This window comes from Nitrospirota bacterium, assembly GCA_023229435.1.
Taxonomy (GTDB): Bacteria; Nitrospirota; UBA9217; order UBA9217; family UBA9217; genus JALNZF01.
The window spans coordinates 113,366-171,036 of the sequence record JALNZF010000006.1 but is presented as its reverse complement, the minus strand read 5'-3'; the positions used below and the strand labels follow the sequence as shown (position 1 = coordinate 171,036).

The following is a 57,671-nucleotide window of genomic DNA, read 5'->3' as shown; positions in this document are numbered from 1 at the left end:
TGATCGTCTCATTGGAATGGCATTTGCTGCAGGTGCCGGGCAGGGTTTCACGGAAGTCCGACGATGAGGCGTCCTTGATGCTGTGGGAGGTGTGGCAGTCAATGCAGGTCGGGACGTCTTTATTGTTCTCTTTTAACAGAGCGCCGCCGTGGACGCTCTGCGCGTACACCTCGTAGACCTTGCTATGGCATGTCTTGCATTTTTGCACGATCCCGAGCCGGTTGCTGCCGAGCGATGAAACGGCATGCCCGCCGTGGCAATCAATGCAGGTGGGCGCCTCCAGCTTCCCCACGCTGAGCATTGCGTAGTGGATGCCTTCAGACGCCTTGGAATACATGTCATAATGGCATCGTCTGCAGATCTCGGACAACGAGAGCCGGTATTGGCGCTCGGACCTGAACCGCATGCGCGGGTGATCATCAGCGGAGAATCCGAAGTGGCAGTCCGAACAGCCGACATTTTTGTGCGGCGATTCCCGCAACTCGGCTACCTTGACACGGACCGAAAGGGTCTCCCCGCTTTTGAAGGTCATGTGTTTCTCGGAGGCGTGACAACGGAGGCAGTACTGCTCCTCGGACTTCGATACGTTGCCCCCGGCAATGTGAGTAACGGCATGGGCACTGTGGCAATTGGTGCACACCACCGCCTCTCCCGCCCCTTCTTTCTTAAAGAGGGCCTCATGGATGGCCCGGGACTTGAGTGTCTCTACGGCATGGCAGTCCCGGCATCCATGGGACTCTTTTATCCTGAATTGAAGCTTGTTTCTGAAGGCACGATCGGGATGGCGTTGGTCGGTGAACTCCTTGTGGCACGCGGTGCATTGGAGCGACCGGTGGACCGACAGGGCAAGGGTGTTTGCGTCCACATAGGTCGAGATGAAGTCCCCGTCCGGGAATTTTTTTACCGATCCATGCTCTCCGTGGCATTTGAGGCATCGCTTGTTTTCCTGGTCATCTGCAATGCCCTGACCGTAGGACGATGAGGCGGGAAGTGCCAGACTGACAATCAGCACGACCCCTATCATACACGCCGTAAGTCTCATGCCATCCTTTCCAAAAGGAATACGATCTCCTCTTGATTAGTGCGTACCCCTGTACTCGGGAAGCTCGCGCATCACCGGGAACCTGTTCACGATCCACCTGAAGACAAGCACATGGAGCGTGACCATCGCCATGACCATGGTGATCTCGGTCCACGGCGGAATGATGTGATGCAGATGGTCAGGCAGGTTCCAGTTGTATGCGATCAGGTTGATATTGACCCTGTTCATCAGCACCCCTGCGATCGCATAGAGTGAAGAGAACCGGATCACGCCAAGGCTTCCAGACTTGATGCCGATGGTGAACAGGATCATCGGCCCTGCCACAAAACCAAGCAGTTCCACCAGATACCAGTAGCCATACGGCGTGGACAGCAGACCCCAGTTGCTGTCCTGGGCCAGCGCGAGGACCTTGAGGGCAAAATACACGTACATCGACAGCGCAGCCCCTTTCCCGAGGCTGAGCGTCCATCCAGGAACGCTCGTGATAAACTGCTCGTCGCACCTGGTTCTGAAATATTTCACGGATGCATACGCAAGCAGGATCGCGAACGATATGGCCGCAAAGACCGCGGAGCTGAAGAACAGCAGCGGGAGGTGCGAAGAGTACCATAATGGATGGAGCTTGCCCGGCGTGATGAGGTACATCGCCCCCAGGGCCGACTGGTGCACGGTCGAGAGGATCACGCCGCCGATGATAAGCACCACCGTGACGGAAATGGCCCACTTGTGGAGCCGCTTCGAACCCAGCCACTCGAGAATGGTTGGAGAGAACTCCAGGAGCTGGACCGTGGAATATAATGACACATGCCAGGCTACAATGAACAGGACCGAGGACGGCCCGAAGTTTATGAGCATGGGATAGTAAATGCGCCACGGCCTGCCGAGATCGATCAAAAGGTACGAGGCCGCAAACGCATACCCCAGCATACCGCCCAGCACGGCAAGACGTACCAGCGGTTTATAGGACTTCATTCCGAACAGATAGTACGCTGCCGCCACCACAAAACCCGCGGCGAACATCGGCTCCCCGGCAAAGATTCCCCAGCTGAGCAGTATCCCCCACGGGTATTGGGCCGAGGCATCAACCACCGAGGCAAGCCCCCGTGTGTACCGCATGATAAAAACCGGTGCCGCAACAAGAAGGATCACGACCGCGATAAAATTAAAGGGCGTGGCAAGAGCCTTGGCATATTCCGGCATGCTCATGCCCATGAACAGCTTGTTCATGAACCATTCCTTGAAGCCTCGCGAAGAGGCAGGAGGTTGAGACGAATACTGAATTCCGGTACCCATTACTTCACCTCCTTGTGCTGATCAGCGCTTTCTTTTTTATCATCTTTGTCACGGCCGTGCGTCGCCGCATATAAAAGTCCGAATATCGCGGGGAATGTCGTGAAAATGACCGGGATCGAGGACAGATAGTTCTTGGTAAGTTCGATCGGCGCCTTTTTCGGAAGGTTGGTCGGAAAACCGAGCTGTTCGAAGGGGATACCGGACAGATAAAGCCAGGACGTGCCGCCGACTTCACGCTCTCCGTAAATGTGGTCGATGTATTTCCCGGGATCATCCGTGATCCTCTTCCGGGCAAGTTTCAGCAGGTCCGCCCTCTTGCCGAAGGTGATCGCGCCGCCAGGGCATGCCTCGGCGCAGGCCGGGATCTTCCCTTCCTTGATCCTGCCGTAACAGAGGATACATTTGACGATCTTGGGCTCCAACGCGCTTTCGTAGTCATAGCCCGGGATGTTGAACGGGCATGCGATGACGCAGTACCTGCAGCCAAAGCAGAGGTTCTCGTTGTAGATGACCGCGCCTTCCGGGGTCTTTGTGTATGCATGTATGGGACACGCGGTGGCACATGCAGGCTCCAGGCAGTGGTTACACTGGATCTTCCGATAAACAGGTTTCGACGGATCTTTGGGATTATCGTACCGGTTGACAATGGTGTAGGTCTTGGCATCGGGCCAACGCTTCTCCTCAAACACGGAACCGTCGTCAAACAGCTTATCGGGTGCCGGCATGTTATTGGCTTCGTTGCATGCTTTTTCACAGCTGCGGCATCCCACGCATGCAGTGAAGTCGGTCAACATGCCGAAGCCGTCCGGCCAGCCTTCAAACTCCGGCTGAGCCATTGCGCGCACAGGAGCGGCAAGCGCAACACCGCCCGCCAGCATGGATATCGACAGAAATTTCCGCCTCGTAAGCGGGGGGAGCGGCAGTTCCTCTGCGCCGGTCCCGGCGTCCTGTTCGGGGCCGTCTGTTGATCGGCCCGTCTTACTCTCTGACATAACTATGACCTCCTAAACATATTTTGATGGTTTCAGGTTTATGTCCATGCTCACGTCTTGGCATGACACGTCTTTACACACGCCCCGGGTGAAGAACCAAGGTCCCCGATTCCCACGTGACACTGAAAGCATTTTTTATGAAGCGCGACCTTCAGGCCCGGCATCTCGGGCATCTCCGGGGAATAGTCTGAATGGCATGAACTGCATGCGGCAAAGCCCTGCTTCACTGAAGACTTAAATGCCCCTGCACTCAGCGCATGGCACTCGGTGCAGGTTGCCCTCATTTTATCATTGTGCTGATGATGGCATGTCCCGCAATTGCCTGCGATGGAGGCATGCATTTCGTGGTTAAACGTGACCGCACCGTACTGGCTCTTCAGCTTTTTGATCACGATGGTGCCGGGCATCTCCTTGCCTTCAACCCTTGCCGGCGATACCGTCATTGTGGCGATCATTCCTGCCGCCACCAGTGTGGCGCAAGCGGCAGAAAACAGCATCTTCACTGTGTACTGCTTCATCCTCTCCGTCTCCCTTCACAAAAGTTGTTATATGTTACTATAGAATAGAATTTTTGTCAAAATGGAAGCAAAATTGTAAGGGCGGCCCTATGTGGCCGCCCGCATTTAGGGCAACCACGCAGGGTTGCCCCTACAGATACAATCTCATCATTAGACCTTCGTGCCTTAGCCTGCCCCGTCTTCACCCCGCCATGGCGGGGCTAGTCCGGGTTACGTCCTCTTATCGGAATCTTCCCCTTTGGACTTCTTCGTCTTTCTGCGGCCGGCAAAATACGCCCGCACCGGGCTCCATCCACCGGTTGTCATTGCTCCGATCCCCCGCCCGATCGGCTCCGCCATGCCCTGGGCAAACAGGACCGGCAGGGCGGCAAGGTAAGAAAGGAAGTAGAACGGGGCCATTGCCACGTTTTTGGCAAGCTGGAGCCTCGTCACCTTGTCCTGGGCCTTTATGAATCTCACATCCTCCGCGACCGACTCCCGCAATCCCTCGAAAGGCCTGGCTTTCAGCACCTCGCTAAAGACGATAAAGCCGACCACGGAAAGAAGCGCTATCACATATTGTACCGCATTTACATTGCTGATAAAATCAAAAAGTGTATGCATGCATATACCTCCCCTGTCTGAATTTTTTATAGTATCAAAACCAACCAAAGAACTCTGAGAAAATCCTGTTCACTGCTCTGCGCAAGATCCGCTATTGCTTGTTCTTCCCATCATCAGAAGAGGTTGTGTTCCTTGTTTTCTTCATCTTCTTCCCGGCCAGGTATGCCGCGGTGGGCGCATAGCTGAATGAGCCGGACTTGCTGAACAGCTCTTTAAGGAGCAGGTATGAAGCATATCCAACCCCGATGAGCGCGCCGGTCAGCGCGATGACCCAGGCGAGGACCGCTATCCCCAGGCCGTACGGGAAAACGACCGAGAGTGCGAGCGCGAAGAAAATAAGGACAACGATCGGCTTCTGTCCCGAGAGCAACCCTTTCTTGTGCGGCTGCGTCCCCTCTTCCGGCAGTTTGTGGTTCTCAGAGAGTGTCGTTGCGTCTGTTGCCATCTGTTGACTGTTCGTAAGCATGATATGATCCTCCTTTAATTAAGGTTGCGTATTTAAACAAATCGTGATCTGGCCGGGGATACCCCGGTCAAGTTCTTTTGCTTATTTCGATTTTCTGCGGCCGCTGAAGTAAGCGTGCACAGGCAAACCATCAATCACACGCCCCATCATCCAACCGATGAATGTTCCACCGGTGACAAATATCGTGCCGGATATTAATACTCCCAGAAACATCGACAACGCTACGGTCACCCTCGGCAAGAGGTCTGCTTTCAACGGTAATCCGAATACACTTCCTGCCAGTTTGATTCCCAGCGTTCCTCCCAGAAATGAGCCGGGCAGCAAACCAATCATTACAAAAATGGCCAGCCCTGCTCCCGCTCCGATATATGCTGCTTTCTTTGCCATAGTACCTGTATGCATGTTAGAGCCCCCCTTTCTTAGTAATAGAGCCCCTGCCTTTGCCGCTTGTTTTTCCCGTTTTCTTGAATCCATGAAAGTATGCCCGGGTAGGATGCCAGTTGAAAAACGCGCCCTTGCCCTGGGTCCTGCCGCTGACCTTGACGCCTGTTATGGCGACTTCGGCCAGGGTGTTGATGAGAGGGACGAGCCATGAGATGAGGAACACTCCGATCCCGAAGAGCGGGAGGAAGGTCACGAACATCATTCCCATGACCGGTGCGATGACCAGGAGACTGAACACTGACATCCTCATGTAGCTCGTGCTTTCATCGCCCGGAAGAATGCCATCCTCGCTCATCGTGATCCTCCGTCCGTCCATAGGATTCCAGTACAAACCCCTTTCCACCATTGTTCCGCCCTTATCGATGATCATTTTGCTACCTCCTCTAATTTCCTGTGCCAGGTCCTTATGACTTCCTGCCCGTTGCCGACTTCTTTGTCCGTTTCCCGGCCAGATACGCTGCCGCGGGTGAGTATCCAAATGTACCTGTTTTGCCGAGTGATTCTTTCAGGACAACGTATGTTGCGTATCCCACTCCCAAAAGCGCTCCTGCCAGGGCGATCACCCATGCAATAACCGCCACCCCGAGACCATACGGAAATACGACCGAAAGCGCGAGTACGAAAATCGTAAGAGTAGCGAACGGTATCGGTCCCGATCGTAAACCCTGCTTCCGGTTTTTCTGGAGCTGCATTGTGTGCAGACCGTTTCCGATTGGAGTTTCCATCTGTGCAGTGTAGGTATCCATAGCGTGATCCTCCTTTTTTTTCGTTTCGTTGATTGTAAGGTACCAGATTATAAGGAGAAAGTGAATAGGAAGGACTTCTGATATTGATGGGTAATTGTTCTTATATGGGGGTAGGAAGTATCCCAGTTACCTGAGAAAAACACATCTGTTACGCAGCAATCTACGATATAAGTCGAAAACTAAACCTTCCTCATCATCCTGAACAAAGCGATGAAGCTTGTATTTTCAAAGACATAAGGCCAAAAAACGAAACCTGTACTGAGTGAACCTCTTCTGTCGGCAGCCTTTCCCCTTTGAAGTGACTTATGAGGCTTTACGCTTTACCAGCGGCGACAGGAGTAACCGAAGGAGTAACGCGAAGCATATTCGTAACTACTCAGCACATCTGAACCCAGAAGGTTGTTACACCAGAGAAAAACCTTTTTATCCGCAGATTACGCAGATAGGTGCTGATTTAAAAACATAATTCAAATTCGATTTAATCTGTGAAATCTGCGTAATCTGCGGATAATATTTTGACCTGAGCAGTTACGTATTTTGCTGAATAGTTACAATATTCTTCCAACAAGCTACGAGTGTATCATGCTTTCCGCTATTCTGATGAGCTCAAAGGGAGAGGACGTAAGAAGAACGGTGTAGAAAAGGCCGTTGTCTTGCCAGGTCATTTTACTGCACCGCATCCCGTTGTCACACATCCCGACCTGAAGGAGGACAGATTTGTTTTTCAGTCGATAGCGGGTCTCTTCCCTGTCATGAGACAGCCTGATTCTCTGGAGCTGTCCATCGCTGCCGCTCAAGGAGGATTGGATCACAATTAACGAGGTCTCTTTCGTTTTCGCGTCCTTGAATTCCATAACGACCGCCTGATAGGGCTTCTTCTGCGCAAGAATAAAAGACGGGGGCCAGCGTAATCCTTCCGGGAAGTACGCGGGCACCAGGATATCATTCAGCTTAAGTGTTCGTTTCGCATCCTCAATACTGTTGTACTGCCTCGCAAAGCCCTCCTCCCTCAGTGAGGGCAGCCAATTCATCGCAGCCAGGAACACGACAGCCAGGAACACGAGGGCAAGCATCAACAGCAAGCCGCTCAGTGTCTTTCCTATTTTATGTATCTGCATATCCATTTACACAATAAAAAAGTTGATGACGACAATGATCGCCAGCGTCACGAAATACGAAGCCCCCCAGTGGCAATCGTCTTGTCGGGGCTCTCCAATGCTCAGGATCCTGCTTTTCAAAAGCAGGTCATGGTTATAATGCTCGATCGTAGATGCAATTCCGCCTGTTTTTTTTGCGTCCGGGCTCTGGATCAGGTCCTCAGGGTCCGGACGAAACATCTCAACTGCGCTGGAGAGGGCCGCAGGATTTCCGGTCAGTGAAATCGCTATGTCATCACAAACTTTTTCCTCTTCCTGCGCCAGTTTTCTAAACTCCAGCATGGCAATGGGATTATAGAACATAAGCACCCTGAGAATATACGCAAAGATGAGCACCGGCCTTCGTGTTCTCTGAATATGGCCGATCTCATGGGCAAAAGCCGCCTGCAGTTGCTCAATGGTCAGGGTTTTTATCAATCCGGTCGAGACATAAATCCTCGGATTCAGGCCGGTATCGGAAAAAAGCGAGAGGTCCTCGTCCACCACGATCTCAACGAACTGCTCATCGAATGGCAGGCCCTCCAAAGCCTGCGACACCTTCTGTGCCAGGACCTGCTCCACCGCGTCGTCAAGCGGCTCGGAGGCCTCACGCATTTGCTCCCGCATGTGGAGAAACATGGGCAGAAATTCCTGGATGATAAAGATGAGAGCGCTGAGCGCCAGGATGACGACAAACCCCATGAACAGGGGGACACCGTGCCACAGCTCAAGAGAGAACCATTTGTTGCTGTCCAGCAAACTCTCCAGCCTGAAATACGCGTCACCCCTGCGTGGGTAGAGTGCCTGATAGAGTGGGAAAGAGACGACCGGCAACAAAATGACCAGGAATCGAAATCGCTGCTTCAAACACGGTGTTCCGATATTCCAGGCGATAAATGCGCAGTCAACGAGTACGGAGGCAACAATCGAATGAAGCATGGTTTGAACAGCATACATCCCCCAATACGAGGAAATGAATGTATTCATATACCCTGAGATAGTCATAGACATTCATAAAACGCCAAATCGTCATCGCACCGAAATGGTTATGAAAAAGCCCCCACTCCCGAACAGGTATGCCGGTACCGAGCGATCATTAGTTTGTTAATGCCGGAAAATCAGTTAGTTAACAGTACTATAAATAGCTGTAAAAGGCAAGGAATTACTCACTGCGACTGTTCAGATCCAGCGACAGGAATGGATGGCAAGCGGTGACCCGTGGAAAAATTCGGCAAGAAAATGCATGGGGGAATACATACGGTTCACTCATAAACCGCAATAAAAAAGCTCTCCGTATCATGGGTGAAGAACAGGCGCAGAAGGAAGCCGGTGGACACGTTCGCGATCGGTCAAAAGAACATCACCCGCCGGATCACCAGTATCGGCAAACCCGATATCCATACCCGCTCCGGCTTGATCACGCTGGAGATTCAAAACGGAATCGATTCGCTCGCACCGGGGGAACGGAAAATTTCTTTATCATGCCGCCGTCATATCTTCCCGTCGACCATTTCCCGCATCTCCTTGCCTGCCTTGAAGAAAGGTACCTTCTTCGGCGGCACCGAGACGGTCTCGCCGGTCTTCGGGTTCCTGCCTTCCTTGGCGCGGCGGTGGCGAATGCGGAAACTACCGAACCCCCGTATCTCGACCTTGTCTTCCCGGGACAATGCGTCCTTGATGCCGTCGAGCACGGTGTTGACGATCACTTCCACCTGTTTTCTCGTCAACCCCGGCTTCTTCTCTGCAATTTTGTCTACCAGCTCCGCCTTTGTCATGCAAGATCCTCCTCACCTCTCGGTTCTCACCATTCCGGATTACAGATACTGTAATGTTACGGAACTCCTGCTGATGCCGCGTGTAATAACATCCGCGATCCAGGTCGCGGACTCTTCCCTCAAATAATCAAAGAAAGGGATCTTCGTTCTTTTTTCGATCACTCTCGGCTTCCCTTTGATCCCGACCAGTTCACCCGCGATCTTGATGCTGTCCGCAAGGTCTCCCAGCTGGTCCACAAGCTTAAGATCGAGGGCCTGCCTGCCGGTGAAAATGCGGCCGTCCGCAAGGACCCGCACATCCGCCTCCGGCATGTTCCGTCCCTCGGCAACGGCCTTGACGAACTGACTATGGACGTCGTCGATCACGTCCTGAAGAATCTTCTTTTCCGGTTCTGACATGTCGTGGAAGGGCGAGCCCACATCCTTGTACTCTCCCGCTTTCACCACCACCCCCCGTACCCCGATCTTCTCGAGGAGCTTCTCGATGTTGGCGAACTCCATCTTCACGCCAATGCTTCCGGTAAGCGTGCCGGGGTTGGCCACGATCCTGTCTGCCGCCGCAGCCACGTAATATCCGCCCGACGCGGCAACCGTCCCCATGGAGGCAACAACCTTTTTCCCCTCTTTTCTGGCGTTCTTGACCGCATTAAAGATCTCCTGGGACACGACCACGCCCCCGCCGGGGCTGTCGATCCGCAACACGATCGCCTTGATGGAGGAATCCTCGGCATAATCGGTCAACTCTTCAACCACATGCTCCGAGGTGACCAGGAGTCCCTCTATCTTGACAAGCGCGATCTTGTCCGCTCCCACCACCTGCAGGTTCGTCGATGTCCGCTTGTTCCCGGACAGCATCGAGGCCAGGAACAAAATACCGAAAAAAAGAGCTCCCAGCGCTGCGGCAGTCGCCAAAACGATCAGGACGGGATTTTTTTTCATGAAGGGATCAGCTCCGTTCCTTCAGCAGCGCGCCAATGGTCGTGTCGGGTTTTTCCTGCTGCTGCAGGTAATCTTTGAGGGTAGATCGATCATTATCCTTGTTTTGTGTTTTGTCCTTGTTCAAGGCTTTGACCGAGAGGGCGATCTTTCGCTCACTCTTGTCGACTTTGATGACACGGGCGGTCAGCTCATCGCCTTCTTTGAGAGCAGGACCGTCCTTCATCATCTCCGAGCTCGGGATCAGTCCTTCGATCCCTTGCTCGAGTTCAACGAACGCCCCGAAGTCGGCAACTTTCGTCACCTTGACGGTTTCATCCTGACCGACCTTGTAGCGGTCAAGGACCGCCTTGTCCCAGGGATCAGGCGTCAGCTGCTTGAGGCCCAGCGAGATGCGCTCCTTTTGCGCGTCGATGGAGAGCACAACGGCCTTGGTCTTCTGTCCTTTTTTGAGCAGTTCGGAAGGATGCTTGACGTGCTTGGTCCAGGACAGGTCGGAGATATGGATGAGCCCGTCGATGCCCTCTTCCAGGCCGATGAAGGCGCCGAAATCAGTGACGGTCTTGACCTTTCCCTCCACCTCGGTTCCCACGGGATAGCGGTCATTGATACTGTGCCAGGGGTTGGGTTCGATCTGCTTCATGCCGAGCGAGATCCTTTTGCCGGCGGGGTCCACTGCAAGCACCAGCGTTTCAACGACATCACCGACGGCAACCACCTTCGACGGGTGCTTCACCCGTTGCGTCCAGGACATCTCGGAAACATGGATCAAACCTTCAACGCCGTGTTCCAGTTCGATGAAGGCCCCATAGTCGGTGAGGCTTACCACTTTGCCGCTGACCCTGCTGCCGACCGAATACTTCTGAGAGGCCACGAGCCACGGGTCCTCTGTCTTCTGCTTGATGCCGAGCGAGACCTTCTGCTTCTCCTTGTCATATTTCAGGACAACCACGTCTATCTTGTCGCCGACCTTCAAGATCTCGGACGGATGGCTGATCCTGCCCCAGGACATGTCGGTAATGTGCAGCAGGCCGTCAATGCCGCCAAGGTCCACAAAGGCGCCGTACTCCGTGACATTTTTGATCGTGCCTGCCACCATCTGGCCCTCAACGAGGGTGGACAGCATTTCTTCCTTCTTCACATTCAGCTGCTGCTCAAGGATAGCCCTGCGGGAGAGCACAATATTGCCCCGTCCCGAGTTCATTTTGAGGATCTTCAGGTCCAGCACTTGCCCGATCATCCTGTTGAGCTGGTGCACCGGCTTGGTGTCTATCTGTGAGCCCGGCAGGAATGCTTCCACCCCCCCGATGTCGACGGTCAAGCCGCCCTTGATCACCGAGATGATCGTGCCTTTCACCGGGGTGCCGGTCTGATGCGCCCGGTTCAGATCGTCCCAGACCTGCAGTTTTTTCGCTTTCTCCCGCGAAAGCATCAGATTGCCATTCGCGTCTTCCGCAGCCTCGAGCAGCACCTCAAGCTCGTCGCCGGGTTTGAGTGCCTTCAATTCCTCCGGGGTGAACTGTTCCACGGGAATGATCCCGTCGGACTTGTATCCGAGATCCAGCATCACGAACCCGGACCGGACCTGCAATATCCGGCCCCGCACCACGGTCCCTGACTTGAAGCTTTTCAACGACTGGTTGTAGAGCTGCTCGAAATCGTTCTGCTGGTTCGCGTCATCTGCCGTATTGTTCTCTTCCTGCTCGATGTTTCCCTGACTCTCGTTCATTACAATACCCTACCTCCCGACAATGTATGGTCGGCGGCTGCTGCTATCAACCGACCTTTCCGCTCTTTAATCTTTCCAGCACACGCTCCAGCACCCAGTCAGGCGTGGACGCACCGGCAGTGACTCCCACCCTGGTTGCGCCCTTCAGCCACTCGGGCAGGATCTCATCGGCCACCTCGATATGATAGGTCGGCTTCCCTTCCTGTTTGCATACCGAGACCAGCCTGCTCGTATTGGCGCTGTTGCGTCCGCCCACCACCAGCATGACATCAACCTGCCCGGCAAGAACACGCGCGGCATCCTGGCGTTCTTTTGTTGAATGGCAAATGGTGTTAAAGACCTTTAATTCTTTGGAAAGACGTAACAACTTTAACACAATTTCCGAAAAATTGCTATACGATTGCGTTGTCTGGGCGACAACACCCAGTCGGTTTTGAAATGTATGGCTTTCCACATCCTCCGCCGTCTCCACCACAACCGCGTTCTCGCCGGCATAGCCGAGAATACTCTGCACCTCGGGATGCTTCTTCTCTCCGATGACGATCACCTGATAGCCTTCTTTCTGAAGCGACTCGGCATGGCGCTGCGCATTGCCTACGAAAGGACAGGTGAGATCGATGATCTGGAGCCCTTTGGCCCTGGCCTGGGCAAGCACGTGGGGCGGCACCCCGTGTGACCGGATGATGAGAAAATCCCCCGGGTCGAGCGATGATAACTCCTCGACGGTCTTCACCCCCGCCTCGCGCAACCGTTCGACCTCCTGGGGATTATGGATCAGCGGCCCGAGGCAATACACCTTGCCGGTTCCCGCGGCCTTGAACGCGGTGTTGATCGCCCGCTTCACGCCGAAGCAGAAACCGGCTTTGTCTGCCAGAAATATTTCCATGATCTCCGATGCAACAAACAATAATCAAATATGACAAAGTCGTAAAAAGTCCTTGCTCACACAAAGCCACGAAGCCACGGAGAGGGAAGATCACTATAATCAATAGCTTTTCTTTGTGTCTTCGTGTGAAAAATTGGCTTCTTCTTAATTCTTCACTTTCCTGATTTCATTCAGCATCCTGTCCACGACCTGGTCGATGCTCAAAATACTCGAATCGATCAGGAGTGCGTCCTCGGCCTTCCGGAGCGGCGCAATCGAACGCCCGGTGTCCTGATCGTCGCGGTTCCTGATCTCCTGCGTGATCCGTGCAAGATCAACGTCCATGCCCTTTTCCTTCAGTTCAAGGTAACGGCGCTTCCCCCGTTCCTCCGCGCTCGCCTCCAGAAAAAACTTCCAATCGGCATCAGGGAACACGACGGTGCCGATGTCCCTGCCGTCCATCACCACGCCGCCGTTCTTGCCGAGGTCCCGCTGCAGCGTAAGCAGCCGGGCACGGACCGCGGGCGATTTGGAAACTGCGGACGCCATCATCCCCATCTCGGGCGTACGGATCTCACCGGTCACGTCAGTGCCGTCCACATAAAACCGCGGATCGCTGTTGTCTTTCTTGATCGTCACCTCGGTCCGCCTGCACAGGTCCGCAAGCGCATTCTCATCAGTTGGATCGAGCCGCTCTTTCTGCGCTTTCCATCCGATGGAGCGATACATTGCACCGGTGTCGATGTAGATGTATCCAAGTCGCTGGGCCAGGATCCGGGCCACAGTGCTCTTGCCTGCACCCGATGGACCATCAATGGCAATGACTAATCTGTTTTTTCTCATTCTCTGTTTCTGCGAAGAAGAAGTTGGTACTCCGCACTCCGCACTTACGAATATGCCGCTTGCCTCAGCAGCCGCTCAAAACCAGGGAACGATGTTTCAATCCAGTCCGTATCGCGTACCACGGTATCGCCTCTTGCCGCCAGCCCTGCCACGGCTATGGACATTGCAATTCGATGGTCGCCGTGGCTGTCACAGATGGCCCCGTTGAGCGAGTCTCTGCCAATAATCTCCATCCCGTCAGGAAACTCGACGATCGTCGCGCCCATGGTACGAAGCTCCGCGGCAATGGTCGCTATGCGGTCGGACTCCTTCACCCGAAGTTCTGCGGCATCCTTGATGATTGTCTTTCCTTCCGCATAGGACGCGGCCACGGCCAGCACCGGGATCTCATCGATGAGCCGGGGGATCATCTCCCCGTGGATCTGAACACCGTGAAGTTTCCGGTGGCGTACCCGGATATCAGCCACCGGTTCGCCTGCCTGCTCACGCTGGCTCTCGAGCGCGATGTCGGCTCCCATCGCAATGAGGACGTCGATGACGCCGGTGCGCGTAGGATTTATTCCCACGTTCTTTATCAGCAGGTCCGAGCCCGGCACAAGGGAAGCAGCAACCATAAAGAAGGCGGCCGACGATATGTCGGACGGGATAACGATCGGCCCGGTGGCGCGCAAACGCTGCCGCCCTTGCACGGTCACCGCGGTCCCCCGCTCTCTGACCTCCACGCCGAAGAACCGGAACATACGCTCGGTGTGGTCACGGGACTTTGATGGTTCGTTCACCGTGGTCTCGCCATCCGCGTACAGTCCGGCGAGAAGGATTGCCGACTTGACCTGGGCGCTTGCGACAGGACTTGCATGCTCGATGGATCGAAGGGTTTTGCCCCCTCCCCTGATGGCAAGTGGCGCAAGCTTGCCGCCGGATCGGCCGTCGATCTTCGCGCCCATCCGTTGGAGCGGCTCAACGATCCTGGCCATGGGACGCTTCCTCAGGTACTGGTCGCCAGTCAGAACGGAGAAAAAATCCTGTCCTGCAAGCAAACCCGCCAGGAGCCTCATGCCGGTGCCGGAGTTGCCGAGATCAAGCACGCTCGGGGGCTCTGAAAGGCCGTCCAGACCCTTGCCGTGCACAACGAGGCGCTCTGTCCCCAGACCCTCGATTGCGATACCCATTGCCTGCATGGCTTTCGCCGTATTCTGGGTATCTTCTCCGGTGAGAAAACCGGAGATATGCGTGTCGCCTTCGGCAATGGATGCGATCAGCACGGACCGGTGGGAGATCGATTTATCTCCCGGCAGGGAAAGCTCGCCGTGGATTCCGCTCGACGGTTGTATGCGGAGATCGGACATGGACTATTCCAGCCCCCTTCTGAGTCCGCTCGCTGACTGGAACAGCGCATCAAGTTTGTCCGCGTCCTGGTGCTCGATCGCCTTTTTGATGCGGTCGAGCGCGAGCTGATACTGCTCGATCATTTCAATGATATTTCCCCCGTTCAGCAGGCAGACATCCCTCCACATTTCCGGGGAGCTCGCCGCGATCCTGGTGAAATCACGGAATCCGGCGCCGGAGAAACTGATGTAGTTCTCAGGACCCGAGCTGAATTCAGCGACCGTGTTCACCATGGCAAATGCAGCCGCATGCGGGAGATGGCTCACCGCGGCAAAGATATGGTCGTGCGCGTCGGCATCCATCAACACCACGTTCGCACCGGCGGCCGACCACAGCGCCTTCACTGCTTCGAGCGCCTGCGGGTCTGTCTTTGTCGTCGGCGTAAGGATGCATTTCGCGCCGCGAAACAGGGTCTCGGACGCCTCTGCCACGCCGTGCTTTTCCTTGCCCGCGATAGGATGGCCGGGAACATAGTGAACGCCGGCGGGAAGCATTGCCTCGATCCGTTTGACCAACGCCCCCTTGACACTGCCCACATCAATGAGGATCGCGCCCTTTTTCAACTTCGGCCCGATCTCCGTGACAATGTGCTCGAATGCCCCGACTGGAGATGCGAGGATTACCAGGTCTGCGTCTTCGACCGATGGTGACAAGCCCTCGCTTATGCGGTCTATCACGCCGGTGCTGAGCGCCAGTTCGAGCGTTTTTTTGCCCCTGCCCGCGCCCGTTATCTCTTTCGCCAGGCCCTTGCCCTTCAGCACCTTTGCCAGAGAACCGCCAATGAGGCCAACGCCGATGATGGTGACTTTATTGAAGTGAATCATATTGTTTTTGGACATAGAGGATTGCGATCACTACTCCGAACGCCGAACTATAGCAAACGCAATAATTGTTGTTATCTCTTTTGTAGGGCAACCCTTCAGGGTTGCTTAAAGCAAGGCTAAAGCCTTGCCCTACAGGTAACATTATTTTATGCGTTTGTATTAATAACTCCGAACTTGTTTATATCTCACGTCCCACTGCTTTCGCGATCAGCCTCAACTCATCCATAAGCTGTTTGAAGCTCTTGGGTTTCAGGGATTGTTCTCCGTCGCAGAGCGCCTCTTCGGGATTGGAATGCACTTCAATGATGAGGCCGTCCGCGCCGGCTGCGACAGCCGCCTTTGCCATGGGCGCCACCAGGTCCCACTTTCCGACCGCATGGCTCGGGTCGACAATGACCGGCAGGTGCGTCATCTGCTTCAGCACGGGCACGGCGGAAAGATCGAGCGTGTTCCGCGTTGCCGTCTCATAGGTGCGGATGCCGCGCTCGCACAGGATCACCTGATGGTTGCCGCCGGCCATGATATACTCGGCGGACATAAGCCATTCCTTGATCGTGGCGGAGATGCCGCGCTTCAGGAGCACCGGTTTCTTGCACATCCCCACTTCCTTGAGCAGCCGGAAATTCTGCATGTTCCGGGCGCCGATCTGGAGCACGTCGGCATACCGGGCGATCAGCTCGATGTCCCGGGGGTCCATAACCTCGGTCACAATGGGAAGCCCGGTCCGCTCGCGGGCTTCGGCAAGATATTTGAGCCCTTCTTCCTCAAGACCCTGGAACGCGTAAGGCGAGGTCCGCGGCTTGAACGCGCCGCCACGGATAAAATTAGCCCCGGCGCTCTTACACTCTTTCGCGATCTCGATCATAAGGGTCCTGTTCTCAACAGCACATGGTCCGGCCATGACCGCAATCCGTGCGCCGCCGATCTCCTGCCCGCCGACGCTGATGACGGTCTTCTCTCGCCGGAACTCCAAACTCGCCAGCTTGAAAGGCTTCAGGATCGGGAGCACCTTTTCAACGCCGGGGATGGCCTCGAGCGGCACGCTCTGAAGGATAGCCTCGTCGCCGATTGCACCGATGATCGTCCTTTCCGTGCCCTTTGATACATGGGCCTGAAGGCCGTAGTCCTTGATCTTTTTTATAATGTGATCGATCTGCTCAGGAGTCGCATCTGGCTTGACGACGATGATCATGGTGACCCTTTCTTGGAACCTGCATGGCGCAGAGCGCATGGAGCATGGCGTCTGAATCCTGAAGGCGCATAGTGTTTAGACCCTCTGCGCTATGCTCTTTTCCAGCTCGCTCACGAACCGCTTGTTCTCTTCCGGCAGTCCGATCGTAACGCGTAGCCTGTTGCCGCCCATGGGCCGGATGATCACACCCTGCTTCAGGAGCGTGGCATAGAGCTCCCTGCCGTCGAGCCGGGTCTCGAACATGATGAAATTGGCTTCAGTGGGGATATACGATATGCCGAGCCGCTGGAAGGTCTGATACAGGAACTGTTTCCCCTCATTATTGATCGCGATCGACTTTTCAACATGTTTCCGGTCGGCAAGCGCCGCCAGGGCGCCGATCTGGGCCAGCGAATTTGTGTTAAACGGCTGCCGCACCTTGTTCATCAGCTCCGCGATCTCCGGGGTCGTGATGCCGTAACCGATGCGAAGTCCGGCAAGCCCGTAGATCTTCGAGAACGTCCGCAGCGACAGAACGTTCTTTCCCGCCTTCAGATAATCCAGGGAATCAGGATAATCGGCGTGAGTAACATATTCGAAATAGGCTTCATCCAGTGCCACGATCACGTGGTCCGGGACCCGGTTCATGAAGCGGTCCATCTCCGCCCTGGTGTTCATGGTGCCGGTGGGATTGTTCGGGTTGGCGATAAAAACGATCCTGGTCTTTGGCGTGATCCGCCCTGCCATGGCATCGAGGTCATGCCGCATATCCTTGCAGGGAACGATGACGTTCGTTCCGCCCCCGGCCTGGGTGATCATCTTGTACACCACAAAGGACGGATCAGCCGAAATGATCTCGTCCCCGGGCTGAACGAACGTGCGCACCACAAGCTCGATCAGTTCGTTCGAACCGTTGCCGAGGATGATCTGGTTGAGTCCGACCCCGTACTTCGCGGCAAGCGCCTGGGAAAGGTAAAATCCGCTGCCGTCGGGATACCGGTTCAACCCTTCAACAGCTTTTTTGATCGCCGCAACAGCTTTTGGCGAGGGCCCCAGGGGATTCTCGTTCGAGGCCAGCTTGATACTGCCGCTGATCCCCAGCTCGCGCTCCAGTTCCTCGATTGGTTTGCCCGGAACATAGGGGGAAATGCTCCTGATGTTTTCCGCAACGTTGATCATGTCCTCAAATCCTCTATCTCGTGTCTTTTGTTACTTATTCCGCAATCCGAATTCCGCAGTCCGCATTTTCAATCATCCGCTTTTCGGATACGAGCCCAGCACCTTCAGGAACATGCAGTCCTGCCGCAGGCGTTCGATCGCCGCCGCGACCTTCTCGTCCTCGATGTGGCCCTCCATGTCCAGAAAGAACACATAATCCCAGACCTTCCGTCCCGACGGACGGGCATCCAGTCTGTTCAGGTTGATGCCGCTCTCGGCAAAGGGTGCGAGCATGGCATAGAGCGCGCCCACCTTGTCCTTGATGGAGAACATGATCGAGGTCTTGTCGCGGCCTGTTTTCCCCGGAGATTTCGGGGCGATGACCAGAAACCGTGTGATATTGCTGGTGTTGTCCTCGATCTTTTTCCCCGCGATCTGAAGCCCATAGAGCACCGCCGCCATCTCGCTGGCGATCGCCCCGACTGTTGAATCGTCCGAAGCCATTTCCGCTGCCCTGGCCGTACTCGGCGCATCCAGGACCGGCACGTTGGACAGGTTTTTTTCGAGCCACTGCCTGCACTGAGCCGCCGCGGGGGCGATCGTATATATCTTCTTAATGTCCTCGAGCTTGCCCGATTTGTTCAGAAGGTGCTGCGACACCTCGAGCATGATCTCGGCCGATATCTTGAGGTCCGAGTCGATGAACATGTCGAGGGTATAGATCACCGCTCCTGACGAGGAATTTTCAATAGGAACCACACCGTAGTCCGCCCGGCCGCGCTCCACCTCATTGAACACGTCCCTGATGCTCTCCACCGGTACATACTGAGCGGCAAGACCGAACTGCTGCATTCCAGCCATGTGGGTAAACGTGGCCCGGGGGCCAAGATATGCAACTTTAAGCGGACGCTCGAGCGAAAGGGATGAAGAAAGGATCTCGCGATACACCGCCCGCAGGGTATCCTGGGGGAACGGCCCCTTGTTGCGGGCAGTGAGGCGTTCAAGGATCTCCTGCTCCCGTGACGGAGAGTGAAAGTCGAGCTTCTCGGCTTTTTTGATGTCCCCTACCTCGATGACATGCCGGGCGCGCTCATTCAGCATATCGACCAGTTTTTCGTCGATCTCGTCGATCTTCTTACGAAGGGCTTGTATTTTCTGTTTAGACATATGCGATAAATAACCTGTCTGACGGGGGATTTGCGAATTATAGTTTATTTTTTAAGCAGTTGCAAGGACTTTTTGGAACTTTTTAGGCCAGGCGATCTCATGCGAAGTTTCATCATTTACTTTTAAACCATTTTATGGAGTGATATCGAAGGGTCATCTACCCGGAGACGTAAAAAGCATACATCGAGTTTTCCCGACACGGGTACTGATCGGCAATAGAACGATCACGTCGGGCCGGATACGAACGCTTCCGAGCGCAAAGAGACGATGTCGTGGATCTGTACCGTGTCAGCGGTGGGAAAGATGATTTTACCGGGAAGATCAGGGAACGTCTGCGGACAACCTGACGCGGACCGGCGGGAACCAGAAAAAACCACGTCAACGTCACGGATAACGGTGGATGAAATCCATGGAGCGTCTTGTAAAAGTCCCAATTCCGTCATTCCCATAGCGATTCTGAGCGGGAATCCGGTTTTAACTGATAGATAAATCATATCCCCGAGCTTCTTGCAAAAATCCATGTATGACCCTTCGACAAGCTCAGGGCGAACGGCGGTGCACTGAATTTTTTTAGGGATATTTCCGTTCATGGTGAGCCTGTCGAACCATGAGCGAGACTTTTGCCAGAGGCTCCTATGATAAAACCAAATGAAAATAGTGTCACTATTCGTTCTTTCCCGTCACTGCTCACTTCTTAAGCTTTTCAGCCTCCACCCAGGCGTCGATGGAACCCGGTTCCATGGGCACTGAGATCAGGAATCCCTGCCCGAACTGGCACTTCATGTTCTGCATATTCACCAACTGATGGTTCATTTCCACGCCTTCTGCGATCACGTCAAAGTGCATGCTGGAGGCCAGCGAGAGGATCGACTGAATGATCTCCTTGTTCTTGCCGTCAGCGGAGAGCTTGTTGATGAACGTCCGGTCGATCTTGATAGCGTCGATCGGGAAGCGGTGCAGATAACTCAGCGAGGAATAGCCGGTACCGAAATCATCAATGTGAATATGGATGCCCATGCTCCTCAACTGGGTCATCGTCTCCACCGCCAGGTCGACGTTGTCCATGATCATGCTCTCCGTTATCTCGAGCGCAAGGGTGTGCGCATCGATCCCGGTCTCCATGATGATGGCGGACACTTTGCTTGCGAGGTCGCGCTGAGTGAATTGTTTGCCCGAAATATTGACGCTCATCTTGAGCGGAGGCTGCTTGGGATACCGTTCCTGGAGTATTCGCAGTTCCCGGCAGGACTCCCGGAGGATCCACTCGCCGATGGTGTTGATCAAACCGTTCTCCTCGGCCATGGGGATGAAGTCCAGGGGATAGATGAGGCCCCGCGTGGGATGGTTCCACCGTACCAGGGCCTCGAACGCGACCAACTTGTGTGACTTCAGGTCGATTATGGGTTGATAGAAGAGGATAAACTCCTTGTGGTCCAGTGCCCCGCGCATATCGGCCTCGAGCTGAAGCCGGTCCAGGATGTTCGCATGCATCTTGGGGTCGAAGATCTCGTGGCACGCGCTGCCCCGCGCCTTTGCCTGGTACATGGCGATGTCCGCATCGCGCAGCACCTGTTCAGGCCGCTCGTAGTGCTCGGCGCTCATGGCGATGCCGATGCTCACGGACGAGAACACCTCGTGTCCCTTGACCACGAGCGGCGCCGACAGTTTCTGATGAACACGTTCGGCCACCTCAATGGCGTCCTTCACTTCATTGATGTTATGCAGAAGCACGGCGAATTCGTCCCCGCCAAGGCGCGCGACCGTATCTCCCGGACGAAGGCACTCCGACAACTTCTGCCCCATGACGACCAGAATCTGGTCACCCACCGTATGGCCGAGGCTGTCATTGATTATCTTGAACCGGTCCATGTCAAGGAAAAGTACCGCGTAGACCTCGTTGGCGCGGCGCTTTGACACGGTGATGATGTGCTGAAGCCGGTCCATGAAGAGGGCCCGGTTCGGCAGCCCCGTCAGGGCGTCGTGAAAAGCATTATATACCAGCTGCTCGTCCACTGTTTTTTTCGACGTGATATCCGTCTGGGAACCGGCCATTCGATACGCATGGCCATCCTGACCCCTTATCGCCAGCCCCCGGTTGAGCACCCAGCGGTACATCCCGTCCTTGTGCATGATCCGGTACTCGCTTTCAAAATGGTCGCTCCGTCCGCTGAGGTGGGCGGCGATCTTGGCTTCGACTTCTCCACGATCGTCGGGATGGACCCTGCGAAACCATTCTTCCGGGAAGCCGCTTATATTCTTCTCGTCATACCCAAGCATCGATTTCCACCGGAAGGAGTAATAGATCATGTTGGTCCGAAGGTCCCAGTCCCACAACCCGTCGTTCGCGCCGCGGGCAGCCAGGGCATACCGTTCTTCGCTTACGCGCAACGCCTCCTCGGCCCGTTTCCGTTCCGTGATATCCTGCGTGTACTCAATAACGTGTGAAACCTCCCCCTCACGGTCAACGATCGGATAGGTATGGATCGCGACCCAGGTTCTTGTTCCGTCCAAGGAATGCACTTCTTTTTCCTTGGCGCAGGAATCTGCGGATGCGAACGTCTTCTGGACAATACAGTCATCACAGACACGGTCCCGCTTCAGCAGTGTTTCGAAGCAGTTTTTGCCGATCAGATCATCGAGTTTTTTGTACTTCAACTGCGCGTACGCCTCGTTCGCCCGAATGATCCGGTAGTCGCGGTCGATGATGCAGAAGGGATCCTGGATGCTGTCAAAGATGGTATTAAGAAAAGCCTCGGACGTCTTCAAAGCCTCCTCGGTCTGTTTACGCTCCTTGATCTCCTCCTCAAGTTCTGCGTAGCCGTTCTTGAGCGAAAGGCTCATGGCATTGAAGTGTGAGTCGAGCTCTCCGAACTCGGCCTTGTCCTTAAACGCGATCGTGTAGCCGAGGTCTCCCCCTGCGATCATCCGCGTTGCATTGACCAGCGTATTGATTGGTTTGGAAATTGCCCGGGTCAGATTCACGACGACCATGACGGCAAGGACAAAGGTCAGGACCAGGGTCGCCGCAAGAATCACCCCTGCCCGTCTCATCTTCTGCATTGCGTCCTGTGTCAGATGCTCGAGTCTGTTGCTTGCCTGCCGGGACATGCCCTCGGTCCTGACCAGGAGCTCGTTGCCGATGGCCGCGGCATCAAGCTTCAGTTTGTTGCTCTGCTGGGTGTTCGCCGATGCGGTGATGTATTTGCTCAATGCGTTCCGGTAATCGACAATAAGCGACTGGACGCGCTCGATCTGCCCGGCGATCTCAGGTGCATGGTGGCAGGTGGAACAACGTTGCGCTGCCTGTTCGAGGCTGGTGACGTTTTTCGCAATAAGATCGGACTGGTGGCCGAGCCTGGTATGAGCAATATGGAGATCGGACTGAACCGTCTGAGTTGCTATGACGAGGTCTTTTCTGTGGCCTTCGATCTCATAGAGGTTAATCAGGCTGCTGAGCGTGGCATTGGTGTTCCTAATGTACAGGGTGGCGAATGCACCCCCCAGAGCGGAGAATAAAAAGACCGTAAGCAGGGACAGAATGATCTTCCGCTTCATACGTCAACCTCAGTCATAGTCAGCACCCATTCCGTGAACATATTACTAAGTATACTATACATACCATTTTTTTCGCGTAAGGTCAAGTTTATTTTTTATTAACCAAATTTATCGGTAATGTCATTAGCGGCCCAGCCCATTGACGCAGGCCCTCCCGGAAGATGACTTTTGATGCCCGTATCTGCCGGAGTGTTCATCCTCAGGAACATATTGAAAAACGAACATAACGGTCTTGATCAGTCGGACTTGAGGGATCCTGTTTGTTCAATCATGGCAAGCAGTCTGCCCCAGTTGAAGGTCTGGAGGTTCATGATCTGGGAGCGGATAAGTTTAATCGCCCTGGAAAGGTCCCCTTCCCTCTTCATATTATAGAACGGCAGCACCGCGGCGAACGCCCGGTCCGTATAGTCGGCGATGGGAACAAGCACGTCGTCCCGCCTCGTATGGTAGGGGTCTTCTCCCGGCGAGCAGGGCGTGGTGAAAACGTTGAACTGCCGGCACCCGAGAGGCCGGAGAGGATGAATGGAGCAGGACCCATCTATTAAAAACGGGCACGGGGAATCCGCCATGTGGGTGGAAAGACGGATTGTCAGCGCATCCCGGGTGGTCGCAGGCAATTTTTCAGAAACATACCAGTAGATGCCGACCAGCTCGTGGGGATAAAGGGGCAGATCTTTTTGATGCTCACAGCAATTGCCGCATCCTTTGCCGCACGCGAGTTTTCTTTTTCTCAGCTTCTCTTCATTGCGTATCGCAATGGCTATGCCGGTGTCCGCGATCGCATGGGCATCGAGAAGCAGCGGCAGCCACGGCAGCCGCTTTTCATCTTCAGGGAAATGGAGACGCCGCGAAAGGCCGCCCTTATTCTTCTGTGTTTTTTTCACTCCGAACTCCGCACTCCGAACTCCAAACTTCTCACCCTACCTTCAGCATCTCCGGATTCGTATGAGGAATGAATACCGCGCCCATATACTCTTTCATGAACTCCGGGTCGTCCTGCATGGGTTTGTACGTGATCTTTTCCACGACGGCATTGACCGTATTCACCAGGCCGCTATCCATGAGCAGCATGCGCGCACCTTCAAGGGACGAGTTACCGAGCGGCTTGACGATTACCGCGGGCCACTGAGGGAGCATGCCGATGCCGGCGGCCTTCTCGGCATTGATGCCGGTACCGAGGGCGCCGGACACAAACACGGTCTCGATGTCCTTGAACGAGATGCCCACGGACCGCGTCAGCACAAGGAGCAGCGTGAACATGGCCGCCTTTGATCTCATGAAACTCTGGATCTCGTTCTGGGTAATAAAAAGGGCTTCGCTGCCGTCACAGACAATTGAGAGCGTTTTCTCACCATCAATGACCGTAACATGCTCCCCGTCGACCAGGGCCCCGCTCTTGTCGATCATCCCTGACGTAAAGAGCTCATAGAGCAGGCTCACCATGCCCGAGCCGCAGATCCCCTCGGGCTTGGCCTGGTCAAAGGTCTTGCAGGAGATGTCCCCGCCCCTGATCTCGACATCATAGACGATCCCCTTGTTCGCGCGTTTTCCGATCCTCGATATCCCCTCTTCAAGCGCCGGACCGGCGGCGCCAGCCCCCACGATCATCCAGTCCCGGTTCCCGATCACGATCTCGGCGTTCGTGCCCACGTCGATCAGGATCGAGGTCTTGTCTGTCCGGGCAATGCCCGATGCCAGAATGCCGGCGGTAATATCACCGCCCACATAGCTCCCGGCATTCGGAAACACATACACGATGGCCTCCGGGCTGATCGCGATATTCAGCTCCGATGCGCTGAAGGACCCCGGGGTGCGTACCACGGGAGTGAACGGTTCAACCGGTATCGTGGAAATATCAAGGCCCAGAAAAAAATGGGTCATGACCGTATTGCCGGCCACGGTCATCGCGTGGATATCCTGCGTGTTGACCCGCGCGTCCCGGCAAAGATCGACGATCAGTCCATTGATCCCGTTCGCGAGCACCCGGTAGACTTCCTCGCCGTTGCCCGACATGGTGTGGTGCATGCGGGTCATGATGTCGCTGCCAAATATGATTTGGGGATTCTCCCCGCTTTTCGTCAGAACATCCTTTTGCGCGATATTGTCGTACAGCAGAGCGACCAGATTGGTGGTCCCGAGGTCAAGCGCGATGGAATAGGACCGCTCGGTTCCGACGTCAAGCAGTTTGTATTCCCTGTTGATCCGGCCGATGATGCAGGAAAAAGGCGCACCCGTGTTAAGAAAAAAGGGAAACCGTTTCAATACCGTGAGCGGTATGTCGATGGGTCCGAGCCCCAGGGTATCCTTAATTCTCTGGTCATGTGCCCTGCGGTCGTTATCCGACGGCGGCGGCAGGCTAATGCTTTTTTTGAAGATCAGTGGGGTCATTGTTTTCTTATTGTTGTCATTCCCGAACGCCTTTATCGGGAATCTGGTTTTGGGAACAGTTCGAATAGACACCATATCTCCGATTAAAACACTCGGAGATGACGGACTGAGAAAAGATGGCCGCAGTTGCAGGCAGCACTATGCATAACATACCGGGGGGAAGACTGTCAATGAAGATTTCAATCGGAAAAAAACCGCCGAATTGTCAATCCGACGGCCTGGCGATGCGTCACGCTGTTACTCCGAACGGAGCATATCCCCGAATGTCGTAATCGGGGGAACTTCCGATCCCTCACTATTTCTTCTCCAGCACTTCACGCACCTTTTTCAGAAAGTCCGTGGGTGAAACAGGCTTCTGGATAACGCTCATTCCTGCCGCGAGAAGCCATTTGATATGCACGTCATCGGCGGCGTAGCCGCTTATGAACATGGCCTTGATATCGGGACGTATCTTCTTCATCTCCTGATACGCCGCGCTGCCGCTCATCCTGGGCATGACCACATCAAGGATGACGAGCCGGATGCGGTCTTTCTGTTCCCTGAATTTCAGGACCGCTTCTTCGCCGTTCTTGGCGGTAATGACCGTATAGCCGAAATCCTGGAGCACCTGCCGGGAAAGCTCCCGGATCTTTTCGTCGTCCTCGGCGAGCAGGACCATTTCAATGCCGCCCACCGGTGTCGAGACAGCCAGTGTCTGGTGAACCTCAGCCGGCGTTTGCACGATCGGCAGATAGATCTTGAAGTTTGTCCCATTCTCCTGCTCGCTGTAGACATTGACAAAGCCTTTATGCTGCTGGACAATGCCGTAGACGATCGAAAGGCCGAGCCCCGTGCCTTTGCCCGTCTCCTTGGTCGTGAAGAAGGGATCGAATATCCTCTTGCGTGTCGTCTCGTCCATGCCCTCACCCGTATCGGACACCGAGACCACGGCATAGGGACCCTGTTTGCCTACACCGTGCATCCTGATGTACTCATCATCCACCATGACGGTGTCCGTTTCAATGGTTAACACGCCTCCCTTCGGCATCGCGTCCCGCGCATTGGTCGCGAGGTTCATGAGGACCTGCTCGATCTGGCCGCTGTCGGCATTCACCATAAGCGCGCCCTGTTTCGCAATGGTCTTCATCTCAATGTCCTCGCCGATGATCCTTTGGAGGAACTTCTCGACCCGCTGGATGATCTCGTTCACGTCCACGGGCCGGAAATTCATCACCTGCTTCCTGCTGAACGCGAGAAGGCTTTGCGTCAGCGCGGCCGCCCGGTTCGCCGATTCGAGGATATGGTCGACATTCACGCGCACCGGATCATCCGTCTTCATTTTCATTTGTGCAATACACGCGTAGCCGATGATCGCCGTCAGGATATTATTGAAATCATGGGCAATGCCGCCGGCAAACTGGCCGACAGCCTCCATCTTCTGCGACTGCAGAAGCTGCTCTTCGAGCTTTCTGCGGTCGGTGATGTCCATGGTAAAACCGGCAAGGTAACGCGCCTTGCCGTCGCGGTAAATCGGGAATTTGATCGTCGAATAAAACCGCCCGTTCAATTCTTCTTCGATCTCAACCTGCTTCCCTTCCTTTAAAATACGCAGGTCGTCTGCGATCATGCTTTTTGCGAGGTCGGTGGGGAACAGCTCGTCCATTGTTTTTCCCAGCAGTTCAGGGACGGGCTTGCCAAGCATCTTTTCGAAATTGCTGCTCAGCCTGACAGGCCTGCCAGCATCATCCTTGAAAAAAACATAAATAGGGCTGTGCTGCAGGAACTGGCTGAATATTTCCTCGCTTTCGTGAAGTGCCGCCTCCGTCTGTTTACGCCCGGTGATGTCGATAAAAAAGCTGATCGTCACGGGGCCGTCGGGCAAATTGATCCTGCTTACCGAAACGTAGAAAGGGAACTGAGAACCGTCTTTGCGCAGTCCGATCGTTTCATAGGCGGTTTCCGCCGCCTGCCCCCGCGCGCGACGACTTATGCGATCAAGTATCTCGGGACGGCACTGCGGCGCGATCTGGTCAATGAGGGGTTTCCCGCTCAATTCCTTAATAGCGGAGTATCCGAACATGCCCAGATAGGCCTTATTCGCATCAAGTGTAATACCGTCCCGGGATAAGGCTATTCCGATCGGCGATTGTTCGATGACCGAGCGTAAACGCTCTTCGCGCTCTTGCAGCGCCTCTTCCGCCTTTTTCAGTTCCTCGAAGGCGACTTTCAGGTCTCTATTCAACCTGAGCATTGAAAGATATCGCCAGACTACCAACGTTACGATCACCAATGCGAGGAAGCCACCCCCAAAAACAGCCACCCTTCGTGCGGTCCAATAGGGCGCAGGCTTGCCGTACCATTTAGCATAGATATCCGCATACCGTGGGGTCTTAATAAAGGTCTTCACCTCATCATCAAGCTTCTTCTGCAATTCGTGATTGCCTGCCCTGACCGCAATACTCCGTTTGACCTCAAGGAGCGGTTTCCCGACAATCTTAATACGTCCATCAAGACCTGATTTTCGGGAAAGATAGGCAATAGGAGGTTCCGGGAACACAAGAGCATCCGATCTCCCCGAGATAAGTGACAGAAAAGCTTCGTCCTGTGAAGCATAGATGAGCAGTTTGCTCCCTCCCCTTTCCTGCATCAGGAAGAGTCCTTTGTTCTGTTCCACAACAGCCACTTCTTTCCCGTCCAGGTCGTCGACGCTCTTAATATCAGTGGTAGTTGCTCTCACGAATATAACAATAGGAGCAGTTTCAACCGGTGAGGTAAAGTCCATGTACGCTTCCCTCTCGGCAGTAATTCCAAGGTTCGGGATAAGAACCACTTTGCCCTTTTCCATCGCCTCAAAGGTCTTTGCCCAGGTGGGATACACGACATATCTGACCCTGATACCGCTCCTTCGCGCAACCTCGTCCATAATATCGATGGCAAAGCCGGCAGGTTCCCCTGTCTTGTTATCAATTGAATAATGAGGAGGGAAATTCCTGGGCACGCCCGCAAGGAATTCTCCAGCCCCCTGCTGGGCATACACCGACCCGGAGTAATACAGGAGGGTTAGAATGCCAAACAATAATGCTGATGCTATGGGGAGCGGTTTATATTTCATTTTCTTTTTTGACTGCTGTTTCGCGTTGAGCGCCCCATAAATCGGATGAACCCCTCTAAAAATGGGGCCAGCCGAAACAGCATGAGGATTTATCATGATGGTTTCGCTATAATCCTGAATCCGTGAACTCTTTTTATGTGTTTCATTATTATTTGCCATATTTTAGCAGAAATTCTCTTGGAATGGGAACAACTCTTAAAATTAGCGGTGCGGCGTCCCGCCATGGCGAGTATGACCGTTGAAAAGGCAAAACCGCGTTCTCATCCCGGGACTCACCCGAAAAGTGATGCTTTTCGCCCTTGTCTTTTCACGGAATATATACTATGATTTTATACGACGAGCGCATCGCCGACCTTTTTATCATACTCTGCATCAACACGGGGTGGAACCAGCATGTATACGAGCGCCAACATCACGCGGAATACCATCGCCATGGTCCTCGCGGGCGGCAAGGGCGAGCGGCTCAGCCCCATCACGATCGGCAGACCGAAGCCCGCGGTCCCCTTTGGCGGAAAATACAAGATCATTGATTTTGTGCTGAGCAACATGTTCAATTCCGGCATCAGGCAGACCTACATCCTGACCCAGTATCATGCCTACTCGCTCAGCAGACACATCAAAGAGTCCTGGGGCAAATGGGTCGGGCTCGGCGAGTTTTACGACACCATCTCTCCCGAGACAACGAGTATGGGCGAACAGTGGTATAAGGGCACGGCCGACGCCATCTACCAGAACCTCCGGCTCATCGAGTCGTCCGGCGCCGAGTATGCGGTCATTTTCGGCGGCGACCATATCTATAAGATGGACATCTCGCAGATGATGACGTATCACCGCATGAACAAGGCGGACCTCACCATTGCGGCACTCGATGTCTCCGTGGAAGATGCATCGCGCTTTGGCATCGTTCGCGTGGACGAAGACCTGCGCGTAAAGTCGTTCCTGGAAAAACCGAAGGATCCGCCCCTTGTCCCGGGAAGAAATACCTGTTTCGCCTCAATGGGAAACTACATCTTCTCCATGAGCAAACTGATCGACGTCCTGAAACAGGGAAAGCGCGCCTATGAGGAACTCGATTTCGGACAGCATGTGATCCCGATGATGCTCGACCAGGGAGACAAGGTCTTTGCCTACAGTTACTTTGATAATAATATTCCCGGCATGGAACCGAACGAGCGGGGATATTGGAAGGATGTCGGCACCCTGGATTCGTATTATGACGCGAACATGGACCTTATCCACGTCAGCCCCCAGCTTAACCTCTATAACTATACGTGGCCGATCCTGACCAACCAGGGCAACCTCCCGCCGGCCAAGACCGTGTTCGATGACAACGGCCGCCGCGGGCAGAACCTCGATTCGCTCGTCTGCGGAGGCTGCATCACCAGCGGGGCGATGGTGCGGCGGTCCATCCTCGGGCCTTCCTGCAAGGTCCACAGCTACGCCCTGGTCGAGGACTCGATCCTTTTCGAGAACGTGCAGATCGGCCGTCACGCTCGGATCAGGAAGGCCATCATCGATGAGAACATCAACATTCCGGAAGGGATGGAGATCGGCTTCAACCATGAAGAGGACCGGATGCGCGGATGCATCGTCACCGAGTCGGGCATCGTGGTGGTTACGAAATAGGTAGTGTTAAAAGTCCCGTGAAAACCGATGAAGCAATTATGAAACCACAGAGGACACAGAGGCAATTCCTCGATACAAAATATTTTTTTCTCTGTGTGCTCTGTGGTTAAATCCTGACATTAAGAACAAACGCGAAAGGAGACCGGCATGAAGACGATAAAGTACCTCCCGATGCTCGTATTTTTTTGCGTGATGCTGTTCAGCGCGCCGGTATCGGGATGCAAGGACCGGCAATCCTCTGGTCTGCAAAACAACGTGACTCCGGTGACCCTTTGCCAGGGCGGGATGCTGACGATCCTCCCTCTTATCGCGCGACAACAGGGATTCGATGCCAAGGAAGGCCTCGCGATAACCCTCATTAACAAGAAGGACGGTAAACTGTCCATGGAAGCGCTCGTCGCAGGCGAGTGCGACTTTTCCTCAACCAGCGAGCCTCCCATTGTCAGCCGGAGTTTCGAGTATGACGATTTTGTCATCCTCGCTTCGCTAGCGTCATCGGAGAACGCCACCAAGATCATCGCACGGAGAGACCGGGGGATAAGGACGGCCGCGGATCTCAAGGGACAGATCGTCGGTGTGCGCAAAAACACCATTTCCCACTTCTTCTTCGACATGTTCCTGAGAAAGAACGGCCTCGCTGCCCGCGAGGTGAAAATGCGGTTTATCGAGCCGCTGAATATGCCAGAGGCCCTCGCCCGTGGAGAGATCGAGGCCTACTCCGGTTCCGACGCGTCCATCCTTTCGGGGAAAAAACTTCTGGGGCGGAATGCCGTTATCCTCAGCGAGCCGGGGCTATGCTACAACGCCAACTACCTGCTTGGGATGAAAACCTACGTGGACGGCAATCCCGACATCGTCCGCCGGCTGCTCGCCGCGCTGCTGCGCGCCGAGCGGTTCACTATTGAAAACCCCGCCAAGGTCGCGGCACTGGTCATCAAGGCTGCCAATGGAAACCAGGCGGAATTGGAATCGATCCTGAAAGATTCACGCTTTGCCGTTTCGCTTCCCCAGGCGGCCCTGATCGCCCTCGGGGACCATGCGCGCTGGACGATCGAAATCCGTCAGACATCCCGGACCTCAATTCCAAATTATTTGACCTTCATCCGCCGCGAGTTTCTCCAGTCTCTCAAGCCGGATGCCGTCACCATGTAATGTGAGCTCGAGACAGGAATGAAAATCAGAGATAAACTGATCATTATCGCGGTGCTTCCCATCGTCCTGGTCCTGAACCTTGGCGTGGTCCAGTACCGCAATACCATCGTCATTGCCCGGCTGAACGACAAGGCACAGCTCGCCGACGATATCTCCAAGAAGCTGTCACTGCTCAACGAGCTTACGCTCGAGCACCGTGTATATAGCGAGGAACGCATTAACGTTCAATGGATGGAGCGTCATACCGACATCGGAAAACAGCTTGAGACCGTTGCCCCCTTGTTCAGCGACAACAAAGAGAAGAACACCCTCGACCTGATAAAGCGGGGCCACAGAACGCTCTTATATCTCTTCGCCCAGCTCAGCGCTCATGGCTTTCATGATCGAGAAAAAAGCGCGAGATCGCGGCAGTTTGCCGATCGCATAACAAGCCGCCTCCTCCAGGAGATGGAGATCATCATGGCCGAGGTGGAGCGTTTGCACTCGATCAATCACGACTCCTCTGTTGCCTATGCAGAGCGGCAGAGCCGGCTTTTCATCGTGTTCCTTGTCATTCTCGCCCTGGCGGTTCCCTCGACGGCCTTTTTTATCATACGCGCTTTTTCCGGTTCGCTCACGGCGCTGCAAAAAGGCATGCAGGCCGTTGCCTCCGGCAACCTCGAGTATCGGATCAAGTCGACCTCCCGCGACGAAGTCGGCGACGTGTCCCGCGCCTTCGACACCATGGCGGAGCAGCGGCTCAGGGCGGAACAGGCGCGGCGGGAATCCGAGCGGATCCTTGTCCACCAGTCCAGGCTGGCGGCCATGGGCGAGATGATTAACGCCATCGCCCATCAGTGGCGGCAGCCGTTGAACGCCGTCAATGCGATCATCCAGGACCTGAAGGACGCCCGCGAATATGGCGTACTCGACCGCACGTATCTTGACCGTTCGGTGAAGAACGCCATGCAGCAGATCCAGTTCATGTCGAGAACCATCGACGACTTCCGGGACTTTTTCCATCCCGATAAAACAAAGAAGTCTTTTGATGTGAAACAGGCGGCCGCGGAGGTGTTGACCATGGTTTCCTCCCAGCTTTTGACTTATCGGATATCGTACCGTATCACGTGCCATGTCCATAACCGGACCTTCGAGGACTTCACCTCCCCCATTATTCCCTGCGAAGAAATGATGATACTCGGGTATGAGAACGAGATGAAGCAGGTATTTCTGAATCTTGTCAACAACGCAAAGGACGCGATTCTAGAGTGCCGGGAGCATGGCCTGATGGGCCCGGGGGTAAAGGGGATGATAGCAATTGACTTTGAACTTCCGGGAGAGCGGGTCGTGATCAAGGTGACGGACAACGGCGGGGGCATCCCTGCCGGGATACTGGACCGTATCTTTGAACCCTATTTCTCGACCAAGGAACCAGGCCAGGGTACGGGGATCGGGTTGTACATGTCGAAGGTGATCATTGAAAATAACATGGGCGGCCGGCTGACCGCCCGCAACGTGGACGGCGGGGCCGAATTCAGGATCGAGGTGTGAGATGACGTTTGCGAATAAACTGGAAGTAGCGGTGTTGTATGTGGAGGATGAAGCATTGACCAGGGCGGCCGTAAGCGCGCCGCTCGGCAGAAGAGTGCAAACCCTTCTGCAGGCGGAAAACGGGAAAGAGGGACTGGAGCTCTTTCGTCTGCACCGGCCCGGCATTGTCATCACCGATATCAGGATGCCGGTCATGGACGGGCTCACGATGGCCCGGGAGATAAAAGCGCTGGACGAGAAAACACAGATTCTCGTCACCACCGCCCATAATGATACGAACTATTTTCTGAATGCCATTGACATCGGCATTGACCGGTATGTGCTGAAGCCCATAGACCACGAAAAGCTCTTCTCAGGCCTGGAGAAATGCATGGCAACGATCAACCTCGCGAGAGAGCAGCAACGGCACCGGGAGGAGTGCGAAAAACTTATTGCCGATCTGCAATCGGCCCTCGCCACGATTAAGACTCTGCACGGCATACTGCCGATCTGCTCTTCCTGCAAAAAGATCCGCGATGATAAAGGCGCCTGGACACAGATAGAAGCCTATATCAGCGAACACACTGATGCCGAGTTCAGCCATGGAATATGTTCGGATTGCGCCAAAAAATTATATCCCGATTATTTTACAAGGGAAAGGAATCCATCCGGCGAATAACTGAACAGCGTCCCATCCTTGCAGGAGAAACCATGGTCTTCGTGCTTCTGTTGAAAAATAGAGAGCGATTTATTGCCGTTCGCCGAACGCTGAGACTTCTTCGCTGGTGTCTGGCAATGCTGGTGGTCTTGCCGGTCTTGGCCCATGCCGCGACGGGCTCAGGTTCATTTTCGTTCAGCCAGGGAAGCGCGCGCCTTGCAATTCACGCAGGAGGCGCCACCGCCTTTGACCGGAATTATTCGGTCTTGGGAATAGGAGGCGGTTATTTCGTTGCAGACGGGCTCGAGGTAGGGCTTGACGCCGAGACATGGTTCGGAGCATCGCCGGGAATCACGCGGGTGAGTCCCCAGGTACGGTTCGTGTTGAACACGGCCGGCCCGTTCAATCCCTACGCCGGGATCTTCTATCAAAGAACGTTTATCCAGAATAATCCGGACAACGATACGGTCGGCGGACGTACCGGAGTGTATTATTCAGCGGGGCGAAACGCCTGTTTCGGCGTCGGCGTGGTTCATGCCAGTCACGTGCGCTGCGACAGGACCGTTTACTCCTCCTGTGCCGAAACATATCCTGAGATATCTTTTTCGGTCCTCTTCAGGTAAGCAGAGGCACTCCTGTTCTCTGCATCATCCATCTTCCGGCCTCTCCTGAACTAGTGTTGCGTTGCCAGGTAGTCCTTGATCTTCTGAAGCAGTGCCTGGTCCTTCTCCGCCAGATCAGCGTATGTCATCTCTATTTCATAGGTGGCCGGCTCCCTGTCCTCCATTTTTCGGCTTGAAAAGACCTTTCCCATAAGATTAAGATGATCATCCTCGTTGAGATACAATTCTATCGGGACCATGCTTTCCTTTTGCAGGGGCTGATCAGAATGGATAAGCATGCTGCCGGAGGTGATGTCTTTCACCCTGAAATTTGAGGGAAAGACCATGATCTTTTCCCGGGGAGCGTTGATCTGGAACCGTGCATCGAGCCTCCGCTCAGCCATCGGCGAAGTTTCCTCTTTTGTACGATGCTCAACGGAATTGAGAAAAGCGGTGATCTTGTCTTCCGAGCCCGCCTTGAATTTCATACCTGCCGAGTATATTAAAACACTTTCTCCATCTGCCCCCGCTTCCGATCCAATCAAGGTAAAACGCACGATGACGCCCCTCACATCGAGACCATGCTCCTTGTCTCCAAGTCTGATCAGATATTCCCTGCCGACCTCTAAGCGCTTGTCTACTTTCAATCCAACTCCGCCAAGACTGATGTCAACGAGCTCTACCTTGTTGACCAGGGTCATCTTGCCCTGTATATCGATGAGATCGAACCGCGTATGTTCCCTCTTGATCCGCAAAACAGGTTGCCTCCAAATTTCCTATCGATGATACCCGCCATTCACGAGGGTAACTATATCATAAAATCAATATTAAAAACAACACGTATCAATCCATGGTCAACCGGGAACCTCTTCACTGATGAGGGGAAAAAGTATCGCGGGAAATGCGGTATGGCTGCTGCCATTACCCGTTCACGGATGAAGATGGAGAGCGGAATTTGACACTCAATATACTTTGTGCTACGGTTGAATCAGGGACGCACAAATGCCGGATACCGCGCACTGGAGGATAAACCATGAAAATTCCCTTGCAGATCACCTTTCGAAACATGCCGCATTCCGAGGCTATTGAGGCGAAGATCAATGAGAAAGCGGCCAAGCTGGACAGATATTACGACAGGATCATGAGCTGCCGGGTCGTGGTCGAGGAATCGCAGCGCCGGCAGCATCAGGGTAAACTTTTCAGCGTTCATATCGATATCACCGCGCCCGGCAAGGAACTGGCGGTAACCCGCGAAGAAAATGAAGATCCGTATGTCGCGGTCCGTGATGCCTTCAACACCGCCACCAGGTGGCTTGAGGAGCACGCCCGCCGGAAGCGGGGTGAGGTGAAGACCCATGAGGCGCCTCCATCCGGCCGCATCATCAGGATCATTCCCGACCAGTCGTATGGCTTCATCATCACATCTGACCTTCGCGAGATTTATTTTCACCGCAACAGCGTTCTCAATGACGACTTCAGCCAGTTGAAATTAGGGGTCGAAGTGACGTTCATCGAGGAGCAGGGGAAAGAGGGTCCGCAGGCAGCGCGCGTCTCGATCATCAGGTGAAATGAACATTTTCTGATCCGGACGCGCCTGAAGGCGGTAAGCTCAGTTTTTTCCGGATAGCACGCATACTGTCACCTGGTGCGCGAAGAGGGTGCGGCGGCACCCTGTCTTGTACTGCTGCGAACACAAGGAGGGATGGAACATGGCGGTGACAAATCCTGAGGAGAAGAACAAACGTTTTGTCCTGGTTGTGGACTCCAATGTCGACGACCGTTTTTCTACGAGCATGCTGCTCCAGCGGTTCGGCTGCAACATCTTCACCGCGCACTCTGCCGCGGAGGCGATCGAGTTCATGTGCGTGGCGCCGCCGGCCGCTGTCGTCTCCGAAGCGGGCCAGACAGGCGCCGAGATTCTCTCGCGAATCAAGAAAGAACCTCGCTTTTCGGACGTCCCGCTCATTCTCCTGTCGTCATCGCCCGACCGGGCGCTCGAAGATCGGGCCCGCCACGGGGAATTCGTCGCCTTTCTCAGAAAACCAATCAATATTGAAGAGTTCTACCGGATCGTCGAGGAGGTCATCCATCGGGGCCCGCGCCGAAACATACGGGTAGCCACCTATTTGATGGCGAACCTGGAAGACGATCTCGCCCGGGATGAAGGATATGTCACGGTCCTTTCAGAGTACGGGATGTTCTTCAGGACCCTCGCGCCCCGGCCGGTGAATACCCGCGTTGCGGTAACCTTCGACATCAAAGGCAGGGCAATACAGCTCGAGGCAGTCGTCCTGTACGTTACTTCGTTCAATGAGGGGCCGTTCAAGGAGCCCGGCGTTGGACTGAAGTTCACCAAGGTCAGCCCCGAGGACAGGACTTTGATCAAGGCTTTCATTCTCGAACGGGTTCAGGAAGGTATCGGACAGCAAGGACCGATAGGTTCTTAATTAAACAATCATCAGCGCCGGGTCCCTTTGGGGACACCCTGATGGTTCGTATGCTTGTGTGACGACTTCTCATCTTTCAAGACCTGTCTAAACCATGGCAAGTACGCCTCCCGTTGATTAGTTCATTATGGGTATGATATGGGTCATAGCAAACCCCGGGCATGTAGTATAGATTACCATCATACGAGAAGTGATGAAATAACAAGGGGAGGTGAACTATGATGTTAAAAGAGCTGGATGTTACAACGATCATCCCCCGGGACCGGCATCCCGTGATCTTCAGGACCTTTGATGAACTCGAGAAGGGCGCGGCATTCCTTCTGACCAATGACCATGACCCAAAACCGCTCTACTATTCATTCCTGCATGAGCGGGAAGGGCTCTTCGGATGGGAGTATCTGGAACAGGGACCGATAACCTGGAAGGTTAAGATCTCAAAAAAGTGAGCGTGAACAGCCGGGGGCTTTTCCCTCCGGCATCTCTCTATCGATGAAAAGCGACCCTATCCTTACCCTGAACATTGATTACGGTTTATGCGCCGGTTGCGGGGCGTGCGCCGAAGTGTACCCGATGCTCTTCGAGATCAGGGACGAAAAGGCTTGGATCATTGACTACACGAAGTTCCGTTTCGAGGAACATAAAGACGTGCCGACCATCTGCCCCTATCGCGCAATCACGATCGAGTAAATGCATGACCCCGGGCCGCAGGGAGGTCACCTCCTGGACGTACTGACCTGGGACTTCCGTTCGACAAAGACCTCGATAGCGGACCTTGCCTCGGCAGGAAGCAAAGAAAATTTAATGCCGTACTGAGAGGTCTTCGAACCCGCAACCTGCTTGATGACCCTGACGATCTCTCCGTTTGTTTTTATCTGCGCTGAATCGGGGAGAAAGAACGAGCATGCCAGCTTGTCCCCTTTTTCGAAGTTCTTTTCCGTTTCGATAAGCATCCCTGTTATGCTGATATTTCCCGAACGGCAGAAGAATGTTCTTTCCTTGCTGCTCCCCGAGACACTCACACTCACGAGAACACGGTACGACTCCCTCCAGGAAATATCCATGAGCTGCCGCACTTTCTCGAGGAGTTGGGCGGGGTCCAGCGGCAGCATGAGAACCGCGTTCGCTTTACACTGTGCGCATCTCTGGATGTCCGCCGCGTTGTCCGGACAAAGAATGATCATCGATACCCTGCTAAATGCCTTGTCCGACCGTATCGTGGAACAAAGCTCTTCGATCTTCATCCCGGGCGTAGGGAGGTCTGCGATAATGATATCAACCCTCTCCGTAAGGTGGATGGACAGTACCTCGTCGTTCGTCGCTGCCGTGATCAGCTTGATGCCCTCCCGGTGAAGAAAGTTTTTTTCCTTCTCAATGATCGTCATAACTTTATCGGTGACCAGTATTTTTTTCATGAGTACCCCTTTGAAAAGGTTTATGTGACCTGCCTCAAACAGTAAGCAATGGCGCAATAATATCATACTTTAGTTAACGACGCAAAAACTATTTTATGCTCCAAGCCTCTTGCAAAAGTCCATGTATGACCCTTCGACAAGCTCAGGGTGAACAGTGGTGCACTGAATACTCCGGGATATTTCCGTTCGTGGTGAGCCTGTCGAACCATGAACAATACTTTTGCTAAAGGCTCATCCGATAGGAAAACCTCTTCCGTTGAACCAGGCGCTTTCCCCATACTTCTTCAGTTCACCTGAACACGACTTACTCCGGAGCTCCTGATCGATCACTTACTGTCCCTGGTCAAGCCGCCACGCAAGCTGCGGCGGCAGTCCCGCTCGTACGATCTTGTCCTGACACGCCTTGATATCGTACTCCACTCTGAAGAACAGCATGGTGCGCTCATCGCGATCGTAAACAAGGAAAGAAGCCCGGGGGTCGTCGTCGCGCGGCTGCCCCACGCTGCCGGGATTGATCAGATAACGCGTTCCCGGCGACAGCGAAAGTTCGGATGAGAGATCGTTTGAAATGCTGCCCTGGTGATCGATGAATGCCGTTCCCACGTGCGTATGTCCGAAGAAGCCGAGTTTCAGGGCGCCGGGCAATCCCGCAAGCAATTGAAAATTGTCAACGGCATCAGCCCGGGACAGAAGGTATCGGTTGGTGTCATGGATCGACCCGTGCATGAGATAAAAATCGTGCACCCTCATTTCACGCGGCAGATTCCGGAGAAACGATCTATTCCCTTCGGTCAGGTGTTCGCGGGTCCAGATAACCGCGGCCCACGCATGCGCGTTGAAACGGTAGGGGTTTTCCAGTCCCGATGCGCAGGCATCGTGGTTCCCGAGCACGCTCACGATCTTCCGGCTTCGAATGATATCAACACACTCATTGGGGTTCGCATGGTACCCCACGATATCGCCGAGGCAGACGATCTCATCGACGGCGAGCTCGGCGATCCTGCCCAGAACAGCCTGCAGCGCTTCGAGGTTCGCATGGATATCAGCAATGACGGCAATGCGCATAGTACACCCTTCCCGATCAAAGGACGGTGAAGTGTTCTCACTCTATTGTAGCAAATCTCTTGGGAGGGGGATGCGTCTGTCTCACGGGAATCTAGAAAAAAAGATACCCTGGATTCCGGGTCAAGTTCGGAATGACGGTGCAGGAGCGGCCCATCGAGTTGCCAGGCTTCATCGAACCGGGAAATAACATTGCTCCGGGATACGCATCGAGCTCGGATGTTATTCCGGTTTTTTATACTGCTTTCCCACGCTCCAGCATTTGCCGACTGCCTGCCCCAGGGTCCAGTACATCATACTGCTCCTGTCAAACAAGAGCGGCTTGACCTTTGTCAGGTCCACCTTGTCGTTGGTGAGCACGGCGTCATCTGCATACGTGGCCACGATCTCGCCGATGAATAGATCGTGCGTCGCGGTTTCATAGATATCATGGAGCCTGCATTCCATGGAAAGCGGGCAATTCTGGATAAGCGGAGCGGTCTTTAACTCGCCGAAGAACGAATCAAAGACATCCGACTTGTCGGTCTTGCTGCCCGAGACCAGGCCCACATGATCCATCTCCACCATCCTGTCCTGCGAAAGAATGTTCACGCTGAAGGTTTTGTTTTCCCTGATGCCTGCGTTGGTGTAGTGCACCTTTCCCATGCCGAGTGAAATAAGATGGGGCGCTCCGGCATTCAGGATACCGACGTGGGCGACGTTCAGAAAGTTCACCTTCCCGTTCACAAGCGCCCCCACGATCGTCACCGGCATGGGATAGAGCACGTTCTGGTTCCCGATCTTCTTTTTCATGCGTTCCCCCTCATACAATGTCAATCATAGTGGATCAGCATGGCTTCCTTGATCTTCTGCGCCTTCTCCCTGCTCACCAGCCGTTCGACGATGGCGAGACCGAAGGTAAGTGCCGTCCCCGGTCCCCTGCTGGTCAACACGGTCCCGTCCGTCACCACGGACTTTTCCACATACACCGCTCCGCCAAGCCTGTCCTTGTAGGAAGGGAACGAGGTCGCGCGCTTGCCCTTCAGCACACCCGCACTCGCGAGCACGATGGGCGCGGCGCAGATAGCGCCGGTCAGTTTCCCTTGTTGTGAGAAGCTTGTGATCAGTTCCTTCACGCGCAAATCCGCGTTCAGGTTGTCCGAGCCCGGCTGGCCGCCCGGCAGTACGATCATGTCGAAATCATCCGCCTTCACCGTGTCGATCACCGTATCGGGAATGACCTTCACCGCTCGGGCGCTCGTGATGAATCCCCCGTGCAGACCCGCGACCACCGTGTCGATCTCGGCGCGTCTCAGAACATCGATAATGGCCATGGCCTCCACTTCCTCAAAACCGTCCGCAAGTATGACTGTTACTCTCGGCATAGACACCTCCTGTATCCCGGTGAAATCTGTATTCGAATAAGGTAATAGTATATCGCGTTTTCCCCGATTCATCAACTCATGGAAAAGAAGCTGGCGTACATTAACAGGTTGTTGAAAAACACTTAGTTTACCCTTCGACCCTTCGGCAAGCTCAGGGCTCAGGGCGAACGGAGCGTGTATTGAATTTATTCGTATTTATCCGTTCGTGGTGAGCCTGTCGAACCACAAAAAGACTTTTTCAACAGCCTGTTAAGAACGATCAGAACGTGACGGGAAGTCTCTTGCGGGGGCATGCTCCGGAGTATCTGTTCAAAGGAGGTATTGCAGGATCTTTTCACGAAATTCGAGAATGTTGAGCGGCTTCGTGAGGTACCCGTTTGCGCCGAGTGCAAGGCCCCGCTCACGGTCCGGAAGTTCACCCTTCGTGGTGATGAGGATGATCGGCGTGTCCTTTTTAAAGACCTGGCGGACAGCGCGAATGACCCCGGCCCCGTCCAGTTCCGGCATATTCATATCAGTGAGGATAAGGTCGACGTCATGGTGATTCAGTTTCTCGATCGCTTCCAGGCCGTTCTCCGCCTCAACGAGCTGTACCCCCGGCAGCAGCTTGATCAGGTGAAAGAAGAGGAACATCCGCATCGTCTGCGAATCGTCTACAACGAGGATCTTTTTGTTCTCAAAAGACAGCATGCTTGTTCCATGCCTTTCATCATTGATGAATAGAACCATGCAACAACAGTTTCATCACCTGAAATCAGATTCCCGATTACCCCTTCGGGAATGACGCTTTATTCGTGTGTTTATGTCATCTCCGAATGCCTCTATCGGGAACGTGGTGTCAATGTATGGGGGATACCTATTGGCCGCAATGGTTGCTCAGGCTGTCCCGGACCGGCCTTCGTCAAGCCCTTCCTGCTTTTTCAGCGACTCGTTCGATATTTTTTGAAGGGCATCCTCGACGAATTCCCTGATCAGAGCGCGGTGTTCTTCTGAGAGTCCGCTGAACAAGATCCCGATGCCGGCGTTCGGCACGGAATATCGCACCACGGCCTGAGTAGCCACCACGCCGGTCCCGATCGGGAATGACAGCATAATGTTCGTCCCTTCGGGAAAGGTCTGCGTGGTCAGGAGAAACACGCCGCTTTCGCTGATATCAACGCTTTTTGCATGGGTCTTTTCATTGATCATCACCCTGCCGGAAAAGGACACGCGCGGAAAGAGCCGGACCGAATCGAGGTTCGTCAGATCGGCACCCAGGTCTTTTACGCGGACAGCCAGCTTTGCCAGATGGTCGCGGAAACCCCGGCTCAGGATCTCGAGCAGCTCTTTCATTTCCTTATTGGAGTCCCTCAGCGCTGCGACGACATACTGTTCAACCAGGCTGGATTCGATCAGATAGCATTGAACAAGGATCTCATTGACCTTGTCACGAGGCATGGCAAGGATCATCTTCATCAGGTATGTTACCTTGTTAAAGTCGGTGAAGTTGAGATACACCTCTCCAAAGTCGCTCGGTTTGGCCCGGATGACCCGCTGCTGCATCCGCGCCAGGTTGACGTGATCCAGCTCTTCCAGGTGGAGCTGATAAAATAAATCCTCGAGCGCCTGCTCACCGCTGAACTTTGCCCGCAGTTTCGTGTACATATCAGCAAGGTTCACTTCCATCTGTTCGATCAGCTCCAGAGCCTTGGAAGCCTCCATGATATATCCTCCGCGATGATGTGAAGTTCGGTGATTCCGGTGCACGTCGACAGGGATGGGCCCCGCAACCCATACTGTACAGTGTAACCAATTAACGATACGCTGTCAACAAAACCGTTAAAAACCTTTTAAAAGAAATCTTCTGCTCTTTCATTTCATTTGGCTTCCGGGCACCTGCCCGGGAAGCGACGCAATGCGTTCTCTACTTCACCTCTTCGATCTTCACGATATTCTCGTACCGCGAGAAGATCGGCGCTCTCCATCCGTATTTCTTGATCTTGACCGGCCTCCCTTTGAGCCGGATCGCTTCGTTCTGAACCGTGCCGGAATCGAATTTGAACCGATACCAGACATCTTCATTGACAAAAGGCCGGTATTCAGTGGCGATCATGAACCTTCCTTCCACCTTCGTCATCTGGGCGTCGGTTATTGTTGTCTGGATCGTGTCCGCAACAAAATAACTGTACAAGACCGTCAGGATACAAACCAGGATTCCGGTCACGATCGCCTTGAACTTGAAACTTCTGAAAAATCCCGCCATGACATCTCCTTTTTTTATGTTAGTAGTGTCAAAATCTTTCACCGCAGAACGCGGAGGAAGTGAATCAATGTAAAACAACAAAAAACCCTCCGCCAGCTTCAGGCAAAGGGCTTTCCCAATTCATGTCAATTCGCGGCTGAATATAATTTCATCCATAGGCATCCGTACACACCCCGTTCAACTCCATCCAATTCGTCTCACAGGGCAGATCCGTGGAAAAAACATTTACTCGTTTTCCACCATGTCCCAGACACCGCAATCGCAACAAAAGCGAGTTTCCCTAAGAATTCTCATTCTCCTGCGCTATAACTTTTTCCAGAACAAGGATCAGATGTGGAAGGTCATCAACAATAGTATCCCAAACTCGGTCGAGGTCAATATCGAAGTAGACGTGAATAAGACGGTTACGCATGGCAACAATGTCTTTCCACGGGAGTTCCGGATGAAGTTCACGAAATTTCTGAGTTACCGTTGAGGCAGCTTCGCCGATAATCTCAATGGACTTGATAAGGGAAAGTACGAGCATCCGGTTGGAGGTAAGGTCGTTTCGGTCCTTGCCTTGCGCAAAGGACAGCGCTTCCCGAGCCGCATCCACCATGTGGCGCAGGCGAATGACGTCATCCTTCCGCATACTGCACCTCAGCAGAAGCAAGCACGTCATCCCTGAAGTAACGGCTCAGATCAGCGGGCGTTCTCAAATCAACCTGTCGCCTCACAAGCTCCGAAAGCTCACGCTCGATGCCTGCCATTCGAAGGAGACCGACTACGTGTCCCGACTCGAATTCCACAAGTACGTCCACATCGCTGTCACTGCGAAATCCGTCGCCAAGAACCGATCCGAAGAGGGCAAGCCTGCGGATGTGGTGCTTCCTGCAAAACGCCGCAATTGCATCGCTTGATAACTCTATTTTTGCCCTGTTACCCATTTTGCTTCTCTCCATTCCTTACTTATAAAAAAGGTACTATAAACCCTTTTAAAACGCAAGGGGAAACAATAAAAAAAGCCCTTACCAGTGTTCAGGCAAAGGGCTTGCATTCGGGGGCAGGCTCCCATCCTCTCCCTCGAGGGGAAAGGAAGTTTCCTCTACTCGTTCTCCACCATGTCCCAGACTCCGCAGGGGCAGATACCGGCGCAAAAGCCGCAGCCGATGCAGAGGTTCTCATCCACCACATACTCGAATGACTTGTTCGGCAGCTTCTTGCGCGAGATGGCGCCGTAGTAGCACGACTGCTCGCACATGCCGCAGTCGCGGCAGGAGCCGCAGCTCATGCAGCGGTCGGCTTCCTTCTTTGCCGAGAACTTGCCCGCCATCCTGCAAACTTCGTAATACTGGGTCTTGACCTTTTCGTAGGGTATCACGCGCCGCTCGTCGGGCACATAATCAGTGTTCATCAGCTGGGCGTTGATCACATCGGCGGCAACCTTGCCCTGGCCGATGGCATTCGTCACCAGTCCCGGCTTGGTCGCGTCGCCGATGGCGAAAACCTTCACGTCCGAGGTCTGGTTCAGGTCGTTCACCGTGATATAGCCGCGCTCGGTGTTGATCGACGGAGGCAGGAAGTCGAGCACCGGCTTCTCGCCGATGGAGATGATGACCAGGTCCGCATCGAGGCTCGTGCCATCCTTGAAAAAGAGCTTCTTTGCCCCGGCATCGTACTTCTCGGTGAACTTCGGGAACAGTATCTGCGTCCCCTTTTCCTTTGCCATCTCCTGTTCTTTGCCGAAACTGGCCGGCTTCTGCACATCAACGGCGATCACGCTCTCGGCGCCGTGGTCATACGCCTGGCAGGCGATATCCATACCGACATTGCCCGCGCCGATCACGACGACCTTCCTGCCCGCAAGGTTCCGGGGTTTGCCGAAGTTCACTTCTTTAAGATAATCGATGCCCGCGACCACGTCTTCGTGGCCCGGGAACGGGATCACTCTGCCTTCCTGTGCGCCGACGGCGATGACCACCACGTCGTGGTCCTTGTATATCTTCTCGAACTTCTTTTTGTCCACCGGGGACTTCACCTGGACATTCACGCCGATCTCCGCAAAGCGCGAAAGCTCCTTGTCCAGGATCTTCTTGGGCAGGCGTTCGCGCGGGATGCACATCTCGAGCTTTCCGCCAAGCTTGCCGCCCGCTTCATAGAGGTCAACGCTATGGCCCTTGAGGCCGAGCTGCCATGCCGCGGAAAGACCGCCCGGTCCGCCGCCGATGATCGCGATGCTCCGGCCCGTTGACTTTGCCTTTTTCGGGGCCTTGAGATTCAGCGCGGCCGAACCGTACGCCTTGATGTTCAGCGGCTGGTCGATCCTGCCGCGGGTGCAATCGGTCATGCAGAGGTTCGGGCAGACCGTGCCGCAGACCGTTGCCGGAAGCGGGCTGTACTGGAGCACGAGCGCCAGCGCCTCGGCGGTCCTCCCCTGCCTGATCAGCTGCGCGCGCTTGTGCGACGGGATGCGCGAGGGGCACGCATAGGCGCAGGGCGGAAGATACTTGTCGTTCTTCCAGACCGGCATCCAGCGGCGTTCCTCGCCGGTGGTGATATAAGGAAGTACGGACCGGTCGTGGGTGAGATAGGCGCCGAACATGCCTCCCTTGCCTACTTCCTTCTCCCACACGTTCATGCGGAACTCGGTGAGTCCCATCTTGAGCTTGCCCTTTTTACCGTTCTTCTCCGCCGGGGTGAGGGCGATCAGCTTCTTCCAGGCATTCACGTCCTTCGCAAGCTCCTGATAATGGGAAATGCGATCAATGGCCTGGAGATACGGTCTCATGTTCTGCGTGAGCCACTCCCAATCCTGGGGTGTGAGGTCCAGGAGCTGCACATCCGCCTTGCTGTATTCCTTGATGGGCCCGCGGAAATAGATCGTGCCGCCCACCATGCCCACGCAGGGACGGTAGCCGAGTACGTTCTCAGGATCGCGGGGATCCACGCCGCAAACCACGGCAATACCGCCTGCCTTGAACTCGGCAAAGGAGTCGCCCACGCCGCGGAAGTACCAGGACTGAAGGTCAGGGAAACGCGGGTTCTTCTTGGTCATCGTGTCGCACCGCGCGCCGCCGCCGCCCTGCACATAGAGCTTGCCCTGTGCGCCTGCGTTGTGTGCGCCGTTCGCCACGTCGCCGAGCACCGTGATGGTGGCGCCGCAGTTGAGCCAGCCCGTATCGTCAGAGGTTGAGCCCTTGACCAGGATCTCCGTGCCGTCCATGCCCATGCTGCCCACACGCTGGCCCGAGGTGCCTTCGATGGCGACCTTGATCTTTCCTTCGCGGGGCCAGATCCTGCCGCCGATGCCGTGCTGGCCTTCAGCGGTGACGCTGATGTCCCTGGCGCCGTCCTTGATGGCCTTCTGGACCTGTTCTTCAAGGTCTTTTGAAGAGACCCGTTTCCCGTTGATAGTGCCCTTGATGATCATATCCTCTAACCTTTTTTAACCGCAGAGATCACCGAGGAAAACCGTTTGTTTAATAAAACCCAAGATTTTCTCCGTGTCCTCTGTGGTAAATATTTTTTGCGGTTTACTTTCATTCCGCAATCCGCACTCGGCACTTAACACACGTAGCTGATCTGCAGCCGGTCCGCGATGTCCTTGTCGTTCACGCCAAGGGCGTCGGACATGCCGATCGGGAGTTCCGTGCTCCTGCCGAGCGGCGCGAAGATCTTCTTGAGCTCCACGTCCGCGGCCTTGAAGACCTCCACCACACGCTCCGCGACCTTGTCGGGATCCAGCCTGCGGTACAACTTCGGGTCCTGCGTCGTGATGCCGCGCGGGCACCTGCCGAGGTTGCAGACATTGCAGCGGTTGTACTCGTCCCCGAAGCAGCCCGCGGCCGTCTGCATGATGTACTTGCCGATGTCCACCGCCGACGCGCCGAGCATGATGAGGGCCGCCGCGTTCGCCGCGAGGTTGCCTCCCTTGCCCACACCGCCCGCGGCGATGAGCGGGAGTTCGTTCTGTTTGCCCTGCCTCACGAGGTCCAGATAGCAATCACGGATGTTCGACGCGATGGGATGTCCCATCTTGTCCAGGGACACATTGTAGGCCGCGCCGGTGCCGCCGTCCTCGCCGTCGATGCAGAGTGCCGCGGCATAGGGGTTCCGTGCGAGATTGTTCAGCACGGCACGGGCCGTCTTCGTCCCGGAAATTTTCGGATACACCGGCACGCGGAATCCCCAGGCCATGGACATGGACTGGATCATCTTCGCGACCGCCTCTTCAATGGAATACTTTGTCTGGTGCGTCGGCGGCGACGCAAGGTCAACGAACTGCGGCACGCCGCGGATCTTGGCGATCAATCCGAGCACTTTATACGCCTGGAGCAGGCCTCCGTCGCCGGGCTTCGCGCCCTGTCCGTACTTGATCTCGATGGCGCACGGGTCCTCGATCATGTCCGGAAGCGCGCGGATGATCTCGTCCCAGCCGAAATAGCCTGACGCGATCTGGATGATGAAGTATTTCAGGTAGCGGGACTTCAGAATGCTCGGGGGCAATCCGCCCTCACCGGAGCACATGACCACGGGCAGGCCTTCGACCTCATTCAAATAGGTGATGCCCATGGCAAGACCTTCCCACATGTGCGGTGAGAGGGCGCCGATGGACATGCTGCCGATGCGGATGGGGTAGATCTCGCGCACCGGCGGGATGAACGTGTGGTTGCTGATCGTCAGTTTGTCGCCTTCAACCTTGATTGGAAGCTTCTCCGCCGGAAGGTTCCTGCCGAGAAGCGTCCTGATGCGGAACTCATGCCTGCCCGCGTCCAGCGCCGGGTCGGTGAGCATCGAGATGCGGGTGAACTTGAGCCTGTCGAGCGTCGAAATCGACGGGTCGTTCCGCCGTCCGCCGCGCATAAAGGGAACGCCGCCCTTGTTCTTGAAGTGGTAGAGCTTGTGCTGGAAGTTGTACTCCGGGAAAATTGCGTCCGCGGGGCAAACGAGCGTGCAAGCGCCGCATCCGATGCAGTACCGCTCGATCTCCGTGACCTGGTGCACCACCTGGGTCAGCCGGCGAGTGACCCTGGGTTCGGGGCTCGAACCTTCGGACGTTACCACCCGCTGGGTGGTGACCGTGGCCTCGATGGATTTCATGGGGCAGACGGCCGTGCAGCGGCCGCAGCGGGTGCAGCGGTCCTCGCGCCACCGGACAATATAGGGAAGCTCTTTTAACGAGAGCTGATGGTTCTGGTCTAATCGTGCAGCTGATTCCATACCTGCACCTCCTGTGCTCCGGGCGCGATAATCACCATTAGCGAGAGCTGATAATTGTTATCTAACCGTGCAGCTGATTCCATACCTGCACCTCCTGTGCTCCGGGTGCGATAATCATCATTAGCGAGAGCTGATAATTGTTATCTAACCGTGCAGCTGATTCCATACCTTAACCTCCCGCGCGCCGGGCGCGATGATCACCATGTCATACTTCATGGGGAAGATGTCCGTTGATTCATCCCGGTCCGGTATGGCGCTGTCCACGCCGCAGACCTCGGACATGAGCGCGTATTTACCGGGTTTGCCGCCAACGGCGCCGGGCCTGAGCTTCTTGGAATCGTGCGCCATGAAACACGTGCCGTCGGGAGTGAACCCGATCACGCAGTTCGGCCCGTCGATGCAGAGCGGCCGGAGCGACTTCTTGAGCAGCCGCAGCGGCTCGGCATCGGAACGCTTCCCGATCTCCGTGTCCTTCATCGGTGTGATGATGTCCTTGTAGTAATGGAGCGGATACCCGAGGGTCCGGTTGGTGTAGTGCAGGATGTGGGTAAAGACCTCGGAATCCGAGTTGTAGCCCATGTACCCCGGATTTCCGCGGCCCATGAGGAACTCGCGGATCGGCACAAAGGCCGTGTTCTCGCCGTTCGTCATGGTGGCGTATCCCTGGATGAAGAAGGGATGACAGGCGTAGAGGTAGATGGCGTAATTCGTGTTCTGCCTGCCTTGGGCGAAAACGATCTTTGCCTTAAGGCCCGACTTCTCGAGTCCGAAGAACTCGCCGAGTTGGAGGGGGTCCCCCACTTCCTTGAGGGTCAGCACGTCGGGATAGAAGGAGAACACAAAAAGCGACCCGTCGGATTCACCGATCTGCCGGAGGGCCAGCCGCGTGTTCATGAGCAGGTCCTCCTTCTCGCGAAAGGGCTTGTCCTTGTACGTTTCCGGGTAATCGTACACTTTCGTGAGATAATGCTCCCTGCGCTCGACGCCCGGCATGTTCTTGATGGGCGGGGCCCACATGAACTTTTCCTTGAACCCGAGGGCCTTCATATAATCGTCCAGGTCCCGGAGCCCCTTGTTCGAGCAGATGGCGGACAGGATCGGATAACTCTTGAACTCCTCGAAGGGCCCACCCAGGTCCTTGAGCATCAGACCGAGCCCGGACCCATCGTGTCCTTCCTTCATGGTCTCGAGCGCATGGATGTTCTCCATGGGGGAGAAATAGTCACTCGATGTTATCGCGCTCAATCGGCACATAGATAATGACTCCTCATGAAATCTCAAATCCCAAAAATCAAAATTTCAAATAAATCTCTATAGCAAAGCTCCAATGACTGACAAAACCGGGAACTTGGAATTTTGTTCATTGGTATTTATTGGTTATTGGGGTGCTTGTAATTGTCTTATAGTATAACAGGTCTTTGCCGCCAACAGGGACGCTCTCCAGGTGAACAAAGAACCGATACGCGACCGCTCAAAGAGCGGCAAAAAAAGCCCCTCCGTGAGGGGCTTTTACTCGGCAATCCATTGCCGAGTGTGTCGTAGAATACACCCGGTTCAGCTCTGGTGTCAAGCGAAAATATGCGGACAATCGGGCCGCGTTGAGCCGTCCTGCAATGCGTCAGGCCGCCGCAGACCGGTCTTTGAGCGGAGAGAGAACATTGCGCAGAACATCCTGAAAAGGGACCAGGCGGGAATATTCGAAGAGCGTGGACATGGCCTTGCTCTCCGTCGCGATCCCATGCTCTTCCAGGACGGCGATGGGGTTCAGACCGCCGACAATGACGATTCCTGCCCGGTCGATCCCGACCGGCACTTCGAGAAGGGGTTTGTTCGGGCCGCCGATGAGAAGAACACCGCGGATGCCCCGGTCTTCCAGGGTGCGGGCGAGTTTTTTCGCCTTTTCCAGACAAACGACCGGGATCTCCCGGTAACTGGCGAGTATCCTGCCTGAACCGCCTGCCACGGCCTTGGAGACAGCGGTCATTTTGCTCTTGATGAAAATTTCGAGCGGATCGAGGGACGACCCCTCGTAGCTGATCAGGGAAACGAATCGCACGGGTTTGCCGTTCGCGGTCTCCACGACCCCGCCGAACCGTGAGGCGACGGGGATGCCCGCCTTCAAAAAAATCCCGTTGATGGTCACGCTGCAGATCGTGCCCAGCCCCATCATGCCTTTGGGAACAAGGGCGCTGCCGATTTTCTCCCCCTCAGGGGCAAGGATCACCCGGTCGCTCATCACATAAGAGGACGAGAATGCCGGTTTAAGAAGTCCCAGAACCTTTCGAAGGTCCTTCCGCGAAAAATAGGAGATGTTCAGGATCACGTCGCCTTCCATGGTCGCCATGTCCAGGGTGGTCATGTAGGAAAGCGTTTCAATTTTGCTGATAACGAACCCGATCTTGTCGGAAACAAGGGAGTGTTTGAGTTCTTCCCTTCCCTGGGCGGTTATCTTCCGCCCTTCCTTGCCGAACACCTCCGTAAAACCCTTCTTGTCCAGCATCTTCAGGTAATACCGCACCGTCCGTTCGGTAAGTTCCACACCGTGCAGCTTCAACTGCCGCGAGAGCTCCCGCGACCCGGTGACGGTCTGACAGGTATCGAGAATGGAAAGAATGGCGTGAAGGGTTTTGTTCATTCGAGTCTCCCAAGCCGGACAATCCGGAAATCAAAAAGGGAACGGTTACGGCTACGATGCCCGTTTCGGTAAGTGGTTATGGTGATCGTTTTGACGCTTCACATTACCGTTTGACGATACGGGCCTCGTCACCGTAAGACGTTACCAATCATATCAGGTAAATTTTGCCGTTTTTCGTGGAATCAAAATTGTGCTGACGAATGACCATCAGACCCCGTTGCACAGGATCCTCTCGGCTTCCTTCATATCGGAATCCATGACATAGGGTATGCCGGTCACGTCCGCGCATTCCCGGGTCAATGAAACAACATCGCTCCGGTCGATATGCTGCAGGCCGAACTTCCGCGAGCCCGCCATGAACTGCTGCAGTCCCAGCTTCAGGCGGTCGGTGAATGTGTACATTGCCACGGCGCCCCAGGGTATGCGCGCGAAGTCCTTGCCGTACTTCGCCTTGAGCGTCTCGGCCGTGATGAAGATGCGCTCCGGGACATCGCCGTACTTCTTGATCTCCACGGGCAGTTTGTCCTCGTCGATCCATTTCTTGATGTTCTTGCCAACGAACGCCGGGATCATCATCGCCCTGCCCATGCAGACCGCCTTGAAATAGGGCGCGCCCAGGGCAAGCGCCTTGAAGATATGGTCTTCCAGCGAGAACCCGCCGGCGATCGCCATATCGGGAACATAGCGGCCCTTCGCCTTGAGCTGTGAAGCGAACTTGTATGCCAGGGACTGAAGGTAAAGCGTCGGGATGCCCCACTCGTTCATCATTCGCCAGGGGCTCATGCCCGTGCCGCCGCCCGCGCCGTCGATGGTCAGAAGATCGACCTCGGCATCGGAACAGAAGCGAATGGCCCGTGCCAGGTCCGATACGCGGTACGCGCCGGTCTTGAGCGAGATAAACTTCGCGCCGGCGGACCGGTAGCGCCGCACGGCTTTCTCGAACCCCTCGTACTCGACCATGCCGAGCCGGGAATGCCGCTCGAACTCCTTGAACTCCTCCTCCGCAAAAGCTTTGCGCACCACGGCGTCGGTCGGATCGGGAACCACGATGTAGCCGCGCTGTTTAAGCTCCTCCGCCCGCTCCAGTGTCTTGAGCTTCACTTCGCCGCCGATATCCTTGGCGCCCTGGCCCCACTTGAGCTCGATGCAGCTTACCCCGAGCTTTTCAATTGCATATTCCGCTGAACGGAGCCTCGTGTCCTCCACGTTTTGCTGCAGAATGATCTCGCCCGCGCCGTTGTACCACTCCTTGAAACACTTGACGCGGCGCTCAAGCTCGGGGGAATGGGCGACGATCCCGTCGTGGATCTCCGCCCCGGGGTCCATCCCGACGACATTCTCCCCAATGACGACCATAATGCCGGAAATCGCGGCGCCGATCGCCAGGCCTTCCCAGTTGTCCTTTGCGATATCCGTGGAGCCGAGCGCGCCGGTAAAGATCGGCAAAGAGAGCCTGATCTTGTGCCGGTGTCCGACTATTGCTTCGGTCGAGACTGCCGGAAAGATCGCCTTATCGGGGTCCGCGGCGATCCCGACGGCGCCGACGCAGGTGCCTTGAATGTTCAGGTGAGAGTAGTCCACGGGATACTGTTTGGTCGCGCCCGCCGTGACCTTGCCGAAGGGAAGCGGATAGAGGACCTCCCTGCCGCGGTAGGCGGACTTGCCCACCTCGCACGGCCCGGGACATCCGTCGAGACATACCGAACAGATGCCTGACTGCGGCGCCGCATCCTGAACCCTGTTTTTCGTTCCTGTTGCCGAACTCGCATTCACTTGACCTGGATTCATATGAGTGTTCTCCTTGTGTGGAATGGTCTCCGGCAGTTCGCCGGAGACCGTCCCAACGATTGGTCATTCATTGAAACACGCGGACCAAACTATTTGCCTTTGAGTATTTTCAAAGCCTCTTTGCGATAGGAGTCCATGAGATACGGGATCCCGGTGACCTTGCTGCATTCCTCGGTGAGTGACATCAGGTCCTTTCTCGACATCGCTTCGAGATTGAAACAGCGGGCGCCGGCCATCAACTGCTGCAGCCCCACTTTGATCTTGTTCGAATAGCTGTAAATGCCGATCGCGCCGAGCGGGATGTTCTTGATCTCATCATTGCCGACGATCTTCTTCACGTCTTCATAATTGACGAAGATTTCCTCGACCGTGGAGCCGAACTCGCTCACTGTTTTCGGAAGATCATTGTCCTTCATCCACTGCGCGATGTTCTTGCCGACCATGCCCGGGATCATGAGTGCGCGGCCCATGCAGATGGCCTTGACATAGGGCGCTCCCAGGGCCAATGCCTTGAATATGCCGTCTTCACTGCTGAATCCTCCGGCAAAGGCGATGTCCGGAACGCGTTCCCCCTTGTCGGTCAGCATCTTCGCGAATTCAGCGGCCGCGGAGTGCAGATAGAGCGAGGGCATGCCCCACTCTTCCATCATGCGCCAGGGGCTCATGCCGGTCCCGCCGGGTGCTCCGTCGATGGTCAACAGATCGATCTTGGCCTTGGAGCCCCACTTGATGGCCATGGCCAGCTCGCGCAGACCATAGGCGCCGGTTTTCAGGGTGATCCGCTTGAATCCAAGTTTCCTCAGCCGATGGACCTCGGCGTAAAATTCCTCTTCGCCGATGAATCCCATACGGCTGTGGCGTTCGAATTCCTTGATGGCGGTATCTTTAAAAGCGGCCTGTACGACCGGGTCGGATGGGTCGGGCGTGACAATATATCCGCGACGCTGCAATTCAAGGGCGCGCTCCAGCGAGTTTACCTTGATCTCGCCGCCGATGCACTTGGCCCCCTGGCCCCACTTCAACTCGATCGTTTCAAGTTTGTGTTTTTCGATGATGTATTCGGCGACGCCCAACCGGGTGTCCTCGACATTCATCTGCACAAGGATCTCGCCGTATCCCTGATGATACTTTTTATAGGTTTCGATCCTGCGGTCCATGTCCGGCGACTTTTTGACCTGCTTCCTGCTGTTCAATTCTAGTCCGGGATCGATGCCGCACACATTCTCTCCGCAAACAGCCGTGATGCCGGACAGCGCGGCCCCCACGGCAAAGTGCTCCCAGTTCTTGCGGGCAATTTCCGTCGATCCGAGTGCGCCGGTAAAGATCGGCACCTGCATCTTGACCTTTTTGGTCCAGCCGTAGCTGGTCTCCGTGTTGACGATCGGGAACCGCGCGGTGTCGGGGTCCCCTACCTGGCCTTTGGGAAGTCCCTTGGCTCCCAGGGCATAGCCATGGATATTGAGGTGTGAATAATCCACCGGATAGTTCTTATCGCCGCCCGCGGTGATGTTGCCGAAGGGCCCCGGATAGAGCAGTTCCCTTCCCCTGAATGTCGACTTGAACACCTCGCAATTCCCTCGGCACCCGTCGATGCAACGTGTGCAAAGTCCGCTCATCGGCGAAACACTTCTTGATCGATTGGCTGTTCTGGTTGCATCGTTTGAATTCGGTTGTGACAGATTCATGGTTTTCTCCTTTTCAATTTATTATTTTTCCCGACTGCCGTGAGTCCACGGGCAGGCCGGAGTACTACATTGATTCTGTTTCCCCATTCCACTTTAGCCTCGCTTAATATTAATTTGATAAATTAAGCCTAACTTTACATGGAAGGCAAAAAAATATTTCACTCTGTTATTAGACTCCATTTTGAACTGGCCGACCAAAGCGCAAGTAATTCGGCATCATCACCTCCTTATTAGTACCGCTTAATATTAAACCCAATGAATTAAGCTACACTTGAGTCGGAAGGCAAAAAAAATCTCTGCGTTTTATTTTATTAGAAAATAATTTAAAAGAGATCGTGCCTACCAAAGCACAAGCAATTCAGCCTCATCACCTCCTTCATTCTTCCAGTGCGAAGGGAACGCGTCCTGAAGGCGGATCACGTCTCCGGTTACGACCCGCTCTTCCTTGCCGCCGATCGTCACGGAAAGATCGCCATTCAGGACATAGACCATTTCTTCATCTTTATGATAAAAAAAATGCCGATTCATGGCAGCGCCCGGCGGCAAGACCACGATCCGTGCTGAAAACTTGCCCTGTGACACGACCTCATACACTCGTGCGGAGTCCTCGCGCACCGGCGACCGGGAGTATATCGTTTCTTTCCTGAGAAGCCAGGGAGTATCGGATATTTTCCCGCTGAGTTCGAGAAACTGGCCGGGATTGATGTCCAGCGCCCGGCACAGCTGAAGATAGGTGCTGAGCGACGGGCTCGTCTGGCTGTTTTCGAGTTGCGACAAAAAGCTCGGCGTCAGGCTGACCTTGTCCGCCAGTTCCTTCTGGCTCATGCCGATCCTCAGCCGCTCTTCCTTCAACTTGGCGCCGATGTCCGAGGCAGGTTCTTTCTTGTGCGTGGTGATCGTTATTGCATCGCCGCGGACATCGAACTGATGCGGTTTGAATCCCTCCCGGTCCTGCCTGCCCTCCAGCTTCAGCGCCTTGAGAAAAAGACTGTTCTTTCGCTTCGAAAGGTCGAACACGACCTGCGTGATATGCCGCAGGTTTGCCTTGAACCGCGGACTGTGGGCCTCCTTCTCCAGTATCCAGTACGCAACCGTGCCCAGGTCGAACAACCTCGGGCACATGTAGGTGAAGAACCGGTGCGTGTCGTTCTCATCGCCCCAGAGGTCCTGCATGCCCGTGAGGCTGTCGAATACATACCGCGCCCCCGGCGGCAGTTTGTCCTCGATGGCGTTGAGCGTGGCGGTAAACCGGTCGATGTCCCGGGGATCCTCGATCCGTACGACCCCGGGGTCCGGCTTTTCATAAAACTTCAGAAAGGTATTATCGTTCTTTCCTTTGCCCGAGGTGAAACAGTCAATGAGCGTAAAGTGTTCGGTCGACAGGAGGGCGCTGAGGTCGTTCAGCACGGTCTGGGGCGAGCGGTTGAAGTTCACGTAGATGACCTTCTGGTCGTCCTTGAAAGACCGCGAGATGAAATTCCGGATGAATACGCTGTACGCCGTCCCGGACTCCACTTCCCATACGACATTGTCGCCGATGGAATATCCGTCGATCAGGGTATCGAGCCCGGCGACGCCGGATGATATTTTATTGTTCGGTAAGTGGTTGCCGTTCATCAGGGACCCTGCTCGGTAAATGATTGCCGAGTATGGAGGAAACATATTGTTGCCTTTTTCATAATATCTGTCAAGCAGTTTTTTCGGATGGCAGCGGAAATAAAAACAGGGGATAAAGAGCGACGATTAGCTATCCCTGAAGCTTTGCGCAACTATCGCGAAGTTTTGCGGAATCGATGATCGGATCGTAGCAGGTGTTTGCCGTGCAGGGAATCACGCGGTTGTTCATTTCACCGTAGAGAACCACGGTGTATGTCGTGCCGGTGAGCGCCCGTGCAGCACGGGCGAGTTCACCGTCAGGAAGCGCCTCGACCGTGAGCTTGAGCATGCGGTAAAATGCATCATACGCGCAGAAAAACGCTCCGGCATGGACGCTCATCTCAAGCGCTGCTCTTGCAAAGAGCCTCAGCGACTGTTCCGCCTGCTGCCGGTATGAGTCCTTCCCAATCATGAGCGAGAGCTTCAGCAGAAGCATGATGGCCAGGGCATTGGCGGAAGCATGCGGAACATCCTCGATCCGTTTGAGCCGCGTTCCCAGCACGTTGTCCTCAGTATCAAAGAATCCGCCCTCTTCAGGATCATGGAATTTCCCCACGCATACGACCATCAGTTCGTCAGCAAGCGCCAGATACCGGGACGCGGCAGTGGCCTCATACCCTGCGATCAGCGCGTCAATGAGTTGGACGTAGTCATCGAGCACGGCCGTGATATTCTCCGTGTGATACAGGCGCCCGTTGATAAAGCGCTCGTTCAGTATCCGCTCGAGGCTATGAACGGCGAACCTTCTGAGCTCCTCGTTGCCGATCACCGAGTATGCATGAAAATAGGAGGCGATGAGCATACCGTTCAGGGAAGTATAGAGGGTTGTGTCGATAAAGGGGGTCTCCCGCCGGGTGCGCGCTGCGATCAGTTTTTTCTTTCCGTTCAGGAAAAGCCGCCTGACCTCCTCGATGTCCCTGCTGAGTTCCGCGGCAAGATCTTCGAGATTGCTTGTGACAGCGAGCACCTGCTTCGCCGGATCATGATGCATGCTTCCCCGCTCGGGCATCAGGTAAAGGGAAAGCACGGCATATTCATCGGGATCGAGCACCTTCCGAAACTCATCCCCGGTCCAAGTGAAGTACCCGCCCTCGTCATCGGGCGTCACATCCGCGTCCTGGCTTGCGTAGAATCCGCCCGCGGGATCCGAGAGTACTTCCCGCGTGAAGGCAACGATACCCAGGGCAACTTCCCGAAACCGTTCGTCGCCGAACATGGTGTAGCCGTCGATATAGTTCCTGAGAAGCCCCGCATTGTCGTCGGCCATTTTCTCAAAATGCGGAATGGTCCACGCCTCGTCCACGGAATAGCGATGGAACCCGCCGCCAAGCTGGTCGTGGAATCCGCCCGCAGCCATGGCTTCGAGCATCCTGCGCGCGGCATCGCCGACAGCGGGATCGCCCCCCGCACCCGCGCGGCGAAGCAGGAACTCCAGCGCGCCCGGCATGGGGAACTTTGGCGCTGCGCCGAACCCGCCGTTCCGCTGATCAACAACGGCAAGGATGGCATGCTGAGCTTCCATCAACGACGATTCGCTCAGGTCGCCGGCAACGGGTGTTTCAGGCTTCAGTGAATCCAGTACGCGACGGGCATACCCTTCAACGTCTCCCCGTTTTGTCTTATAATGATCGCTCACCGCTCTCAGCACCTTTTTGAATCCCGGCCTGCCCTGCCGATCCTCGGGCGGGAAATAGGTGCCGCCATAAAATGGATGCTTGTCCGGCGTCAGGAAGACCGAGAGCGGCCATCCGCCTCCGCTGCCCATGGCCGCGACCGCCTGCTGATACCTGCGGTCGATATCGGGCCTTTCGTCGCGGTCGAGCTTGATCGCGATGAAATGTTCGTTCAAAAGCCGCGCTGTCTCCTCGTCCTCAAAGGACTCTTTGGCCATCACATGGCACCAGTGGCACCATACCGCGCCCGTGCTCAGGAAGACCGGCTTGTCCTCTTGATGCGCCAGCTCGAAGGCCTCATCGGACCAGGGATACCAGTCGATCTTCTGGGTTGACGCGTGACGGAGATACGGGGATTTTTCGTCGGCGAGTTTGTTCATAAAAGAATTTTGACAGGATAACGGGATTTAAACGGGCCATGAAGATATCCTCCTCACCCCGGCCCTCTCCCCGATAGGGTGAGGGGCAAGTTCGTAACAATTTCAAATTCGTTGGTATTGACCAGGTTTATGGCGCTGAAACCGGAGCGGCGCCCGTAACGTCGCTGAAGAACCGGAAGCCGCCTTTACCGCCTTCCTTGATCTTGTACATTGCGGCGTCGGCCTTGTTCAACAGCGTTTCCGCGTCATCGCCGTCCAGGGGGTAGATGCTGATGCCGATGCTCACGCCCATGCTCAGCTCGAGGCCTTTTGTCAGGAACGGCCTGGCCACGGCGGTGATGATCTTCCTGGCGACCACTGCCGCGTCCCCGGGCGCGGCGATCCGCGCGCAGATGCCGATGAACTCGTCGCCGCCCATGCGCGCGACCGTGTCCGAAGTCCGCGTGCACGATG

At 55.0% G+C, this 57,671-nt stretch carries 54 protein-coding genes (2 of these 54 running past the window's edge); 9 read left to right on the top strand and 45 right to left on the bottom strand.

The window, feature by feature from the left end; genetic code table 11:
* From M0R70_06875 to M0R70_06750, 26 genes are all read right to left on the bottom strand, one after another.
* Nucleotides 1-1,042 carry the 5' portion of a hypothetical protein gene (locus tag M0R70_06875; protein MCK9419084.1) on the bottom strand. The gene continues 410 nt to the left of window position 1, outside the view, so only the first 1,042 of its 1,452 coding nucleotides appear in the window; the start codon lies at nucleotides 1,040-1,042; its stop codon lies beyond the left edge, outside the window.
* A 36-nt stretch (nucleotides 1,043-1,078) separates the two neighbouring features.
* Nucleotides 1,079-2,335 carry a polysulfide reductase NrfD gene (gene nrfD / locus M0R70_06870; GenBank protein MCK9419083.1) on the bottom strand — a complete coding sequence of 419 codons (1,257 nt, stop codon included), beginning with the start codon at nucleotides 2,333-2,335 and terminating at the stop codon, nucleotides 1,079-1,081.
* Nucleotides 2,335-3,327: a 4Fe-4S dicluster domain-containing protein gene (locus M0R70_06865; GenBank protein MCK9419082.1), complete on the bottom strand. Its 993-nt coding sequence runs from the start codon at nucleotides 3,325-3,327 to the stop codon at nucleotides 2,335-2,337. Before M0R70_06865 ends, nrfD begins: the two co-directional genes overlap by 1 nt.
* Before the next feature lie 50 nt (nucleotides 3,328-3,377).
* A complete protein-coding gene (locus M0R70_06860) occupies nucleotides 3,378-3,845 on the bottom strand; it encodes a cytochrome c family protein (protein MCK9419081.1) in 468 nt (155 codons plus the stop codon).
* A gap of 210 nt (nucleotides 3,846-4,055) precedes the next feature.
* Entirely contained in the window at nucleotides 4,056-4,448 is a 393-nt protein-coding gene (locus tag M0R70_06855) for a hypothetical protein (protein ID MCK9419080.1), read from the bottom strand.
* Between the two features lie 91 nt (nucleotides 4,449-4,539).
* Nucleotides 4,540-4,914 carry a hypothetical protein gene (locus tag M0R70_06850; GenBank protein ID MCK9419079.1) on the bottom strand — a complete coding sequence of 125 codons (375 nt, stop codon included), beginning with the start codon at nucleotides 4,912-4,914 and terminating at the stop codon, nucleotides 4,540-4,542.
* A gap of 81 nt (nucleotides 4,915-4,995) precedes the next feature.
* Complete coding sequence (locus M0R70_06845) at nucleotides 4,996-5,301, bottom strand: hypothetical protein (GenBank protein MCK9419078.1); 306 nt, start codon at nucleotides 5,299-5,301, stop codon at nucleotides 4,996-4,998.
* Between the two features lie 16 nt (nucleotides 5,302-5,317).
* Nucleotides 5,318-5,728 (bottom strand): hypothetical protein, encoded by a 411-nt coding sequence (locus M0R70_06840; GenBank protein MCK9419077.1) that lies wholly within the window; start codon nucleotides 5,726-5,728, stop codon nucleotides 5,318-5,320.
* 34 nt (nucleotides 5,729-5,762) lie between these two features.
* Nucleotides 5,763-6,104: a hypothetical protein gene (locus tag M0R70_06835; protein MCK9419076.1), complete on the bottom strand. Its 342-nt coding sequence runs from the start codon at nucleotides 6,102-6,104 to the stop codon at nucleotides 5,763-5,765.
* A 569-nt stretch (nucleotides 6,105-6,673) separates the two neighbouring features.
* Complete coding sequence (locus M0R70_06830) at nucleotides 6,674-7,222, bottom strand: hypothetical protein (GenBank protein MCK9419075.1); 549 nt, start codon at nucleotides 7,220-7,222, stop codon at nucleotides 6,674-6,676.
* 6 nt (nucleotides 7,223-7,228) lie between these two features.
* Nucleotides 7,229-8,179 carry a M48 family metalloprotease gene (locus M0R70_06825; protein ID MCK9419074.1) on the bottom strand — a complete coding sequence of 317 codons (951 nt, stop codon included), beginning with the start codon at nucleotides 8,177-8,179 and terminating at the stop codon, nucleotides 7,229-7,231.
* A gap of 551 nt (nucleotides 8,180-8,730) precedes the next feature.
* Nucleotides 8,731-9,015, bottom strand: a complete 285-nt coding sequence (locus M0R70_06820; protein ID MCK9419073.1) for an integration host factor subunit beta — start codon at nucleotides 9,013-9,015, stop codon at nucleotides 8,731-8,733.
* A gap of 39 nt (nucleotides 9,016-9,054) precedes the next feature.
* On the bottom strand, nucleotides 9,055-9,954 hold the full coding sequence (gene sppA / locus M0R70_06815) for a signal peptide peptidase SppA (GenBank protein ID MCK9419072.1): 900 nt from the start codon (nucleotides 9,952-9,954) through the stop codon (nucleotides 9,055-9,057).
* Nucleotides 9,955-9,961: 7 nt separating this feature from the next.
* A complete protein-coding gene (locus M0R70_06810; protein MCK9419071.1) occupies nucleotides 9,962-11,680 on the bottom strand; it encodes a 30S ribosomal protein S1 in 1,719 nt (572 codons plus the stop codon).
* A gap of 46 nt (nucleotides 11,681-11,726) precedes the next feature.
* Nucleotides 11,727-12,566 (bottom strand): 4-hydroxy-3-methylbut-2-enyl diphosphate reductase, encoded by an 840-nt coding sequence (ispH, locus tag M0R70_06805; GenBank protein MCK9419070.1) that lies wholly within the window; start codon nucleotides 12,564-12,566, stop codon nucleotides 11,727-11,729.
* 144 nt (nucleotides 12,567-12,710) lie between these two features.
* Nucleotides 12,711-13,388 (bottom strand): (d)CMP kinase, encoded by a 678-nt coding sequence (gene cmk / locus M0R70_06800; protein ID MCK9419069.1) that lies wholly within the window; start codon nucleotides 13,386-13,388, stop codon nucleotides 12,711-12,713.
* A 44-nt stretch (nucleotides 13,389-13,432) separates the two neighbouring features.
* Entirely contained in the window at nucleotides 13,433-14,734 is a 1,302-nt protein-coding gene (gene aroA / locus M0R70_06795) for a 3-phosphoshikimate 1-carboxyvinyltransferase (GenBank protein ID MCK9419068.1), read from the bottom strand.
* Nucleotides 14,735-14,737: 3 nt separating this feature from the next.
* Nucleotides 14,738-15,613: a prephenate dehydrogenase/arogenate dehydrogenase family protein gene (locus M0R70_06790; protein ID MCK9419067.1), complete on the bottom strand. Its 876-nt coding sequence runs from the start codon at nucleotides 15,611-15,613 to the stop codon at nucleotides 14,738-14,740.
* Between the two features lie 163 nt (nucleotides 15,614-15,776).
* The gene (gene aroF, locus M0R70_06785; GenBank protein MCK9419066.1) at nucleotides 15,777-16,790 is read right to left on the bottom strand and encodes a 3-deoxy-7-phosphoheptulonate synthase; all 1,014 of its coding nucleotides are present in this window, start codon (nucleotides 16,788-16,790) and stop codon (nucleotides 15,777-15,779) included.
* A 75-nt stretch (nucleotides 16,791-16,865) separates the two neighbouring features.
* Nucleotides 16,866-17,948 (bottom strand): histidinol-phosphate transaminase, encoded by a 1,083-nt coding sequence (hisC, locus tag M0R70_06780; protein ID MCK9419065.1) that lies wholly within the window; start codon nucleotides 17,946-17,948, stop codon nucleotides 16,866-16,868.
* Nucleotides 17,949-18,020: 72 nt separating this feature from the next.
* Nucleotides 18,021-19,094 carry a prephenate dehydratase gene (pheA, locus tag M0R70_06775; GenBank protein ID MCK9419064.1) on the bottom strand — a complete coding sequence of 358 codons (1,074 nt, stop codon included), beginning with the start codon at nucleotides 19,092-19,094 and terminating at the stop codon, nucleotides 18,021-18,023.
* A gap of 224 nt (nucleotides 19,095-19,318) precedes the next feature.
* Nucleotides 19,319-19,684, bottom strand: coding sequence for a hypothetical protein (locus M0R70_06770; GenBank protein MCK9419063.1), 366 nt, complete (start codon nucleotides 19,682-19,684; stop codon nucleotides 19,319-19,321).
* Between the two features lie 97 nt (nucleotides 19,685-19,781).
* Nucleotides 19,782-22,649, bottom strand: coding sequence for an EAL domain-containing protein (locus M0R70_06765; GenBank protein ID MCK9419062.1), 2,868 nt, complete (start codon nucleotides 22,647-22,649; stop codon nucleotides 19,782-19,784).
* A gap of 236 nt (nucleotides 22,650-22,885) precedes the next feature.
* Nucleotides 22,886-23,533: a YkgJ family cysteine cluster protein gene (locus tag M0R70_06760; protein MCK9419061.1), complete on the bottom strand. Its 648-nt coding sequence runs from the start codon at nucleotides 23,531-23,533 to the stop codon at nucleotides 22,886-22,888.
* 31 nt (nucleotides 23,534-23,564) lie between these two features.
* Nucleotides 23,565-25,037: an ASKHA domain-containing protein gene (locus M0R70_06755; protein MCK9419060.1), complete on the bottom strand. Its 1,473-nt coding sequence runs from the start codon at nucleotides 25,035-25,037 to the stop codon at nucleotides 23,565-23,567.
* A gap of 295 nt (nucleotides 25,038-25,332) precedes the next feature.
* Complete coding sequence (locus M0R70_06750) at nucleotides 25,333-28,128, bottom strand: transporter substrate-binding domain-containing protein (protein MCK9419059.1); 2,796 nt, start codon at nucleotides 28,126-28,128, stop codon at nucleotides 25,333-25,335.
* Nucleotides 28,129-28,521: 393 nt separating this feature from the next.
* Here M0R70_06750 and glgC point away from each other — a divergent pair, with 393 nt between their 5' ends.
* The 5 genes from glgC to M0R70_06725 all read left to right on the top strand — a co-directional run bounded on the left by glgC (nucleotide 28,522) and on the right by M0R70_06725 (nucleotide 33,696).
* Nucleotides 28,522-29,754: a glucose-1-phosphate adenylyltransferase gene (gene glgC / locus M0R70_06745; protein ID MCK9419058.1), complete on the top strand. Its 1,233-nt coding sequence runs from the start codon at nucleotides 28,522-28,524 to the stop codon at nucleotides 29,752-29,754.
* A gap of 147 nt (nucleotides 29,755-29,901) precedes the next feature.
* A complete protein-coding gene (locus tag M0R70_06740) occupies nucleotides 29,902-30,906 on the top strand; it encodes an ABC transporter substrate-binding protein (protein MCK9419057.1) in 1,005 nt (334 codons plus the stop codon).
* 18 nt (nucleotides 30,907-30,924) lie between these two features.
* A complete protein-coding gene (locus M0R70_06735; protein ID MCK9419056.1) occupies nucleotides 30,925-32,436 on the top strand; it encodes a HAMP domain-containing histidine kinase in 1,512 nt (503 codons plus the stop codon).
* A 1-nt stretch (nucleotide 32,437) separates the two neighbouring features.
* Complete coding sequence (locus M0R70_06730) at nucleotides 32,438-33,094, top strand: response regulator (protein MCK9419055.1); 657 nt, start codon at nucleotides 32,438-32,440, stop codon at nucleotides 33,092-33,094.
* A 32-nt stretch (nucleotides 33,095-33,126) separates the two neighbouring features.
* Nucleotides 33,127-33,696, top strand: a complete 570-nt coding sequence (locus M0R70_06725; GenBank protein MCK9419054.1) for a hypothetical protein — start codon at nucleotides 33,127-33,129, stop codon at nucleotides 33,694-33,696.
* A 50-nt stretch (nucleotides 33,697-33,746) separates the two neighbouring features.
* Here the strand turns inward: M0R70_06725 and M0R70_06720 are convergent, their stop codons facing one another.
* On the bottom strand, nucleotides 33,747-34,430 hold the full coding sequence (locus M0R70_06720; GenBank protein ID MCK9419053.1) for a PilZ domain-containing protein: 684 nt from the start codon (nucleotides 34,428-34,430) through the stop codon (nucleotides 33,747-33,749).
* Between the two features lie 278 nt (nucleotides 34,431-34,708).
* On the opposite strand from M0R70_06720, the gene M0R70_06715 reads away from it, so the two are divergent.
* From M0R70_06715 to M0R70_06700, 4 genes are all read left to right on the top strand, one after another.
* On the top strand, nucleotides 34,709-35,242 hold the full coding sequence (locus M0R70_06715) for an HPF/RaiA family ribosome-associated protein (GenBank protein MCK9419052.1): 534 nt from the start codon (nucleotides 34,709-34,711) through the stop codon (nucleotides 35,240-35,242).
* A 142-nt stretch (nucleotides 35,243-35,384) separates the two neighbouring features.
* The gene (locus tag M0R70_06710; protein MCK9419051.1) at nucleotides 35,385-36,122 is read left to right on the top strand and encodes a PilZ domain-containing protein; all 738 of its coding nucleotides are present in this window, start codon (nucleotides 35,385-35,387) and stop codon (nucleotides 36,120-36,122) included.
* Nucleotides 36,123-36,340: 218 nt separating this feature from the next.
* Nucleotides 36,341-36,568, top strand: coding sequence for a DUF2249 domain-containing protein (locus tag M0R70_06705; GenBank protein ID MCK9419050.1), 228 nt, complete (start codon nucleotides 36,341-36,343; stop codon nucleotides 36,566-36,568).
* 43 nt (nucleotides 36,569-36,611) lie between these two features.
* Nucleotides 36,612-36,809 (top strand): ferredoxin, encoded by a 198-nt coding sequence (locus tag M0R70_06700; GenBank protein ID MCK9419049.1) that lies wholly within the window; start codon nucleotides 36,612-36,614, stop codon nucleotides 36,807-36,809.
* A gap of 26 nt (nucleotides 36,810-36,835) precedes the next feature.
* Here the strand turns inward: M0R70_06700 and M0R70_06695 are convergent, their stop codons facing one another.
* The 18 genes from M0R70_06695 to M0R70_06610 all read right to left on the bottom strand — a co-directional run.
* Nucleotides 36,836-37,534: a PilZ domain-containing protein gene (locus M0R70_06695; GenBank protein MCK9419048.1), complete on the bottom strand. Its 699-nt coding sequence runs from the start codon at nucleotides 37,532-37,534 to the stop codon at nucleotides 36,836-36,838.
* Between the two features lie 330 nt (nucleotides 37,535-37,864).
* Entirely contained in the window at nucleotides 37,865-38,599 is a 735-nt protein-coding gene (locus M0R70_06690; GenBank protein MCK9419047.1) for a metallophosphatase family protein, read from the bottom strand.
* A 219-nt stretch (nucleotides 38,600-38,818) separates the two neighbouring features.
* Nucleotides 38,819-39,388: a flavin reductase family protein gene (locus M0R70_06685; GenBank protein ID MCK9419046.1), complete on the bottom strand. Its 570-nt coding sequence runs from the start codon at nucleotides 39,386-39,388 to the stop codon at nucleotides 38,819-38,821.
* A gap of 20 nt (nucleotides 39,389-39,408) precedes the next feature.
* Nucleotides 39,409-39,960 (bottom strand): DJ-1/PfpI family protein, encoded by a 552-nt coding sequence (locus M0R70_06680; GenBank protein MCK9419045.1) that lies wholly within the window; start codon nucleotides 39,958-39,960, stop codon nucleotides 39,409-39,411.
* 309 nt (nucleotides 39,961-40,269) lie between these two features.
* Complete coding sequence (locus tag M0R70_06675; GenBank protein ID MCK9419044.1) at nucleotides 40,270-40,689, bottom strand: response regulator; 420 nt, start codon at nucleotides 40,687-40,689, stop codon at nucleotides 40,270-40,272.
* Nucleotides 40,690-40,836: 147 nt separating this feature from the next.
* The gene (locus M0R70_06670) at nucleotides 40,837-41,661 is read right to left on the bottom strand and encodes a PilZ domain-containing protein (protein MCK9419043.1); all 825 of its coding nucleotides are present in this window, start codon (nucleotides 41,659-41,661) and stop codon (nucleotides 40,837-40,839) included.
* Between the two features lie 202 nt (nucleotides 41,662-41,863).
* A complete protein-coding gene (locus tag M0R70_06665; protein MCK9419042.1) occupies nucleotides 41,864-42,202 on the bottom strand; it encodes a DUF1523 family protein in 339 nt (112 codons plus the stop codon).
* Nucleotides 42,203-42,482: 280 nt separating this feature from the next.
* On the bottom strand, nucleotides 42,483-42,833 hold the full coding sequence (locus M0R70_06660) for a DUF86 domain-containing protein (GenBank protein MCK9419041.1): 351 nt from the start codon (nucleotides 42,831-42,833) through the stop codon (nucleotides 42,483-42,485).
* Nucleotides 42,820-43,128 (bottom strand): nucleotidyltransferase domain-containing protein, encoded by a 309-nt coding sequence (locus tag M0R70_06655; protein ID MCK9419040.1) that lies wholly within the window; start codon nucleotides 43,126-43,128, stop codon nucleotides 42,820-42,822. The genes M0R70_06660 and M0R70_06655 overlap by 14 nt, the downstream gene beginning before the upstream one ends.
* A 158-nt stretch (nucleotides 43,129-43,286) precedes the next feature.
* Nucleotides 43,287-45,611, bottom strand: a complete 2,325-nt coding sequence (locus M0R70_06650; GenBank protein MCK9419039.1) for an FAD-dependent oxidoreductase — start codon at nucleotides 45,609-45,611, stop codon at nucleotides 43,287-43,289.
* Nucleotides 45,612-45,745: 134 nt separating this feature from the next.
* Nucleotides 45,746-47,401, bottom strand: coding sequence for a glutamate synthase-related protein (locus tag M0R70_06645; GenBank protein ID MCK9419038.1), 1,656 nt, complete (start codon nucleotides 47,399-47,401; stop codon nucleotides 45,746-45,748).
* Between the two features lie 144 nt (nucleotides 47,402-47,545).
* Nucleotides 47,546-48,655 (bottom strand): glutamate synthase, encoded by a 1,110-nt coding sequence (locus tag M0R70_06640; GenBank protein ID MCK9419037.1) that lies wholly within the window; start codon nucleotides 48,653-48,655, stop codon nucleotides 47,546-47,548.
* 364 nt (nucleotides 48,656-49,019) lie between these two features.
* Entirely contained in the window at nucleotides 49,020-50,036 is a 1,017-nt protein-coding gene (locus tag M0R70_06635; GenBank protein MCK9419036.1) for an NrpR regulatory domain-containing protein, read from the bottom strand.
* 207 nt (nucleotides 50,037-50,243) lie between these two features.
* Nucleotides 50,244-51,824, bottom strand: a complete 1,581-nt coding sequence (locus M0R70_06630) for an FMN-binding glutamate synthase family protein (GenBank protein ID MCK9419035.1) — start codon at nucleotides 51,822-51,824, stop codon at nucleotides 50,244-50,246.
* Between the two features lie 89 nt (nucleotides 51,825-51,913).
* Entirely contained in the window at nucleotides 51,914-53,509 is a 1,596-nt protein-coding gene (locus M0R70_06625; protein ID MCK9419034.1) for an FMN-binding glutamate synthase family protein, read from the bottom strand.
* Nucleotides 53,510-53,848: 339 nt separating this feature from the next.
* Nucleotides 53,849-55,126 (bottom strand): helix-turn-helix domain-containing protein, encoded by a 1,278-nt coding sequence (locus M0R70_06620; GenBank protein MCK9419033.1) that lies wholly within the window; start codon nucleotides 55,124-55,126, stop codon nucleotides 53,849-53,851.
* A 130-nt stretch (nucleotides 55,127-55,256) separates the two neighbouring features.
* Nucleotides 55,257-57,218 (bottom strand): thioredoxin domain-containing protein, encoded by a 1,962-nt coding sequence (locus M0R70_06615; protein MCK9419032.1) that lies wholly within the window; start codon nucleotides 57,216-57,218, stop codon nucleotides 55,257-55,259.
* Nucleotides 57,219-57,345: 127 nt separating this feature from the next.
* A protein-coding gene (locus M0R70_06610; protein ID MCK9419031.1) for a diguanylate cyclase crosses the window boundary here: on the bottom strand, nucleotides 57,346-57,671 show its 3' end. It continues 1,006 nt past the right edge of the window; only the last 326 of its 1,332 coding nucleotides appear in the window; its start codon lies off the right edge, out of view; the stop codon is at nucleotides 57,346-57,348.

Bases quoted from the DNA above. Each gene is read 5' to 3' on its own strand.
- nrfD (MCK9419083.1), bottom strand. From the start codon at position 2,335: ATGGGTACCGGAATTCAGTATTCGTCTCAACCTCCTGCCTCTTCGCGA.
- M0R70_06865 (MCK9419082.1), bottom strand. From the start codon at position 3,327: ATGTCAGAGAGTAAGACGGGCCGATCAACAGACGGCCCCGAACAGGAC.
- M0R70_06860 (MCK9419081.1), bottom strand. From the start codon at position 3,845: ATGAAGCAGTACACAGTGAAGATGCTGTTTTCTGCCGCTTGCGCCACA.
- M0R70_06855 (MCK9419080.1), bottom strand. From the start codon at position 4,448: ATGCATACACTTTTTGATTTTATCAGCAATGTAAATGCGGTACAATAT.
- M0R70_06850 (MCK9419079.1), bottom strand. From the start codon at position 4,914: ATGCTTACGAACAGTCAACAGATGGCAACAGACGCAACGACACTCTCT.
- M0R70_06845 (MCK9419078.1), bottom strand. From the start codon at position 5,301: ATGGCAAAGAAAGCAGCATATATCGGAGCGGGAGCAGGGCTGGCCATT.
- M0R70_06840 (MCK9419077.1), bottom strand. From the start codon at position 5,728: ATGATCATCGATAAGGGCGGAACAATGGTGGAAAGGGGTTTGTACTGG.
- M0R70_06835 (MCK9419076.1), bottom strand. From the start codon at position 6,104: ATGGATACCTACACTGCACAGATGGAAACTCCAATCGGAAACGGTCTG.
- M0R70_06830 (MCK9419075.1), bottom strand. From the start codon at position 7,222: ATGCAGATACATAAAATAGGAAAGACACTGAGCGGCTTGCTGTTGATG.
- M0R70_06825 (MCK9419074.1), bottom strand. From the start codon at position 8,179: ATGCTTCATTCGATTGTTGCCTCCGTACTCGTTGACTGCGCATTTATC.
- M0R70_06820 (MCK9419073.1), bottom strand. From the start codon at position 9,015: ATGACAAAGGCGGAGCTGGTAGACAAAATTGCAGAGAAGAAGCCGGGG.
- sppA (MCK9419072.1), bottom strand. From the start codon at position 9,954: ATGAAAAAAAATCCCGTCCTGATCGTTTTGGCGACTGCCGCAGCGCTG.
- M0R70_06810 (MCK9419071.1), bottom strand. From the start codon at position 11,680: ATGAACGAGAGTCAGGGAAACATCGAGCAGGAAGAGAACAATACGGCA.
- ispH (MCK9419070.1), bottom strand. From the start codon at position 12,566: ATGGAAATATTTCTGGCAGACAAAGCCGGTTTCTGCTTCGGCGTGAAG.
- cmk (MCK9419069.1), bottom strand. From the start codon at position 13,388: ATGAGAAAAAACAGATTAGTCATTGCCATTGATGGTCCATCGGGTGCA.
- aroA (MCK9419068.1), bottom strand. From the start codon at position 14,734: ATGTCCGATCTCCGCATACAACCGTCGAGCGGAATCCACGGCGAGCTT.
- M0R70_06790 (MCK9419067.1), bottom strand. From the start codon at position 15,613: ATGTCCAAAAACAATATGATTCACTTCAATAAAGTCACCATCATCGGC.
- aroF (MCK9419066.1), bottom strand. From the start codon at position 16,790: ATGATCATCGTCGTCAAGCCAGATGCGACTCCTGAGCAGATCGATCAC.
- hisC (MCK9419065.1), bottom strand. From the start codon at position 17,948: ATGATCAACGTTGCGGAAAACATCAGGAGCATTTCCCCCTATGTTCCG.
- pheA (MCK9419064.1), bottom strand. From the start codon at position 19,094: ATGTCTAAACAGAAAATACAAGCCCTTCGTAAGAAGATCGACGAGATC.
- M0R70_06770 (MCK9419063.1), bottom strand. From the start codon at position 19,684: ATGAACGGAAATATCCCTAAAAAAATTCAGTGCACCGCCGTTCGCCCT.
- M0R70_06765 (MCK9419062.1), bottom strand. From the start codon at position 22,649: ATGAAGCGGAAGATCATTCTGTCCCTGCTTACGGTCTTTTTATTCTCC.
- M0R70_06755 (MCK9419060.1), bottom strand. From the start codon at position 25,037: ATGACCCCACTGATCTTCAAAAAAAGCATTAGCCTGCCGCCGCCGTCG.
- M0R70_06750 (MCK9419059.1), bottom strand. From the start codon at position 28,128: ATGAAATATAAACCGCTCCCCATAGCATCAGCATTATTGTTTGGCATT.
- glgC (MCK9419058.1), top strand. From the start codon at position 28,522: ATGTATACGAGCGCCAACATCACGCGGAATACCATCGCCATGGTCCTC.
- M0R70_06740 (MCK9419057.1), top strand. From the start codon at position 29,902: ATGAAGACGATAAAGTACCTCCCGATGCTCGTATTTTTTTGCGTGATG.
- M0R70_06735 (MCK9419056.1), top strand. From the start codon at position 30,925: ATGAAAATCAGAGATAAACTGATCATTATCGCGGTGCTTCCCATCGTC.
- M0R70_06730 (MCK9419055.1), top strand. From the start codon at position 32,438: ATGACGTTTGCGAATAAACTGGAAGTAGCGGTGTTGTATGTGGAGGAT.
- M0R70_06725 (MCK9419054.1), top strand. From the start codon at position 33,127: ATGGTCTTCGTGCTTCTGTTGAAAAATAGAGAGCGATTTATTGCCGTT.
- M0R70_06715 (MCK9419052.1), top strand. From the start codon at position 34,709: ATGAAAATTCCCTTGCAGATCACCTTTCGAAACATGCCGCATTCCGAG.
- M0R70_06710 (MCK9419051.1), top strand. From the start codon at position 35,385: ATGGCGGTGACAAATCCTGAGGAGAAGAACAAACGTTTTGTCCTGGTT.
- M0R70_06705 (MCK9419050.1), top strand. From the start codon at position 36,341: ATGATGTTAAAAGAGCTGGATGTTACAACGATCATCCCCCGGGACCGG.
- M0R70_06700 (MCK9419049.1), top strand. From the start codon at position 36,612: ATGAAAAGCGACCCTATCCTTACCCTGAACATTGATTACGGTTTATGC.
- M0R70_06695 (MCK9419048.1), bottom strand. From the start codon at position 37,534: ATGAAAAAAATACTGGTCACCGATAAAGTTATGACGATCATTGAGAAG.
- M0R70_06690 (MCK9419047.1), bottom strand. From the start codon at position 38,599: ATGCGCATTGCCGTCATTGCTGATATCCATGCGAACCTCGAAGCGCTG.
- M0R70_06685 (MCK9419046.1), bottom strand. From the start codon at position 39,388: ATGAAAAAGAAGATCGGGAACCAGAACGTGCTCTATCCCATGCCGGTG.
- M0R70_06680 (MCK9419045.1), bottom strand. From the start codon at position 39,960: ATGCCGAGAGTAACAGTCATACTTGCGGACGGTTTTGAGGAAGTGGAG.
- M0R70_06675 (MCK9419044.1), bottom strand. From the start codon at position 40,689: ATGGTTCTATTCATCAATGATGAAAGGCATGGAACAAGCATGCTGTCT.
- M0R70_06670 (MCK9419043.1), bottom strand. From the start codon at position 41,661: ATGGAGGCTTCCAAGGCTCTGGAGCTGATCGAACAGATGGAAGTGAAC.
- M0R70_06665 (MCK9419042.1), bottom strand. From the start codon at position 42,202: ATGGCGGGATTTTTCAGAAGTTTCAAGTTCAAGGCGATCGTGACCGGA.
- M0R70_06660 (MCK9419041.1), bottom strand. From the start codon at position 42,833: ATGCGGAAGGATGACGTCATTCGCCTGCGCCACATGGTGGATGCGGCT.
- M0R70_06655 (MCK9419040.1), bottom strand. From the start codon at position 43,128: ATGGGTAACAGGGCAAAAATAGAGTTATCAAGCGATGCAATTGCGGCG.
- M0R70_06650 (MCK9419039.1), bottom strand. From the start codon at position 45,611: ATGATCATCAAGGGCACTATCAACGGGAAACGGGTCTCTTCAAAAGAC.
- M0R70_06645 (MCK9419038.1), bottom strand. From the start codon at position 47,401: ATGGAATCAGCTGCACGATTAGACCAGAACCATCAGCTCTCGTTAAAA.
- M0R70_06640 (MCK9419037.1), bottom strand. From the start codon at position 48,655: ATGTGCCGATTGAGCGCGATAACATCGAGTGACTATTTCTCCCCCATG.
- M0R70_06635 (MCK9419036.1), bottom strand. From the start codon at position 50,036: ATGAACAAAACCCTTCACGCCATTCTTTCCATTCTCGATACCTGTCAG.
- M0R70_06630 (MCK9419035.1), bottom strand. From the start codon at position 51,824: ATGAATCCAGGTCAAGTGAATGCGAGTTCGGCAACAGGAACGAAAAAC.
- M0R70_06625 (MCK9419034.1), bottom strand. From the start codon at position 53,509: ATGAATCTGTCACAACCGAATTCAAACGATGCAACCAGAACAGCCAAT.
- M0R70_06620 (MCK9419033.1), bottom strand. From the start codon at position 55,126: ATGAACGGCAACCACTTACCGAACAATAAAATATCATCCGGCGTCGCC.
- M0R70_06615 (MCK9419032.1), bottom strand. From the start codon at position 57,218: ATGAACAAACTCGCCGACGAAAAATCCCCGTATCTCCGTCACGCGTCA.